This window comes from Paraburkholderia yinzeri, assembly GCF_046581065.1.
In the GTDB taxonomy this organism is placed as follows: Bacteria; Pseudomonadota; Gammaproteobacteria; order Burkholderiales; family Burkholderiaceae; genus Paraburkholderia.
This window is the reverse complement of record NZ_JBFOCJ010000003.1, coordinates 342142-399812: the sequence shown is the minus strand read 5'-3', so window position 1 is coordinate 399812 and position 57671 is coordinate 342142. Positions and strand designations below refer to the sequence as shown.

The following is a 57671-nucleotide window of genomic DNA, read 5'->3' as shown; positions in this document are numbered from 1 at the left end:
GGACCGCATGTCGCAGCTCTACCTGGCGCCCTACATGATCGGCGACCTCCACCTCGATAGTGCGAAGGTGGGCAATCTGGCCGCGATCACCGGCATCTGCTGGGCAATCTCCACCTTGCTGCTCGGCGCGCTCTCCGATCGCATAGGACGCCGTAAGGTTTTGCTGCCCTCGATCTTCGCGTTCTCGCTGCTCTCCTGGCTATCCGGTATCGTCCAGAGCTACGAGCAGATGCTGCTGGTGCGCGGGTTGCTGGGCATTGCCGAAGGGCCGTGCTTCTCGGTCATCATGGCGCTCACGGAAGAAACGGCCGAACCGCAGCACCGGGGCCGCAATGTCGGGATCGTGGTCAGTGCCGCGTCGCTGATCGGTCTCGCCGTCGCCCCCGTGCTGACCACCCAGGTCGCCGCGCACGAAGGCTGGCGAACGGCGTTCTTCGTCGCCGGTGTGCCGGGCATCCTTCTCGGCCTCCTGATCTGGAAGTTCGTTCCGGAGCCCGCGCGCAAAGCCAGGGTCGAGAAGGAGCACCTCACGCCCGGCGACTATCTGTCGATCCTCACCTACCGCAACATGTGGCTCTGTTGCCTTGGCGCCATCGGCGTCATCTGCTGGCTCTTCGAGGTCAACGTCTTTGCGCCGCTTTACATCACGCAGGTGGCGGGCCAGAGCGGAACCACGGCGGGATTCCTGCTTGGCGCCGCCGGCTTTGGCGCATTCCTCCTCGGGATTATTTTTCCGACGCTCTCGGACCGCATCGGACGCAAGGCCGCACTCCTCATCATGTCGGTGCTGATCGCCCTGCTCGTCCTGGCCATGCTCACGCAGTCGCTGTACGCCAATCTGTGGCTGCTGGCCGGGATCTTCTTCCTGACGAACGCGCAGCAAGGCATCGTCGCGCTGCTGATGGTGCTGGTGCCCACGGAGACCGTTCCCGCGCGGCTAGGTGCAACGGCGATCGGCATGGCGACGATGGCGGCCGAGATTGTCGGCGCGACGGCGGCGCCCGCCGTCGGCGGCGCGCTGGCCCAGCAATTCGGGCTCTCGGTGCCGCTTTACATGGCGCTGGGCGGCGCGGCCGTCGTCTTCCTCGTCGGGTTGCTAATGAAGGAAACCGCGCGCCACACGAGCGGTGCGCACGAGGCGGGTTCGTCGATGGCCTGAGGTTCGAGCCATCCCTTCCCGCCTTCACGGAAACAGGAATCCGAGGACGATGAGCTTACTGAACGGCAAAACCTGCCTGATCACGGGCGGCGCGGGCAGCATTGGAACCGCAACGGCACGCCGCTTTCTCGATGAGGGCGCACGCGTGATGCTGGTCGATCTGGATTCCTCACAGATCGATGCGACGCTTGCCGCACTGGCGCACCCGGACGCCGCGGGTTGCGCCGCAGACGTCGGCGACGCCAGCGACACCCGGCGTTTCGTAGCAACAACGCTCGCGCGCTTCGGCAAGATCGACGTGGTGTTCGCCAACGCCGGCGTGTTCGGCCAGGTCGCGCCGTTGACGGACTATCCCGAGGACGTCTTCGACCGGGTGCTGCGCGTGGCCGTTCGCGGCAGCTTCCTCACCTGCAAATACGCGATTCCCCAGATGAACGATGGCGGCTCGATCATCATGATGTCGAGCGTCATGGGCTTGACGGCGGATCCGGGCGTCGCAGCTTATGCCACGTCGAAGCATGCCGTGGTCGGTCTCATGCGCGTCCTCGCGAAAGAACTCGCTCCGCGCAGGATACGCGTCAATACGATCCACCCCGGGCCGGTGGCAAACGAATTTCAGGGCGCCATCGAACGCTCGCTCGATCACGTGCTGAACACCGACGCCACCGCGTTTCTCAACGGGGTCATCCCGCTGCGCCGCCATGCCGATCCGGTGGAAATCGCCAATGGAGTGACGTATCTCGCATCGTCGCTGAGCAGTTTCGTCACGGGCGCGACGCTGCCCGTGGATGGCGGCATGAGCATCTGAGCGCCATGGTTAACGGCATTCCCACGATTTAATTTAGATCGCCCGACGCAATAACGCATTTCACCGCGCACGCCGGATTTATGCTTATTGAGTCACCCTGCCGTCATACTCGCCTGGAATAATTGCGGCGCTCGACTCGATCGGGACGCCCCTTTTGGCGTGCCTGGATTGCCGTGTTGGCACTGCGCTTCCCCAATCGCCAGCCCACTTCCCTGTTGAGCAATTAATTAGGGTTACATAACGTATCCTCCGATAGTTGCGGGGATACGCCGCCGCCCCAACCAGGTACGTTCACATGACAGACGCGAAAGTCCCGATCAGCAAATTGCTGGTTCTCGACGACAACCCCGATCACGCTCCCGCGCTCAAGCAGTTCTGCGACGAACGCTGTCTCGTCGCGCTCAAAGCGCGTCACGACCGTCTCATGTCCGTGCTGCGCTCGAACATCGATCTGGGCGGGGTGCTGCTGGGGGACGACTACGGCGGCTCCATCGAGGAAGCGACCAGCGCGGCCCTGCGCATCGAGGCGCTGCGTCCCGAGCTGCCGATCATCCTGCGTCTTTCGTCGGGAACGTCGCCCGACGCCTTGCCCGCGACGCTGCGCAAAGCCGTCTGCGCTACCTTCACGACGCGCGAGATGGCCGCACTCTCGGCGGCAGTCGACGAGTACATCTTCAGCCTCGAGTTTCCCAATGCCCTCGTGCGGGGCATCTCCGAAATCACCGAAGTGCGCCTCGCAAGCCTCTTTCGGGGCGTTTCCGTAACGTGGGACACGCCGAGCATCGTTCGCGACCGCATCATCTTCGGCGAAGTGTTCAGCCTGATTCCGCTGGACGGCGCGTGGTGCCGCGGCTACATGCTCATGCAGGTGGAAGAGGACCCCATGCTTGCCCTTCTCGCGAAGGAAGGTCCGGGTGACGCGCCTGGCGACTTTCGCGACATCAATGGCCTGCTGGGCGAGCTGACCAATCTGATCTGGGGCGCGTTCAAGGACCGCTTCCTGAACCAGGAAGCCATGACATCGCGCAGCCAGGTTCAGGTGCCGCTGCTGGTCAATCACAAGAACCGCTACATTTCGTTCGGTTCGAGCAACCCGCAACTGTGCTTTCGCTATCGGCTCACGGACCCATCGACGGGAAGCTCGGTCACGATCGATCAGCGCTTCGTCTTCAGCCTGAGCTGGTCCCCCGAGGACTTTTCCGAAAACATCGTCGATGTCGATAGGCTCGTGGAAACGGGCGAACTCGACCTGTTCTGAACCTTGCACGCGAAGGAGGCGAGCATGGCAAAAATACTGGTGGTGGATGATTCGAGCACGGTGCGCGACGAGGTCGCGGGCTTTCTGAAGAACAACGGGCTCGATGTTGCAACGGCGATCGACGGCAAGGACGGACTCGTCAAGCTGAAAGCGGACCCCGGCATCCGCCTGATCGTCAGCGACGTCAACATGCCCAACATGGACGGCCTGACCATGGTGGAAAAGATTCGCGGCGAGCTGGCGAACACGACCGTCAATGTCGTCATGCTCACGACCGAAAGCAGTCCGGCGATGAAGGAGCGCGGCAAGGCGGCGGGCGTGAAAGGCTGGATCGTCAAGCCGTTCAAGGGCGAAGCGGTGCTCGAGACATTCCGGAAGCTGGCCGTCTGAGCTGAACCGTGACACGCCTGTCCAGGATCGAAACGATGCCGTCCGCCGCCGACCGTCTTCTTCGCGTCGCGCAGTTCGCCTGCTCGATTCAATCCGGTTTCGCGGCGCATAGCTTTTCCCGTCGCGAACGTGCGGCCGAATTTCTCGCGTCCCTGGCCGACCGGCTCGACGCGGTCGCCGTGAAACTGGAAGCAGGCGAAGCGCCTGTTTCCGAATGCGCCCGGCTCGGCACGGTCCTCGACCAGGTCCCGGCGTTCATACGGACCTTCGACAAGAGCGTGCCCGCACAACATCTTGCCGATACCATCGAAGTCGACCACGACGTATTGGCAGGTAGCGAAGCGACACGGCTCAAGGGAGAACTTCGGTGCGAGCTTCGGAAACTGAGGCAAGCCTCGGACACCTTCCGGACGGTGTGCGCTACCGTGCTGGGTGAGCTCTGAGCGGGTCATGACGCGTGCGCCGGTCGCGCTGGGTCGCGCCAGGCTGAGTTGCATCGAGCGGGCGCAGCCTGAACAACGGCTGCGCTGCCGGACACTACAACTGAACGAGATTCGGTATCGCTACGTCGGGATTCACATCGGCCTCGTAATCCACGCCGTTGATGCCGAATCCGAACAAGCGCAGAAATTCCGTCTTGTAGCCCGCAAAATCGGTGAGCTGATAGAGGTTTTCGCTGCTGACCCGATCCCATAGCCGACCCACGCGGGCCTGCACTTCGGGATCGAGTTCCTTGTAGTCGGCGCGCAAACGCCCTTCCTCGTCCACGTGCGGCGCGCCGCCGTACAGGCTGTCCTTGAAGAGCCCGTAGACCTGCTCGATGCAGCCTTCGTGCGTCCCCTTCTCCTTCATGACCTGAAATAGCAGCGAGAGATAGAGCGGCATCATCGGGATCGCCGAACTGGCCTGCGTGACAACCGCCTTCAATACGGAAACGCGGGCGTCGCCATCAAGGACTGCCAACCTTTCCCGAATCTTCAGAACCGTCCGGTCGAGGTCTTTCTTCGCGGCGCCAATCGAGCCATTCCAGTAGATATCCTGCGTAACCCGATCGCCCAGATAGGTAAAGGCGGTGGTCTTCGCGCCCTTGGCCAGAACGCCCGCGTCGTGCAGGGCGTCGATCCACATCTGCCAGTCTTCGCCACCCATTACGGCAACCGTCGCGTCGATCTCGCCCTGCGTCGCCGGTTCGAACGTGCTCTCCCTGACGACTTCCTTGTCCGTGTCGACGCCGCGCAACGTGACGGACTTGCCGATGGGCTTTAGCGTCGACGTGAAAATCTCCCCCGTTACGGGATGCTTGCGCCGCGGAGCGGCTACGCTGTACACGACCAGATCGACCTGGCCGAGATCGCGCTTGATGATGTCGATGGTTTGCTGCTTGACCTCGGCAGAGAAGGCATCGCCGTCGAGGCTCCGTGCGTAGAGACCTTTGGCTGCCGCAGCCTGTTCGAAGGCAGCGGTGTTATACCAGCCCGCCGTGCCCGGCTTGTCGGCGCTGCCGCCGCGCTCGAAGAACACGCCTAGCGTATCGGCACCGCAGCCGAACGCGGCCGTAATGCGGGCCGCAAGGCCGTAGCCGGTCGATGCCCCGATCACGAGCACCTTGCGGGGGCCTTCGGCAACAGGACCCGCTGCGACGACGTGCTCGATCTGTTCGCGCACGTTGGCCTCGCATCCCGCAGGATGCGTCGTCACGCAAATGAAGCCGCGCACGCGTGGTTTGATAATCATGGAGTCTCCCAGATAAGTCAGCACATGCGCGCATTGTAAAGGACGCAACGCCGGTCACCTTCCGGGCGCCAGACCACGAAGGCCCTTCGCCCTATTGAGAGAGCGCTGATCAGCGTCGCTGTCGATTTTCACGTTTTCGATTGGCCAGTATCGATTGTTCTCGAATAGTGGAAATAAGCCGAAATGAGGTTATCGGCTTTATCGCTTGAATCGCACGAGAATCGCATGGTCGAGACTGGAAAATCATTTTTCGATTATCTGTTAGCCTGGAGACAGAGCGCGGAGAGCCAGCCTGCGCGTGACGGCAGGCCGAAAACGCCAGCTTACAAATTTATTGCTTCGACCGGCGTTTTGGCCCCGTCTGCGCCGTCCGGAATCCCGCAAACGTTAGCGCGAGGGCCGTCGGGCGGAACGCCCCCAACATCGTTCCACTTCCATCGCTCCTGTAACGAAACTGACATAAATAGCCTTTAGCGTGCTTGTTTTCCTCATGGACAGGAGCGGATCGCCATGCATCCCGCGCTTGCGCAATTTCGTCGTCCGGGATTTTCCGCTGGCCCGCGAAGCGCCGGTGATCTGGTTCAGGAAGTGCCGGCCATTGACGCCACGGATTCGAATTCTCAGGTCATGGAGATTTTTTATTCGCGGCCCGATATGGTCAGTCTCGCTGTTGTCGAAAACAGTCGCCCTATCGGTTTGATCAATCGGGATATATTCCTCTCGAAAATGAGCAAGCCGTTTCATCGCGAGCTTTACGACAAAAAGAGCTGCATTGCGTTCATGGACAAGGAGCCGCTGATCGTCGATGCCGACATGAGCATCGAGGCGCTCACGTTCAAGACGGTCGAGGTGGGCGAGAAGGCGCTGGTGGACGGCTTCATCGTCACGCGTGAGGGACGGTTCGCGGGCGTCGGCAACGGCCTGCGGCTTCTCGGCAGCGTGGCGGAAATGCAGGCGGCCAAGAACCGCCAGATCATGCAGAGCATCGAATATGCGAGCGTGATCCAGCAGGCGATGTTGCGCGCGTCGCGCGACATGCTCTCGACCATGCTGCCCGATGCCGCGCTCGTCTGGGAGCCGCGCGACGTGGTGGGCGGCGACTTCTACCATTTCGCGTCGTTTCCCGACGGCTGGTTCGGCGCCGTGGCCGACTGCACCGGGCATGGCGTGCCCGGCGCGTTCATGACCCTGCTCGCTTCGGCCTCGCTGTCGCAAGCGCTGGAGAGGCTCGGGCCGCGCGACCCGTCGGCGCTGCTTGGCGCCGTGAACCGCAACGTCAAGGGGCTGCTAGGACAAATCAACGGCAGCGGCGACGCCCCGCAGTCCAACGACGGGCTCGACGCCGCCTTCTTCTGGTTCGATGCCGCCCGCCAGCAAGTATCGTTTGCCGGCGCGCGGGTGGCGCTGCATGTGCTTCGGCCGGATGCGGACGAATTCGAAACGATCGCCGGAGAACGCATGGGCGTGGGCTATGTAGACAGCCTCGCCGACTACGCATGGACGCTGCACACCGTCGAGGTTCCCCGCGGGAGCCTGCTGTTCGTTTCGACGGATGGGCTGACCGATCAGATCGGCGGTCCGCGAAAGATTGCCTTCGGCAAGCGCCGCGCAATCGAACTGATTCTGGGCCGCCGCGAGGAAGCACCGTCCGCGATTTGCGCGGGCCTGCTCGACGCGCTCGCCCAGTGGCAGGAAACGCAATCCCGGCGTGACGACGTCACGCTCTTCTTTGCACGAGTTTGAGGTACTCCACAACCATGTCTGTCACTATGGATCAGCATAGCTGCTTCTTCGAAATTGCCCAGCAGCGCAATCTGATTTTCTATCACAAAGGCTATTTCTCGCACAGCATCGTGGCGGCGATGAGCGAAGTCGTGAAGCTGCAACTGGAAGTCGCCGGCGTCACCACGTCGACGCGCCGGAAGATCTTTTCGTCCTTCATCGAGCTCTCGCAGAACATCGTCCACTATTCGTCGGACTCGCTGCCCGAGGCCACGGGGCAAGGCGGCGCGATCCGCGAAGGCGCGATGTGCATTTCCAGCGACGGCGAGCGTCACCTGATGGTGTGCATCAACCCGATCGCCACGCGTGCCGTCGACGATCTGCGCGAGAAGCTCGAACCGCTGCGCAACATGTCGATCGAAGAAATCAAGCAGGCCTACAAAACGTCGTTGCGCGCCGAAACGCCGGTCGACAGCAAGGGCGCGGGCCTCGGCTTCCTGACGATGGCGCGCGACGCCAGCGCTCCGATCGAATTTGCCTTTTATCCGCGCCAGGACGATCCGGGCACCACGCTGTTTTGCCTCAAGACCATCATCTGACCAGGGTCCGTGTACAGAATGGAAAATCTTTTCATCGCCGCCACGGCCACGTCGCCGGAAATCGACTTCCGCTTCGACCAGAACGTGCTTGCGCTTCGTGGCGAATCCTATCCCGAGAACGCCGCCGCATTCTATGCGCCCATCATGGAACAGTTGAACGCCTGGCTCGCGGGTTGCGCGGATGCCGCGATCACGGTCGACGTGACGCTCACCTACTTCAACAGCTCCAGCACGAAAATGCTCTTCGGCATGTTCGACGCCCTGGACCGGGCCGCGACGTCCGGCAACCGGGTGGAGGTGAACTGGTACCGCGACGAAGAAGACGAAACGATCCTCGAGTTCGGCGAGGAATTGCAAACCGATTTCACGGCGATCAAGTTCAACGATTGCCCGGTTGCAACTTGAGAACCGCCGTCGTGAAACCGGTCGACTCCCGGAGCGCGTCGCATGGCGACGCGCCGGATCTGTTCCGCAGCGAGAGCGAGGCCCTGGAACGCGCCAGGGCAATGTGCGAGGATCCGCACGCCGAAGCCGGGCGCTATCGCGAGGCGCTAGGCGAACTCATCGGCCATTACGAGCGCCTGATGCGCGAGACGCGCCGGCTGATCGGGCGCAGCGATCGGGCCGAGCGCGAAATGCAGGCACTGACCCAGCAGTTGCAGTATCGCGCGACTCACGACGCGCTCACCGGCGTGCTCAATCGCAGCGCCGTGATCGAGCGAACGGTCAAGGCGCTGCGCGTGAACCGGGCCGTGATGATCCTGCTCGACATCGACGACTTCAAGAAGGTCAACGACGATTTCGGCCACCCTGCCGGCGACACCGTGATTCTCGGCATCGTCAACTGCCTTCGCCAGATCCTTGGCAGCACGGGCTTCATCGGGCGCGTGGGCGGCGAGGAGTTCACCGTCGTGATGCCGGGCGCCGATATCGCCGATGCGCTGCTGCTCGCCGAAGACATGCGCGCGGCCATCGCCAGCCATGTGTTCCGGGCGCCCGTGAGCCGGAGCATCACGGCCAGTTTCGGCGTGAGCGACAACCCCGCGGGCACGGATTTCGATACTGCCTATGGCATCGCGGACGCCGCCCTCTACGCAGCGAAGCGCGGCGGCAGAAACCGCATCGAATTCGACGCGCAACAGCAAGTGAGCGCATCGAAGCCGGTGCCGCGGCAAGACTAGCGCGGCCACTGTATCGCGGCACCCTCGCGCTGGAATCCAGCGCCTGGAACCTGCGCCCGGCAACTGCGCTTGCCGCGTGCAGCGCCGCCTCCCCCGCCTGCATCCGCGACCTGCCCCCCCGGGCCGGAGGTCCTTCCCTCCAAAATTGGCATAGGTCAGAATAATCCGCGTTGATGTTACACTGCAACACGCCGGAGCCACTCCGGCCAAGGGTTTGGGTGTTTCCAGTGCAATGCTGGTTCGGACCGCGTCCACGGCATCGAATGCGATGCCGAACGTGCAGCCGCCATTCACTGGACCTCGTCCGATACCCCGCTGCGTTTTCCGGATTCCTCAGGTTCTTATACCGTGTACTCTCAAACGCAAATCGACCCGGTAGTTAGCTTCCGCAACTCACAGCGCGAGCAGGTGCGTGGAACCATCATCAACCTCCAGAGAAAGTCGCTGGTGATGGAGGTCTATAACCCATACTCGATCGTGCAGGTCAGCGAAGTCCTGAGCGACCTGAGCGTGCGGATGGGCGCCAAGAACGCCTATCTGGGCAAGGCGGTGGTCGTCAGCCTCGTGAACACCGGCCTCACCGCGGTGGTTTCGCTGGCGCTGATCGACGAGTGGCGCGAGCTTAGCGTGCTGCCCAACGAACCCAGGTCGGTCGGGCGGGAAGCCGAACTCTTCATCACCGACTGGGATACGCGCTTCAATATCCGGCGCGACTATCAGATCGTGGTCAACGAGATGCGCGCGTTCCTCTCGGAAGTGTCGCGCTGGGTCGAGCAGGTCGATCTGACCGAAAGCCTGCCGAAAAACGAAGGCAGGCTGCGCGAGGATCTGTTCTACGAGCTCGCCACGCCCATCATGGTCAAGGTCAAGACCTACCTCAACTGGCTGGAGGAAGAGGCGGAGCGTGTCGATCCCGAGCTGGCGCCCGTGCATCGATCCTATGCGCAGTCGGCACTGCATCCGCTGCTGCTGCGCGCGCCCTTCGTCTACCGGACGTTCACCAAGCCGCTGGGCTATGCCGGCGACTACGAGATGGTCAACCAGATCCTGAGCGATCCGCAGCAAGGGCCGACCACCTACTTCCAGATCGTCAACACGGCGTTCCTCAAGGCCGCCGTGGCAACCGCGCACCGCAACCGGATCACGCTGCTGATCGACTTTCTCACGCGTCAGGCCGATGCAGCGCGCATTGCGGGCAGGCCGTTTCGTATCCTCAACGTCGGCTGCGGACCGGCGTTCGAGATCCAGCGCTTCGTGCGCGAATATGCGCAGCCCGAGCTGCTGTCGTTTCAACTGGTCGATTTCAGCGAGGAAACGCTGGCCTTTACGGAGGCCTCGATCAAACAGGCGGCGGCCGAAGCCGGACACAAGACCTCGGTGGAAATGGTGCATCAATCCGTGCACGACCTGCTCAAACGCAAGATCTCGCCCGACGAGTCTTCGCGGGAATTCGACGCCGTCTACTGTGCCGGCCTCTTCGACTATCTCTCGGACAAGGTCTGCGCGCGTCTGTTGAGTTATTTCGCGGCCCGCACGCGGCCCGGCGGCCAGTTGCTCGTCACCAACGTCCATTCGGCGAACCCCGAGAAGTACGGCATGGAGCATCTGCTCGAGTGGTATCTGATCTATCGGAACGAGAGCGGCATGAGTTCGCTGCTGCCCACGCAATCCGCCGACCACAAGCTCTACGTCGATGAGACCGGGGTGAATGTGTTCGCGGAAGCCACGATCCTCTGAAACGCCGGCGGACACCCCATCCATGAGCACTGCTCAACTGCACACAGGCTATCAAACCGAACTGGCCGACTTCCGCGTGACCTTCAGCCGCGGCGGTGCCTGTACCGCCATCGTGCTCGTCCTGCTCGGCGTGGGGCTGGATTATGCGCAGTATCCTCAACAACTGATCTCGTTCTCTGCCGCGCGCGTGGTCGTCTCGCTGCTGATAGGCGGCATTGCGATCCTGCTGGGCAGCGTGGCGGGGCGACGCTTTTCTCCATGGTTGACGCTGTCCTGGCTACTGCTGCCGCAGATCATGATTTCGTGGATGATCTGGAGGACCGACGGGGTACTGTCGCCCTACTACATGGGCCTGAACCTGGCCATCTTCGCTTCGGGCATCGCACTGCCATTCGGCTTATGGCAGAACATGGTTTTCGGCGTGTTGTCCTGCGCGCTCTACCTGATTGCCTGCCTGCTGCATTCCGGCGGCGGCGCGCCTATCGGCACGCTGACCGTCAACGTCCTGCTCCTTCTGTTCGCCGCTGCCGCCAGCGGCGTCTATACCTTCTTCAACGAGCGGGTGCGCTTCATGTTGTTCCGCCTGAAGGCGGAAGTCTCGCAGAAGAACGCCGAGCTCGAATCGATCAACCGCAAGCTGGTCGACATCAAGGGGCAGTTGCTGCAGCAGGAAAAGATGGCGGCTATCGGTACGCTTGCCGCGGGGTTGCTGCATGAGGTCAATAACCCCGTGAACTTTTGCCTGATGGCAATCGAAGTCGCTATGGAAGAGCCCGCGGCCAAAGCGGAGCCAACGCTGCAGGAATGTCTCGTCGACGCCAAGCAGGGCATGCAGCGGATCCAGCACATCGTGTCGGACCTCAAGACCTTTGCCTACCGCAAGCCGGGCGCCGAAGCGGAGGTGGGGACGCCCTTCCTGTTCGAAAAAGCGCTCGATTCCGCTACGCGGCTTGTCGCGCACGAATTGCGCGGCGTCACGGTGACGCGCGAGCTTCCGACCGATACGCTCGTGCAGGGCGACGAAGCGGCCATCATCGGCGTGCTGATCAACCTGCTCTCCAACGCAGTCCTGGCCATGCGCAACGCGGGCACCACCGGGCCGGCGATTCACATCTCGGCGAAATGGGAGGAGCAACGCCTCGCCGTGACGGTCAAGGACAACGGGCCGGGCATCAAGGACGAGAATCTCGCGCGCGTGTTCGAGCCGTTCTTTACCACCCGCGAGGTGGGACAAGGCCTCGGCCTCGGCTTGTCGATCAGCTATGCGGTCATCGAGCGCCACGGCGGCCTGCTGTTCGCCGAGAGCGAGCTGGGCAACTGGGCGTCGTTCAGCTTCGATCTGTCGCGCGCGCCGTGAGAACGCCATGAACGAAATCCGGCAAGACATCCGGCAAACACAGCCCACGGTTCTCTACGTCGACGACGAAGAGCTGGCGGGAAAGTATTTCTCGCGCATGGTCGGTGCGGATTACGAGGTCCTGCTGGCCACGAGCAGCGATGAGGCCATCGCCGTCCTGGAGCGGGACAGCGCCCGCATTGCCGTGCTGGTCACGGATTTCCGCATGCCGGGCCGCGACGGCGGCGACCTGCTGCGCCAGGTGGCGCACGACTACCCGCACATCGTTCGGATTCTGGTGACGGCTTATGCCGACATCGACGTGCTGCTGCAGACGGTCAATACCGGCGAGGTGTTCCGCATCCTCGAAAAGCCGCTCAGGCAGGCTTCCGTGCGCGAGACGCTGCAACTGGCGTTCGAGCGCCACCAGGAACGCGCCATCCAGAATCACCGGCTGATCGCGATCGACGAGACTCTGGCCTTTCTGGCGCACGAATTGAACACGCCGCTTGCTGCCATCGCCTTGAACGCGAGCAACATCGAACATCGCGCCGACGAGCAGCACGAGTCGCAGTGGGATATCGACGGCGCCGCCCGATCCATGCGCGAGAGCGCGCAGTACTGCCTCGCGGTGGTTTCGTCCTTCTGGCGCTCGGTCCAAAACGGGCGCCGCAAGCCTGCCGGGGACGACGCCCGCAGCGAGATCACGGCGCACGGGCTGATTTCCGCCTTGCTCGATACCTATCCGTTCGCTGCGGGGCAGCGGTCGTGGGTACAGGTCGAGGTCGACGGCGACTTTGCCGTGGTCACGCAGCCGAACTGCGTGGCGCTCGTGCTCTCCTCGCTCTTGTCGAACGCGCTGCGCGCGCTCGCGGATATTCCCGCTCCGTCTGTGCGCTTTACCGTCACGGCGGAACCCAGTCCCGGTATCGGCATTTCCGACAACGGCCCGGGCATTCCGCCCGAGATCAAAGCCCGCCTGTTGACGGACCCGATTACAACGCACGCACAATCCGGCGGCCACGGCTTGGGCCTGATTCTATGCAACCGTGTCATGCAGTCTTGCGGCGGTGGACTTCGGATCGAGTCCACGTCGGGGGTTGGCACCAACGTAGTGCTGGATTTCCCCCCTATCAAAGGTCAAACACTCAGGAGTTGTTGATGAACGAAGCGAAAGCCAACCAGGAGTCGTCACCGGCGATCCTCTTCGTCGATGACGAGGCCACGGCCGTGAAGTACTTCCAGCGTGCCATTGGAAGCCTGGCGCCGGTCCTGACTGGCGGCTCGGTAGAGGAAGGCAAGGCGCTGCTGGACGCACACGGTGACAGGGTGGGGGTCCTTGTCTCCGACCAGCGCATGCCGGGCGAGTACGGCAACGAGTTGCTGCGTTACGCGAGCGAGCGCTATCCGCATATCGTGCGGATCTTGACCACCGCGTATTCGGAGATCGACCAGACCGTGGCGGCCGTGAACCTCGGTCAGATCCACCGCTATATCAAGAAGCCGTGGGACATCACCGCATTGCGCATGGAGCTGAAACAGGCGCTCGAACTGGCCGAGCTGCGCAAGGAGCGGGACCAGCTCGTGCGCGAGAAGCTGGGCGTGCTGCAAAAGCAGACGCTCGCCACGCGGATCGGCCTTGTCCGGTCCCTCTCGGCCGCGCTGATCGGGCCCGAGCGGTTCCAGCCGGTGGAGACCTACCTGGCTGCGGCGGTACTCGCCGAGGTACCCAGTCCCGAGCCGGACTGGCTGCTGATGGACTACTCCGATCTGATCGCTGCGGAGAGCGCCCGAAGCGGCACGTTTGGCCATATGGTGGCGGCGAACCTCGCGGCGCTGCGTAACCGCCACGTCGGCTCGACCACCGGCAACGCGGTGGCCGCGATGGCCGAAACGCTGGAGCACGCGGGCATCACGGTCCGGCGCGAAGGCGACGGCCTGATCCTGGACGATCTCACCGCGCTGGCCGAGTTCCTGGGCGAGCCGGCCAGCAAGGCCGTGTCGGTCCGGCACGCCGTCTGGCTGGCCAGCCTGCTTTGGCTGGACGGGAACGACTTCGCGCTCGAACCGGTACGCAAGGACAGTGGCATGGCGTTCCTGCCCACTCAGCACAGAACGGAATTTCCTGCCGACCGCCTCGCGGCCTGGATCGAGCAGTTCTGAACGCGGCAGGGGGTGAGAGCGGTTTTGCTCGAAAGGTTGACACCGCAACGTAGGGGCGATTACGCTTTCGCGCTGATGGTTCCCGGCAACGGGATCAAAAGGGAACGCAGTCGAAGCTCGCCGTGAAAACGGCCGGGTTTCGAAAGTCTGCGGCTGCCCCCGCAACTGTAAGCGGCGAGTCCATGCCACCCCGCGCCACTGGGAAACCGGGAAGGCCGGCACAGGACAGAGACCCGCGAGCCAGGAGACCTGCCATCAACCGAGGTCCATGCAGCCGCAACGGGCGGGGTGTCCCAATGCGCCAGCGCCGCTTTACGCGGTCGCTCGTTGCAGGGACAGTCCCGACCTCAGGATCTGTCACATGTCCACCACTCTGGAAACGGTTGCCGCTCCGGCGTCCCTCCGCCGCCGCGTCATCGGCATCTACGTCGTCCTTGCAGCCTTCAACATCGGTGCCTGGATCTGGGCATTCATCGCCTTTCACGCTCACCCGCTGCTCCTGAGCACAGGCCTCCTCGCCTATGGCTTTGGCCTGCGCCATGCCGTGGATGCCGACCATATCGCCGCGATCGACAACGTCACGCGCAAGCTGATGCAGGACGGCAAGCGTCCCGTGACCGTGGGCTTCTTCTTCGCGCTCGGCCACTCCGCCGTGGTGCTGCTGGTCGCGGCAGCCGTCGCGGCGACGGCCGCCGCCCTCGAAAGCCGCGTCGAAGCCTGGAAGGATCTTGGCGGCGTCATCTCCACCAGCGTCTCCGCGCTGTTCCTGTTTCTCATCGCCGCGATGAATATCGTCATCCTGCGCGGCGTGTGGCGCGCCTTCAACAAGGTCCGCCGCGGCAAGCCCTACGACAACGACGATCTCGATCTGCTGCTGAACAACCGCGGCCTCCTCGCCCGGCTCTTCCGCCCGCTCTTCCGCTTCGTTTCGGGACCGCTGTGGATGCTGCCGCTCGGCTTCCTGTTCGGCCTCGGCTTCGACACCGCAACGGAAGTGAGCCTGCTCGGCATTTCGGCAAGCCAGGCCGCGCAGGGCCTCTCGATGAGCGTCGTGCTCGTGTTTCCCGTGCTGTTCGCAGCCGGCATGTCGCTCGTCGATACGACCGACGGCGTGCTCATGCTCGGCGCCTACGACTGGGCCTTCGTGCGCCCCATCCGCAAGCTCTACTACAACCTCACGATCACGCTCGTCTCCGTGCTGGTTGCGGTGCTGATCGGCGGCATCGAAACGCTCGGGCTGATCGCCGACCAGTTCAACCTGAAAGGCGGTTTCTGGGATCTGATCGGCACCCTCAACGACAACTTCAACAACCTCGGCTTCGTCATCATCGGCGTGTTCATCCTCGCGTGGCTGGTGTCGTTCGCCATCTACCGCCTGAAACGCTACGACGAGCTGCCGGTCTACCGGTCGGGCCAGTAATTCACCGCGCGCGCTGCGGCGGGCAGCCGATGTCACGCAAACTTGCGTGCATCGGCATCACGCCGCCTTGCGCGCGTCGGCGATTCGCTGCGGCGCCTCGGGCCGTGCATACAGGCGTTCGAGGTATGCCTGCAAGCCCGGGAATCCATCGACCAACTGGATTTCGTTCGCCCAATCGATCAGATAGACCATCACGCAATCGGCCACCGTCAGCTTGTCGCCAACAAGGAACTGACGCCCTTCCAGATGCTTTTCGAGGATCGCGGCCATGGCTTTGAAATCCTCGCGCGCCAGCTCGATATCGGCCGGTAGGCGTTTGTCCGGCGGGTAAAGAAAGGCGTGCCGGGTAATTCTCCAGAGCGGCTGTTCGAGTTCGGTCACCGCGAACAGGGTCCAGCGATACACCTGCGCCCGTGCTTCGAGATCGACCGGCAGCAGCGCTTTCTCCGGATATTTTTCCGCAAGGTAGAGCACGATCGCGGCCGACTCCGGAATCACGAGGTCGCCGTCCACCAGCACGGGGACCTTGCCCGCCGGATTGATGCGCAGGAATTCGGGCTGCTTGTGCTCGCCCTGGAGCAGGTTCACCGACACATATTCGAAATCGGCATCGACTTCGTGCAGCCCCCACAGCGCACGTTGCGCGCGGGTCCCTGGAAATCCATAGAGTTTCATGACGGCTCCCTGGAAGTCAGCCGCGAGGGATCGGAAGAACGGGCATCACTTCAACCGACTCGCCCGGGAAGATCGCGAAATGCGGGTGGCCTTCAAACATCTTCGCGGCCTCTTCATGCGAGGCGCTGCGCACAACCGTAAAGCCAGACAGCGCGTTGACCGTTTCCTTGACGCCATGTTCGCCGATGGCCAAAGTCTTACCGAGCGGACCACCCATGTTGACAATCGCCGCCTGATGCTTGTCGACCCAGGCATGCCAGGCCGCAATGCCCTCCCGCTGCCTGGCGAGCCGTTCTTTTTCCGGCAATGCCATCCACGCATGCATGCGCGGGTTGTCCTTGCTGCCGAGAAACACCGCGAGAAACAATTGCTGATCGCTCATAGATCCTCCGTCCGATGAGGGGAGCAACGGAATGTTGCCCTTCGAGCCTTGACAGGATAGGTTGATATCAACATAATTGCAACATGGCACGGGCGAAAAAAATTCCCTTCGAAATGACCGCGATGGTTCGCGACTGCTGCCTGTGCCTGCATATGCAGCGCGCGGCACGCAACCTCGCGCGCATTTTCGACGACGCCTTGCGCCCGCTGGACCTCACGAACGGGCAGTTTTCGCTGCTGATGTCGCTCAACCGGCCCCATCCCCCGGCGATGAAAGACGTGTCCTCGCTGCTCGCGATGGATCGCACCACGCTAACGGCCGCGCTCAAACCACTGGAGCGGCGCGAGCTTGTCACCATTACGCAGGATCCGGACGACAAGCGCAGCCGTCTGCTCACCCTGACGCCCGCCGGCCAGCGGCTGCTCGCAGAGGCTTTCCCTTTGTGGCAGCAGATGCATGCCGAAATTGAAAAGCCCTTTGCTCCGGGTGAAGTCGATCGGCTGCGCCAGCAGTTGCGCGCGCTTTCATAGCGGTACGCGACAAAGTTGACCTCCCGCCCCTCCTTGCTCGCTTTTTAGTGCGCCGCGATGCTGCTGTTTGCGATGCGGCGCGTGGCGGACCGTTAGTTGCGCTTTTCCCATGACGGTGAGCCAGGGCAACCTCGCCGGGATTCAGGACGGGATCGTCGCCACGCGTGCCGCGAGCGCCTCGCGCACCGCGGCGAGAACGCTATCCCAGTCTCCAAGCGCGGGCTGCCGGAACAACCGGGCGCTCGAATACCAGGGCGTGTCGCTGCGTTCGAGCATCCAGCGCCAGCACGTATCGAAACGGTTCAGGATCCAGACCGGCTTGCCCATTGCGCCCGCGAGGTGCGCCGTCGACGTATCGACCGAGATCACGAGATCGAGGGTCGACACGAGTGCGGCCGTGTCGGCGAAGTCGGCAAGCTCGCGGGTGAAGTCGACGATATCGGCGCCAGGCTTCCCTGCGCCACGCTCCTGCAACGCGGCAAGCTGCTGCGCGGGCGCGCCTTTCTGCAGGCTGAAGAACCGGACACCCGGCACGTCGAAGAGCGGAAGCATCCGCTCCAGTGCGATCGAGCGACGTGCATCGTTCTTTCGGAGTTCGGGGACATGAGGCCGATCGCCGCCCGCCCAGACGAGCCCCACTTTCAGCGCCGCCGGACCCGCTGCTTGACTCACCTTTGCTTCCCAGTGCCCGACCGCTTGCGCATCCGCAAACAGATACGGCGTTGTGCCGGGGAGGGTCGCGACATCGGTTTTGAACGCAAGCGGCAAGCTCAGCAGCGGACAGTGCAAATCGAACGGCGGCAATGGATCGCCTTGCGCGACGATGTGCGCGACGCCTTCCAGCGGCGCGAGCAGCCGAACCAGTTCGGGCTGGACCTCCAGCACCACCTGTGCGCCGCGCCGTGCCAGCATCGACGCATAGCGGCAGAACTGCAAGGTGTCACCCAGGCCCTGCTCGGCGTGCAGCAGAATCGCCTTGCCGTCGAGCGGCGCGTCGCCAAGCCACAACGGCACTTCGAACGAGCGTCGGCTCGCCGCGTTGCGCCTGCGCTTCCAGCGCCATTCGTACTCGTGCCAGCCTTCCTCCTGCCGGCCCATCTGCAGGAGGCACAACGCGCGATTCCAATGCCCCTCGACATGGTCGGGCTTCAGCGCGAGGGCCTGGTCGTAGCTGGACAGTGCGTCGGCGTGACGATTCATGTCGATGAGCGCGAGCCCGAGATTGCTCCAGGCGTCGGCGAGGCCAGGTGCCGCCGCAATGGCCTTGCGGTAACTCTCTTCGGCTTCCGCGGGCCGGTTCAGGTCGCTCAGGGCATTGCCGCGATTGCTCCAGGCTTCGGCGTAATCGGGCCGCAGCGCGAGCGCCCGGTCGCAGTTCGTTACCGCCTCTTCGGGTCGGCCCAGGTCGCGCAGCACGCAACTGCGGTTGTTCCAGGCCTCGGGCATTTCAGGCTTGAGCGCAAGCGCGCGATCGAGGCTCTCCAGCGCTTCGGCGGGCATGTCGAGTGCGCCCAGCGCCATGCCGCGATTGGTCAGCGCGTCGACGAAATCCGGCATCAGCGCGAGCGCGTGGTTGGCACGCTCGAGCGCCTCCTTGTGCCGCGATCTGGCATTGAGCGCGAACGCGAGGTTCGAGTGAATCGCCGCCTGCTTCCCGTTGATCGAGAGAGCGGTTTGCAGCAGGGCTATGCCCTCGTCGAGATGGCCCGTCTGCAAGGCGAGCGCGCCCAGCAACTGCAGTGCGTCGAAGTGTTTGGGCCGAACCGCGAGGATCTCCCGATAAATCTCGGCGGCTTCGGTCCACGCGCCATTTTGCTGAAGCGCGAGCGCCTGCTGAAGCAGGGCGTCGAGTTGCCGCTGATTGAGTGGTTTCCTCATGATTGCGTCTCGCACAGGGCGTGCTGCCGTGTGGGTCCATACAAAGTGATGGGCGAGATTATGGCCGATATGGCGCGTGGCCTTCGATTCCGACGTTTTTCCCGGAGCCGATGGGGCGCTGGCGCGGTCGGGAGCCTTGGCCTGCGCCGCACGGTCCAACGAATTCGATCACCTCGCGGCCAGGCACAGTAAAAAAGGCCCGCCTGAATCGCTCCAGGCGGGCCTCGCTGTTCATGGCGGCACGAACGCCGCCCAAAGAGGATCGGCGATCAGTGCGCGCCGATACCCTCGAGCACCTCGTCCTCCTCGTCGCGCTCCTTCAGGTACGGCGAGCGATAACCCGAGTGAACGCCCCAGAAGTAGAACACCAGCGAGAACAACGCCACCACCAGCATGTCCCAGCCGTAGGGAATCACGTTGCTGCCGCCGAACTGCTTGCTGCCGATCAGCGAAAGCACCGCCATCGTCGGCAGGTAGGCGCACAGCCACCACGCCGCCTTCAGGTCCTGGCCCCAGCCGCCCCAGCCCTTCTTGCCCTGGAAGTAGAAGTACACCGGCAGCGCCACGATCATCAGAAGAATGATCTCGCCCGTCAGCGGCCACTTCGCCCAGTACAGGATCATCGACGCGCAGACGAACGCGAACGGCGCGATTACCTTCATGAGCGGCACGGACAGCGGACGATCGAGGTCCGGCGCGGCACGCTTGAGCGCCATCAGGCTGATCGGACCGGTGAGGTACGAGATGACCGTCGCCACCGAGATCACCGCCGCCAGCGAACTCCAGCCGCGGAAGAAGAACATGAAGATGAACGACACGAGCAGGTTGAACCACATCGCGTTGCGCGGCACGCCGTAGAACGGGTGCACGTTGCCGAACATCTTCGGCATCGTGTTGTTGCGCTCCATCGCGTAGATCATGCGCGAAGTCGTCGCCATGTAGGTCGTGCCGGTGCCGCTCGGGCTCACGAACGCGTCCACGTACAGCAGGATCGCCAGCCAGTTCAGGTTCAGCGCGATCGCGAGTTCCGCGAACGGCGACTTGAAGGCGAACGTGTTCCAGCCTTTGAGCACGTCGGCGGGGTTGACCGCGCCGATGTAGGCGATCTGCAGCAGCACGTAGATCACGAGCGCGCAGACGATCGAGCCGATCACCGCGAACGGAATGCTCTTCGACGGATTGCGCGCTTCACCCGCGAGGTTGATCGGGCTCTGGAAGCCGTTGAACGCGAACACGATGCCGCTCGTCGCGACCGCCGTGAACACCGCCGACCAGCCGTAGGGCGCGAAGTCGGTCGACTGGCCGAAGTTCTCGTGGTGGAAGCCCGTCGTCATCAGACCGATGATGGTCAGGCCCGGGATGATGAACTTGAAGATCGTGATGGCGCTGTTGGCGCGCGCGAAGAGCGTCACGCCCCAGTAGTTGAGCATGAAGTACACGATCACGAGCAGCGCTGCGAGTCCCAGCCCCGAATGGGTTAATGACCCGTCGACGAAGAGCGCGTGTGCCCAGTCGTAGGGCCAGGTGCTCATATACTGGATCGAGGCTTCAGCTTCGATGGGGATCACCGAGACGATGGCGATCCAGTTGGCCCAGGCGCTGATGAAGCCCACCAGCGCGCCGTGAGAGTAGCGGGCGTAGCGCACCATGCCGCCCGACTCCGGGAACATCGCGCCGAGTTCGGCGTAGGTGAGCGCGATGGCCAGAATGACCACGGCGCCGATCACCCAGGCGCAGATGGCCGCGGGACCCGCAATCTTCGCCGCCTTCCACGCGCCGAACAGCCAGCCCGAACCGATGATCGAGCCGAGGCCCGTAAACATCAGCGCGAACGGGCCGATGTTCCGTTGTATTGATTGATTCACATTGTCTCCTGTCGACCTCACCTGGCGCTTTGGCGTCCGGTAGGATCCCATGCAATACGGTATGGACAGCGCGCGGGAGCGAGGCAGGCGAATACGGTACGCACGCGGCGATGTGCTGCGCCTGTCTCCGCAAGTCGGCGGGGTGCCGATAGCGCTGTTTTTTGTTGCGGTGCCCTGTGCAGGCGGGCGACCGCCGTTATGGCGGAGACGCGATGATGAAGTGGCGGGTCGCAGTCGTCTAATGCTGTATCAGCATGGGTATATGCAAAATTTGCATAACAGGCCGGAGCGCCTCCCTGCCCCCACTCGACGACGCCGGCCATCCTCGGGCGCTTTGGTCGCCGATGACCTCGCGGGCAGGTTCGGCGAACGCGTGGACGGCGTCCGGATGGCACGAACAAGTGTAGGCGATGGCCCGACGTTGACCGCCGCTTCGTGAGGGGTCACTCGACCGTCCGACCGGCATTGCCGAAATAGAAACGGTTGGTAAGCCGTTGCGCTTTGGGGACCTAGCTTGAGGAATTGCCCTGCATCTGCGTCGATATGCTCGGAGTTCTCATGCAAGCCATGAAGCCGTTCACGACGACGATCGAACCATGTCAACAGGACATCCCGCTTTTCGCAGCATTTTCAGGCGCCTTGTGTTCGCGGCACTGCTGACTTCAGCGATGTCGCTTCAGGGCTGCGCAACCGCCGTGGAGAATATCGCCGTGGGCGCCGGGCTCGGCGCGGTAGGAACTGTCGCGGCGCTCGGCTGCATGTTGACGTGCCAGGGACACGAACCGGGGTGGTAAACGCCAGCGCCAGCCAACCCGACTCACATTGTCATTATTGTCGCGTAGGCCGCCGCCCCTCCCGCCATGATGGTTCGATAGTTCACCTGCCCATTCGAGCGGAAAATGTGGCCGCCCTCGGACTCAAAGACAGATGACTGGGTAATGGGATCGTAGGCAAGGTAGAGATGAGTGGGCACTGAAAGTGAATCCGGTATCTTGTAAGGCAATATTGTCAGGCAGTTGTGCAAAAAAATAGGCATCTCACCCGTCGTAGGTTTGGGCTCAAGGGTCAGCGGATCGGCCTCGATATGTTTCATATCGCCGAAAAATGCCCATAAAAGACTCCTGGTCTCGGGCGACGGCTCCCATATGTTCGTGATCTGGGTTGTCACCTTCTCATCACAAAACGGCTTGCATTTCCCTACGCTAAACAGCCTGGAGGAAGATATTTTCCCCATGGCTTGCGTACTGATACCGGCGAGCATAAGCAAAATTCTCGTCGGCCTTAGCCCGCTTAAAAAAATGCTGTTCGCAAGATTGAAAATTTGCGTTCCCGAGTAGCTGGCGTCGTCGACATAGAGCACGTCATATTGTCCGGGCGGCAATCCCTTCTTGTGCTCTTGCTCTGGAATAAGTTTGGCACGCACACCAAAGCCAATGCCTTCCGGGTTCAAGTCCGGCATCCTTTCCGTGCCCAACACCAGCCCGGTAAGCCAGGCGTCGCTTTTCCAGTCCGAGTTAATGACAGGGTAAATCGGCCGCCTTTCTGCTTTGAGCTGCGCCACAACCACTTCGGCGACTTGCTGGGCAAAATGAAGTTCTCCAGTGCGCATCAGGAGAGATACATTCCACGCCGCTTCCAGGTCACGGTCCAGTTTGTCTTCCCAGGTTGGGGCGTTTAAAAGGCTTTTGATTTTCTGGCCCGCTCCATCTTCCCGGAAGTTCGCAATCTCATTGAGCTTCGCTTTGAGCCAGTCGGTGTACGCCTTCGTGCCATGGGGTACCACACCACCAAACGAACTCATGCTGACCAACTTGCTGCATTCGGCCAATTTTTCGAGGTTGACTCTATACATGAAGCGCACCTGTGCCTGGTTGATAGTCGAGTTCGCGCAATGAACCGCTGAAAGACGGATTCGGCATTCCCCCTACCGCCCCTGTTCAGTCTCAGGCAGCAACCCCAGGGCACTGCCCAGCGCCCGACCTCTTTCCCCCGCCGTCAGTTCAAGCAGAAGCTCCGGCAACGGCCTCGCCCCCCAATCCAGCGCCCGCCTCAGCATATAAGGCACAGGACTATGCGGCTCATAACGCATCAGATAATCGGCAACGACCGCCAGCAACCGGTACGCCTCCTCGCGCGACTGCAGCTTGTCGATCCGCTCGACGGGCCGGCTCTCCGGCATGCCAACCACCGGCGACTCCTGAATCGGTGCGACTTCAACCATCGCTTCCTCCTTCCAGTCCGGATGCAACGCGAGCCACTCGCGCAAGACACCCTCGATCCGCTCGATCGTTTCCAGCAGCGACGCGAAACCCGGCGCCTCCGCACCCAGCCGTGGCGTGCACCACGCATCGAGTTTCGCAATAGGCTCACGAGCCGCGCCAACGGCCCGCAACTGCGCATGCAATGCGGCGGGCGTAGCGCCCAGCACCGCCTGCACCAGCGCCATCGCCGCGCGCGCCGCTTCTTCTCGCTTCGCGGCCGGCACATCCTTGCGGTCCTTCACGGCGATCGCCTCGCGCTGGGTGGCCACCCAGCGAGCAAGCGTCAACGCGGATCCATCTGGCCCGGCACACAGAGCCACACGCCCCGCAAGCAGGGTTGGATAGTTCTGCGAAATCCACGCCAGCGGCGCGGCACGAAAGCCATAATCGCCATCGCGCGGCAGCGGATGCAAGCAATCCCAATGACGCGCACAGAGTTCGCTCAGCAGTTCGAAACATGCCGGCAGCGCGCCGCATCCGTATCGATGCAGCCAGCTCTCGCCCAGCCACGCCGCCAGCGTCAGGTCCTTGCTGCGCTCCACCAGCAGCGTACGGCATCCGGCTTCGACCTCGGCCCAGTCGGCCACTTTCAGCGCGGTCTGCCAGATGCCGGCCGGCAACGCCGGATCGTCTTCGCGGCGCGCGGCCTTGATCGCGTCGAACGCGGGATCGTGAAGCAACGAGACGCCGCCGGGCGTGTCGCCCGGTATCGGCTGAACGAGCGCTTCGATGTCGTAGATCGGCTTCATCCGTGCCCTGCTTCGGTATTGGCCGGCCACTGTCCGTAGCTGACGGTTCGCGGGATGTATACGCTGCTCCCCGGCGCCGAGAACGGCAGGTCCGGATACGAGAGCGCGGTCTTCGACGCCCCCGTCATGCCCACGCGCATGAACATGCGCGCGGTCTGGGTGGCGCCGTTGCGATCGCGCACCGGGACGCTCAGCAGCATGCGCGCGTTGCCCGCGCCCTCGGCGCTATCTTCCGGTACCGCATGAAGGCGCACGAGACGCAGCAGCGCCCAGGTGTCGTTGGCGGCCCAGGTGGCGTCCTCGCCGTCGACCGACAAGGTCGGTTGGGCAGCGTCCTGCATCGGCCGCCACGGTCCGTCCTTCGCCCAGCGCAGGCTCAGCGCGGCGGCCTGCCCCGGCGCCCAGCGCAGCGGCGAACCGCCGCTGGAGGGCCACGCGAGCGTCTGACCACCGCTCTCGACCGACCACTGGATCACCTGGTCGGCGCCGGTTTCGTCGGCGCGATCGATGCGCCAGTCCACCGCCACGTCGACGCCCACGAGCGCGCCGTCCGCCCCCCGCGCGACGAGCGCGTCGAGCCACGGCTTCGCGCGCGCGAGCTTAGCGAGGAACTGCTGCGCGTCCGGATGCGCGGCCCCGCTCGCCTCGGCCGCGCTCATGCCGCGTTGCGCGTCCGCGAGCTTCGCATCGAGCAGCGCCACGAAGGCCGCCGTCTGGCGCAGATCGGCGGCCGGTGCATTCGCGTCGGCGGAAAACGGGAAGCGTCCGGCCAGGTTGCGCGCAAAAGTGCTGCGCAACTGTTCGTACGCATCCGTGCCGGTGCCGATCTGCAAGCGGTAGCAGCGCTCGCGTGCCGACGAGACGAGCTGCATGCCCGCGCTCGCGATGACGTCGCCCGTTGGCGGCACGTCCGCCTGAGCGAGCGAGGCGCCGCAGGTGTCGAGGTCCATCTTGTCGAGCTGATTGGAGATGACGGCCGGCACGGCCACGAGCGCGCTGGCCGGACTCCTCGCGCGGTATTGCGTGAGATCGGCGAACAATGCCTTCCAGCGGGCCACGAGATGCGCATCCGCAGTGGACAGCGGCGGGTTCTGCGTGGCGAGCCAGTCGAGCGCGCTCGCGGCACCGGCCGCCGTGTCGGACACGGCGCTGGCTTGCGCGGCAAGGTAGGTTTGCAGCGCTTCGGGCGTTGCTGCGCCAAAGGCGCGCTGCGATCCGCCCGGGCTGCCGTTCCATCCCGAGAAGTCGCCGCGCAGCGGTCGAAACGGTTCGAGCGATTGCAACTGGACGTCGGTCGAGCGCAGCACGCCGAGCGCCGCGTCGCTCACGCGCAGCGCGACCGCCTGCGCGAGATCCGTGCGCCCGAGCGAATCGAAGGCATCGACGAGGTCGAGCGCGTTCTTGCGCAAGGCGTCGAAGGGCGGCGCCTGCGTTTGCGGCACATACGCCACGTCGCGCGGGGTGCCGGGCGCCGCGGGCTCCGATAGCGCCGCCACCATGCTGTGCACGGTGGCGTTGCCGGCCGCGGCGAGCAACGCGCCGCGCCACGCTTCGGGCGCCTGGGCGAGAAGCCCGGCGGCGTACTGCTTGTACGCGGGCAGCACCGCGAGCGCCTGCTGGGCGGAATCCGCCGTCACGCCGCGAATCTGGGCCTCGGCGCCGCCTTCGCCCGAGACGAACGACTGGCCGAGCAAGGTGCGCAACGCGTCGCGCAGCGGCAGCAGGTCTTCCGCGAGTTGCAGCCCGCTGCTGGCATTCGAATTCAGGACGCCCGGCAGGTTGCCGCTCGCGAGCCACCGCGCCGCAAAGGCGCTCTGCTCGCCCTGTTCGTGTTCCAGCACGGCGGCTACCGGTCCCGCGCCGATCAGGTGCAGCCCTTTCGCCGTATCGAAGGTGGCGCCAAGGCCCGGCACCAGCTCCTGGCCGTGGGCGCCGGCCCAGCCGTGGTCCGCCGTATCGACCTGGGTGGCGAGCGTATCGATGCGCGTCGCCAGTTCGTCGAGCGCCGCCGTCGTGGGCGCCGCGCCCGACGCCTTGAGGTCGCCCAGCATGGACTGGATCTGCGCTGCGTTCTCCGTGAGTGAGGAGTCCAGATAGATCTGGTCGAACCAGTGATCGAACGTCTCCTCGAAGCAGACGCTCGTGCGCGCGCGCGCCGCAAGGGCATCGGTGCCGTCGAACGGCAGCGCCCCGTCGTCGGCTCCGTACACGCGCAGGGCTTCGTCCAGCTCCGCGCGATCCTGCACGTGATCGGGCGGAAAGCTCGCACCCGCCGTCCCGAGCATGAGGTGGGCCAGCATCGCGGTGTTGCCGCTTTCCGGATCGACGAGTTCGTTGTAGCCCTGGACGAGCCGCTCGGTCTGCGCGGCATTCGCCACGAGACGCGTCCCCATGGTGTAGTCAGGCAGATCCTGGGGCCGCCGCGCGCCGCTCGCCGCGGCGGCATCGCTGGCCGACGGGTCGGATGCCGCGGTCGTGTCGGCGCAGTTCAGACTGGCGAGACGGCTGACAAGCCGCTCGCGCAGCGGTGCGAACACGAGCCCGCTCAGCATGTGGTGCTGCGCTTCGGTAAGCCGCTGCCGCAGGCCGAACCAGGACAGCGGCATGAACAGCGTCGAAAGCTGCCAGCGCGGCACCTTGACGAACGTATCGGCCGCGCTGCCGAGCACGCGCTTCGCCGCCGCTTCGCTGTCGCTCGCCGCCGATTCGTGCCATGCCACGCCGGCCAGCGTCAGCGTGTCGTAGGCGCCCGCCAGCGCATGCGCGTCGCTGCGTACGTGCCAGGTCGCCACGCCCAGCCCAACGCTCCATAAGCAGCCCACTACGATCGCCAGCGCGGTGGCCACGCGGTAGCGCCGCATCCGCAGGGCGAGCACGCGCGGAATGGCGACGGTAAGGCCCTGCCCCCGCATCAGCAGGTCGTGCCAAAGGCGCGACGCGAAGACCGGCGGCGCGGCGGCAGCGGGTTCGCCCGGCTCGGCCGCGAGCGCATCCAGCGCGCGCGGCACCGCGCCCACGCACCAGATGCCGCGCATGAGCGGCGCGGTGCCGTCCGCGGCCCCGCGCAACGCGGGCTCGATGTGCTCGCACAGCGGCTCGCGCAGGGCATCGAGGCGCTGCGGCAGCAGGAAGACATCGCCGTCCAGCGCGCCGTCGAGCGTGCCCATTTCCGTGATGGTCGCCGCGAGCGCGCGGCACAGATCGGCAAAGGCGTCGTCCATCCACGCCGGCTCGAACGTGCGCCGCAGCGCGTATGGAGAAGCCCAGCCCAGCGGGGTCTCCGCACGCACGCGCTTTAACCGCGCCGCGAGCGTGTCGAAGCCCGGCACGGCGTCGCAGCCGGTCACCACGATGTAGAGCGGCAGCATTTGCCCCAACTGCCGCTGCAGCGCGATCAGCGTCCGCGAGGCCTCGATCGCCGCATTCGTGTCCGCGCGCGGTTGACCGTTTTCGTCGATCAGCGTGTCGTGCGCCACCACCCAGAGCAGCGCATCGAGCGGCCGACCGGGACGGTTGCGCAGCAGCGCGCGCGTGAGCCGCCGCCAGGCGCCGCGCCGACGCTCGGCCGCGGTGCCGAGCACGTCGCCAGGCTCCGCGAGCAGGATCCCTTCCGCGTCGTGCCAGACCCGGCCGTACCATGCCGGCTCGCCAACCGGAGCGAGGCGCCAGCTACGCGCGAGCGCGTCGAGCGCCGCCGGCGTTCCCGTCGCCAGCACCCGCGGCACGGAGTACGCGTCGCGCACGCCCATGGCGGCATGCACGGCGCGGATCACGGCGTTGAAGCTACGCAACGGCTGGCGTTCGTCGCGCCCGCGCAACCAGCGTATGAGCAGCGCAATCAGCACGCACGCCAGCAGAAGCGCGATGAGGACGAGGAGGACCGTCACGAGCGTATTCGTCATGGCCGCGCTCCCGCCTGCAGCGAATCTCCGCTCGCATCAGCGCCATCGAGCGTGCCGTCACGCGTGCCATCATGCGCACCGACGGTAACGGCGACGACCCGTTGCACCGCGACCGGAGGCGCCAGCGCGAGCGTTTCGGCCGGCGTTGTCGAAACAGTCGGCGTGGCAGGCGTCTGCGGCACGCTGGTGGAAGGCCACGGCGCACTGCCGCCGAACGGCGCCAGCGGGTGCACCGCGCCCTGCCTCTCTGCACGCGGCAACACCACGCCCGAGGTCGTGGTCGCATCGACATGGGTCGGACGTTCCGCCACGAGCGAAATCGCCTCGAACCGATCGAGCGCGGGCCTCACGGGCGCGGTCGCGAAGAGCCACAGCAGTTCCGACATGCCGATGAGCGCCGCGCAACCGCCCCCCACGAGGAGCGCGAGGCGCGCGCGATCCGGAAACATCTGGCCGAGCGGCCGAACCTCGCCCGGTGCCAGTGCGGTGCGTTCGAGCGGCGCGCTGAGGCGTTCGGGTTCGGGATCGCGCTGCATGGCGAAGGCGAACAACGCATGGCGCAGTTGATCGTGGCGCAGCGCGCCGGCCTCGCCTCGCAGCCGTCCCTTGAAACCTAACGTGAGGCAGGCGAGGTAGACGTTCGCGAGATCGCGCTGCGACGGATCGCGTTGCGCAAGCAAGGCCTCGATGGCGGTCGGCACGCGTTCGCCCGCGGAACGGGTGCCGAAAATCCGCGCCTCGAGCGGCTGCGTTTCCCATGCGCTCGCACCGGGCCACGCGGAAAACAGCAGCCGTTCGTCGAGCAGCGCGACGTAGGCATACTGCGCGGCGGCGATGTCCGCTTCGCCCGCCGCCCCCGTCCACGCCATCGCATCGCGCGCGAGCTTGCGCGTGGCGACTTGCAACTGGGTGGCCAGCGCATCGGCTTGCTGCCGGGCATCGGGGCGCGCTCCGCCGTCGTCGGCGGCGCTGGTCTCTCCTGCCGGTCCGGCCCGCTCGGCAAGGTGCGCGCGCGCTTCTTCGGCGTGCGCGAACGCCGCGACAAACGCACGCGTCAGCGGCAAACGCTCCTGATCCTTGTTGGCGGAGTCAAACATCGCCGGCTCCGGATCGGCGGCCATCGTCGTCTCCATCGTCGGACGGCGTGAACAGTTGCACCGCCCAGGGAGCGCGCCCCGTAGCGGCGGACCGCACCTCGATACACAAGGGCTGGGTGCGGTCGAACCACGTTTCCTCCGACGAAAGCATGAAGAGCGTCGTGTCGTCGCCCGTGGCATACGCGGAGCGCTCTTCGCGCGCAAGCCGGCGCCGTGACAGCCCGCGCATGCGCTGGCGCGCGAGCGTCGCCACATGGGGACGCGACGCCACCACGGCCTGATCGAGCCACTGGCTCGCATCGTGTTCGCCGGCGTCGGGAGGCATACGCAAACCGATCACGAGTTCGCGCGGCACGCTGCCGCCGCTACTACCGCTACCACCAAACGGCGGCGCAATCCAGAAACTGCCTCCCTCCGCGTTGAACGCGCGCACGCGATAGCCCTGCCGTATGGTTGCAAGAGCATCCTCCGTCCATTCGAGCAGCGGATCGAACGATGCAAGCAACTCCATGTAATCGAATGCCGCGAAGGCGGGCACGCCGTGCGCGGGACGCAGCGCGGCGAGTGCGCCCGCCATGCCGGCGACCGCGCGGTAAAGCTCGGCGGGATGCGCAACGCCCGTGGCGAGCGTCGCCTCGACCTCCGGCAAGCGGGTCCAGAGCGCGCAGAGCTGACGCTCGATCAACGCGGCATCGTCGCGTTCCTCCGCGCGCTGGGCCGCCTGCAACCGCCCCGCGAGAAAAACGCACTTCTCCCGCACGCGCATCAGCACCCGCATCACGCGCTGACCGAGCAGCGAGTCGGCGCGCACGAACGGACACGGCGCGGCGTACTCCGTCACCGCCACGCCGCCGCCCTGCTGCTTGAGGCGCATGAGCGGCAACCGGTCGAATTCGTGCCGGCCGAGATCCGTCATCAGATGCAGGCGCGGCGACCAGGTGGTGATCGAAGCGGGCTCGCCACCCGAGACGAGGTCCGGCACGTCCGTGCTTTCGCGCTGCCGGTAGCGCCCCGCCTGGGGGTCCAGTTGCCCGCTCCGATAAAGCGGCGGCACCGCGAGATAGATGGTGACGGCTTCATCGGGCTCGCTGAACGCGCGGGCCACGTCGACCTCCAGCACCGGATCGAGCGGCGTGTGGCGTATCGCGAGGCCGTCGGCCAGGATCGCCTCCAGCGCGCTGATACGCACGAGGCCTTGGGCGAGGCCCGCCGCGTCGTACTCGAGCGAGAGCACGCCCCAGTAATGGGAACGCGCTGCGCTGGCCAGCAACGCGGCATGACCTGCCGCGTGCAGCGCCTGGGTCTGAAAGTGTTGCGGCAGCAAAGGCATGCCGTCGAACCAGCAGACCGGATCGGGAAATGGGATGCGCATAGCGGAGAAGGTGGTCGCCTCGATGTGCCTTCATTCAGCGTGCGGCCTGCACGCTCAGGTCCTGATCGCCTAATAGCAGCAGCGCATTGGCAGGGCCCATGTCGAGCCTCACGCGGTGCGCGCCCGGTGTCTGGTAGTTTGCGAACACGACTACGCCGGCCCCGCGCTTGCCTCCGAACGCGAACGGCGTGGCCGCGATCTGCTGGCCCGGCACGACCTCGTAGGACACGACGGCAAGATCATCCGGATGATCGCGCCGCCATTGGTCGCGCTGCGCGAACCACTTCGAGGACGGCAAGCCGAGCAACGCATCGAGCAACTGGGGATTGCGAACGAGTACCGCATCGACTGCTATAGGCGTGTCCAGATTGGCCTGCGTCGACACCGCGATCGCCAGCGTGTCCACCTCGACCTTCGGCAGCGATGCGGAACAGCCGGCGAGACCCCACACGGCGAGCGCCGCGAGCGCGGCAAGTCCCCCCCTGCGCGGCGCCCTGGCCGTGCACGGCGTGTTGACCGATAGCGTGGTGATCACTGCGCAAGCCCCATTGTGTGCGTCGCCTCCGGTCCGCCACGATCTCCATCGCTCACGCGGATCCCCTCATGCTGGTTCGTATTTCTAATCATTGCGCATGTTTTCCATGCCGGCAGCTTCGCGCGTAGTCTACAAGCCGGAATGACGCTCGTGCAATAACGATTTATTACCGGATCTATTCATGAAATTCGTTAAAGCAATGTGAAAGTCACGCCAATTCATGCGCAGTAAATATTGTTTGAACTTTGTTGTTTCCTGTCCTAAAGTCGTGACCGTCGATCCCCGAGGTCACGCAGCACTGGCGAGCGAAGCGGTGTCATCGCGCCAACCCTGCTTGCGGCAGAACCCTCCGCACCTCGTATACGACATCGGGGCATGCCGCATTGCATTCGATATGCGCACAGGCCTCTTTCACTCGACTATGCAATAAAAGAAAGAATTCCGAGGTGACCATGGCCGACAGTACCCAGCACTGGTTCGAAAGGAACCGCCCACCGCGTGTCCAGATCACGTACGACGTCGAAACCGGCAACGCCATCGAAAAGCGGGAGCTGCCCCTCGTGGTCGGCATCCTGGCCGATCTGTCCGGCAAACCGGCCGAGCCGTTGCCGAAAATGACGGAGCGGCGCTTCGTCGACATCGACCGCGACAACTTCAACGACGTCATGAAGTCGATCGGCCCGCGCGCCGTACTGCAGGTCGACAACACGCTCGCCGCAGACGGCAGCAAGATCAACGTCGAACTGAAGTTCGAGAACATCGACGACTTCGATCCCGTCAACATCGTCCAGCAGATCGCGCCGCTCAAGCAGCTCTACGATGCGCGTCTGCGCCTGCGAGACCTCCTCACCAAGCTCGACGGCAACGACGAACTGGACAAGCTCCTCCAGGAAGTCGTGCACGACCCGCAGGGTTTGAACGAAATCCGCTCGGCCCATCCGCAGGACGCCGCGCCCGCCCAGTTGCCGCCGCCGGGCGACGCGCCGGAGCCGCCCGCCGGCGAAACGCCGGCTGCTTGAGCGTTCAATCAGGCGGCCGACCGGGTGGTCAACCGCGCGGTCGACTGCGCGGTCAACTGCGCGGCCAGCCGGGCCGCTAACTGCGTGGCCAACTGAGCGGCGAATGACGCCGCCAAACGGCCGCTACGCGAGGAGAAACTCATGTCCGATATCCAGGCCGCCGCGCAAGCGCAGGCGGAACCGGTCGCGCTGCTCGATCGCATCGTGCACGAAGGCCGCATGGCGCAATACGAGGAACAGCAGCAGCACGCGCGCGAACTGCTGGCCGAGTTCGCGCTGCAGGTGCTCGACAAGAACATGACCATCAGCCGCGACACGGTGGCGATGATCAACGACCATATCCGCAAGATCGACGAGCTGATCAGCGAGCAGCTCAACGAGGTGCTGCACCACCCCGACATGCAGGCGCTCGAATCGTCCTGGCGCGGGCTGCACTTCCTCGTCAAGGGATCCGAAACGAGTTCGCGGTTGAAGCTTCGTCTGCTGAACGCCTCGAAAAAAGACCTGCAGAACGATCTGGAGAAAGCGATCGACGTCGACACGAGTGCGCTCTTCAAGAAAATCTATGAAGAGGAGTACGGCACGTTCGGCGGTCATCCGTTCAGCGTGCTGGTGGGCGACTACTACTTCACGCGCCAGACGCCGGACGTGAGTCTGCTCGAGAAGCTGGCCTCGGTGGCGGCGGCCGCGCACGCCCCGTTCATTTCGGCGGCGCATGCGCAGCTCTTCGACATGACTAGCTTCACGGAACTCGGCGTGCCGCGCGACCTCTCGAAGATCTTCGAAACGATCGACATGCACCGCTGGCGCGAATTCCGCAAGAGCGAGGACTCGCGCTATGTCGCGCTCGTGCTGCCGCACATCCTGATGCGCCGCCCCTACCATCCGGACAGCAATCCGGTGGAGGGCATGAACTTCTTCGAAGACGTGGACGGCACGGACCATACGAAGTATCTGTGGGGCAATGCCGCCTACGCGCTCGCCCAGCGGATCACCGACGCCTTCGCGCAATATAGCTGGTGCGCCGCGATTCGCGGCGTGGAGGGCGGCGGCGCCGTGGAGAAACTGCCGGACCATATCTTCCAGACGGCCTCGGGCGACAAGGTCATGAAGTGCCCGACCGAAGTGGCGATCACCGATCGCCGCGAGAAAGAGCTCGACGCGCTCGGCTTCATCGCCCTCGTCCACAAGAAGAACGAAGGCCTCGCCGTGTTCTTCGGCGGACAGACCGCCAACAAGCCGGTCGCGTACAACACGCCGGAGGCGACCGCGAACGCCCGGATTTCGGCGATGCTGCCATACATTCTCGCGGCCTCCCGCTTTGCGCACTACATCAAGGCGATCATGCGCGACAAGGTGGGGAGCTTCATGACGCGCGATAACGTGCGCAGTTACCTGAACACCTGGATCGCCGACTACGTGCTCGTCAACGACAACGCGCCGCAAGAGATCAAGGCGCAGTATCCGTTGCGCGAAGCGCGCGTCGACGTGACCGAGGTTCCCGGCAAACCGGGCGCGTATCGCGCGACGGTGTTCCTGCGGCCGCATTTCCAGCTCGAGGAACTCACCGCGTCGATCCGGCTCGTCGCGACCTTGCCGCCGCCCGCGGCCGCCTGATCGCCAAGTTATCCTTACGACCGCGGCGCCTCGCCGCCTCCATCCCCTGAACACGCCCGGCGCCGCGATGGCGGCCCGCGCGGTTCCCCCTGTCCCGGGAGCAGCAAACCATGGATTCGATCATTCTCGACCTCGGCAGCGACATCAAAGGCGAGTGCACGCTGGAGGGCTACACGGACAAGATCGAGTTGATGTCCTATAGCCACAACGTGGCCATGCAGGTGACCAACGACGTCAGCAATTCGGAGCGCACGTCGGGCAAGCCCCACATCGGCGAATTCACCGTCACGAAGTTCGTGGACGTGGCCACGCCCACGCTCAACGAATACTGCTGCGGCGGCAAAGCCATTGCTTCGGCGTCCGTCGTAGTGGGCCGCAACGCCGCCGAAAGCGACGGCAAGATCATGCCCTTCATCACCTATACCCTCGACAATGTCGTGCTGAGCAACGTCAGCGTGTCGGGCGGCGCGGGCGGCAAGCCGGTGGAGACGCTCTCGCTGAACTTCACGAAGATCAAGTGGGAGCTGACCTCGCAGAAGGACGACGGCTCCAAGGAAGGCACGGCGGCCTCGACGTGGGATCTCGCCGCGAACAAGGTCGTGAAATAAAGGGGAACTGAGGCAGCGCACACCGCCCATGCCGAACGACCGTCCTGTCGTACTGATCGCGCCCATGCCGCTCTTCGAGCGGCTCGCCGACGACGCCCCTTTCGAGCTCGAAGAGCGCGGCAACGAACTCGCCGCGCGCATGCTCGACGCGGCGGGCTTGCGCGCGTCCGTCCGCGCAGAATTGCTGCGCCTCCTGAACACGCGCCGCGGCACGCCGCGCGTGCCGCGTGCGCCGGAAGTGCTGCTTTACGGTCTGCCCGACTGGAGCGCACAGAGCGCGGCGCGTGCGGAGGACCGGGCCGTGATCGAGCGCGAGGTGGCCGAAGTCGTCCGCGCATTCGAGCCGCGCCTGCAAGGGCCGCGCGTGAAAATCGAACCCGACGAAGGCGCGCCCTGGCGCCTGTGCCTGCGCATCATGGGCACGCTGCGCGGCAACGACGGCGTCGAGCATCCCGTCACCTACATCGCCGGTCTGGATGGCGAAACGCAGTCGATCGGGATCGTCGATGAACGACTCGCTTGACCCGGAACTGCTCGACTACTATCAGCGCGAGCTGACCTGGCTGCGCCGCGCGAGCGAGAGCTTCGCCGAGCGCTACCCGAAGATCGCGCGCCGGCTGGAACTCGGCTCCGGCGAGAGCGCCGACCCGCACGTCGAACGCCTGATAGAAAGTTTCGCCGTACTGACGGCTCGCATCCAGCGCACGCTCGACGACGAATACGCCACGCTCACCGACGGCCTGCTCGAGCAGTTCTACCCGTACGCTTCACGCCCGGTGCCGTCCATGACGATCGTGCAGTTCGAGCCGGACCCGACGCAAGGCAGCATTGCCGCGGGCTATCGCGTGCCGCGCGGCACGCCGCTCCTGCACGTGGATGCGAGCGGCACGACGATCCACTGGCGCACGAGCGCCGAGGTCACGCTCTGGCCGCTCGCCTTCGACGCAGTCCGGCTGCTGGACGCGGAAGAAGCCCAGGCCCTCACGGGCAATGCGTCGTTACAGTCGGCATTGCGCCTCACATTGCGCGGCATCGGCCCGCATGCGCTGGGCGCCCTGCCGATCGAACGCCTGCGCGTGCGGCTCGCGGGATCGCCCGTCACGGTCGCGGCGCTCTACGATCTGCTGGGCGCCCATAGCACCGCCGTGTGGCTACAAACGGAAGACGGCGCTTTGCATCGCCAGAGCGGCCTGCCCGCGCCGGTGGGCTTCGACGAGGAAGAGGCGCTCCTGCCGCTCGAAGACGGTGCCCATCCGGCCTGTCGCCTGCTGGTCGAATACTTCGCATTCCCGGAGAAATTCGCTTTCTTCGACCTGCCGTTCAAGCCGCCGCCGGAAGCGGGCGAAGCGATCCACCTCGTCGTCGGCTTCGCGGCGGGTCCGCGCGGCCGCTTCACGTTACATCCCCGCGATTTCGCTCTCGGCTGCGCACCTGCGCTCAACCTCTTTGCACGCACGTCGGAGCCGTTACGGCCGGATGGCACGGCGCGCGAAATGCGCGTGAGCCCCGATTCGCACCGCGAATCGTGCACCGAGATCTACGCAGTACGTAACGTGCGCATGGTAGCGGGCCGCACCGTGACCGACGTGCCGCCCTGGTACGGCGCGCGCCACGGCGTGGCTTCGGACGTCTACTGGCACACCCGGCGCGTGAGCGGGCTGCACCCGTCGCGGCCGGGCAGCGACGTGATGCTCACGTTCGTGGACACGCGGTTCGATCCCGCCGTGCCCGCCATGCGCACGCTCACCGCCGACCTGCTGTGCACCAACCGGCATCTCGCGCACCGGCTCGCGCCCGACGCCGCGCTCTCGTTCGAGGTGCCCGGCCCGGTGGCCAGCGTGCGGCTCGCGCATCGCCCCACGCGCCAGATCGTCGCCACGCTCGACGGCAGCTCGCGCTGGCGCCTCGTGTCCCAGCTCGTGCTGAACCACGTCTCGCTGGTCGAAGGCCCGGATGCCGTGCCGACGCTGCGCGAAATGCTCGTGCTGCACAATCTCGGCGACCATGCCCCGGCGCAACGCCAGATCGCCGGTATCACCCGGATTTCGAGCGAGCGCGTCGTGGCGCACGTCGGGTCCGATAGCTGGCGCGGCTGGCGCAGCGGCCTGGGCGTGCGGCTCGAACTCGACGAAGCCGGCTTTGTCGGCACGAGCCCGGTGCTCTTCTCCGGCGTGCTCGCGCATTTCTTTTCGCTCTACGCGAGCGTCAACCGTTTCGTGCAGACCTCGCTCGTATGCGACGGTCGGGAGATCCACACATGGCGGCCGATGACGGGCAGCCCGCTCGTACTCTGACCGAGCGGCTGTTCGAAGAGCCGCACGCGTTCGAGTTCGCGCAGGCCGTGCGACTCCTCGAACTGCTGAGGCCGAACGCGCAACCGCCGGGCACTGGGCTCGACCCGCGGCAGGAAGCCCTTGCGCTGAGTGGCACGCTCTCACCCGCGTTTCCCGCCAGCGCGCTCGGGCCGCTGCGGCGCGGTTTGCCGCGCTCGCTCGCGCTCGAGCCCGACGCGGGTGCTGGCGCGGGCCCTGAAACTCGCGGTGAATCTGCCGCAAAGCGAGCCGGACAGCCCCAGCTCCAGGTCAATTCGTTCGCGCTGGGCGGGCCCGACGGCCCGCTGCCCGGCGCCTGGCAGGAATGGCTGCAGGATCGTCTGCGCCGCAAGGACAGCGCCGCAACGGCGTTCCTCGATATCTTCCAGAACCGGCTGCTCGCGCTTCTCTATCACACGCAGCGCAAATATCGCAGCGCCGAGCCGCTGCCTGCCACGCTCACGCGGTCTGCCGATGTCGTTCTGCGGGCCGTCACGGGGCTCGTCTGGGCCTCGCCGCCCAAGGTGGACAAGCCCGCCGTTTTTGGCGACTCGCCCGACCTGCGTGCGCTGCTCGCGCGCGCAGGCCTCTTCGCGAACCGTCGTCGCTCGCTCGCCGGCTTCGACGTGATGGCGCTGCACCACTTCCGCGTGCCGGTGCGCTCCACGCCGTTCGCGGGCGGCTGGCAGACGCTGCCCGCCGCGAGCCGCACGGCAATCGGCACCGGGGGCCGCAACCGGCGCATCGGGGTGGACGCGGTGGCCGGCACGCGCATCTGGGACGAGCACCGCGGCATCCGGGTACGCCTCGGTCCGCTGAACCGTGAGCAATACGAAGCATTTCTGCCGGGAGCGCATGCTTACGCCGCGCTGCATGCCCTGGCCGCCGCCTGGTTCGGCGCGGAATTGCAGGTGCATCTCGAACTGCAGGTCCCGGCGGGCGAACTTCAACGCGCGATCCTGTCGCGCCATGCCCCGTTGCGGCTAGGCTGGACCGCCTGGAGCGGCGCCGCCCAAACGGCGCCGGCGCGCCTCACGCGTCTTGCGCCGCGCGACGCCACTCCGCCGGATACGGCATTCGCTGCCGCACCCGCGCCGTGACACTCGATCTCAAGTCCCTCGTCGCGCGTCTCGAGCGCGAGCCGCGCGAGGCGCTGGAACGCGCGGCGCAGCAGTGCCTGCGCGAATCGCATTTCGTGGTCGAAGTCGAGCACTGGTTACTCGCACTCGTCGAAACCGAGGGCGGAGACTTCGCGTGCGTCCTGCCCCACTTCGGCGTGGAACGCACGGTCGTTTCCGCCGAGATCCGGACCGCCCTGGCGCGCTTCAAGCGCGGCAACCCGGGCATGCCGTCGTTTTCGCCCGAGCTGCTCGTGTGGCTCCAGGACGCGCTCGTGCAATCCACCGTGGTGCTCCAGCAACCGCGCGTGCGCGCCGCGACGCTGCTCATCGCGCTCCTTGAAAACGACGCCCTGCGCGCGCGGGCAGCCCACTGCGCACCTGCGCTAACGCGCGTGGCGAGCGCCGCGCTGCGCGCCAACTTTGCGGTCTGGCTCGCCCCCATCGAGGCGCTTTCCCCTGCCGCGCCACCCGTCGCCGCGGACGAAGGGGCCGCGCTCAGCGAGCTGGGATCCGACCTGGCCGCCCCCGAGCCGACGCCGGCCATGCTCGACCAGTACACGCTCGACCTGACCGCCGAAGCACGAGCCGGGCGCATCGACCCGATCGTGGGCCGCAACGCCGAAATCCGCCAGACGGTGGACATCCTGCTGCGGCGCCGGCAGAACAATCCACTTCTCGTCGGGGCGCCCGGCGTGGGCAAGACGGCCGTGGTCGAAGGCCTCGCGCTGCGGATCGCCGCGGGCGACGTGCCGCCGCCGCTTGCGGACGTTTCCCTGCGCATGCTCGACCTCGCGCTGCTGCAGGCGGGCGCGGGACTGAAGGGCGAATTCGAGCGGCGTCTGCGCGCGGTGATCGACGAAGCGCGGCGCTCGCCGAGTCCTGTCGTGCTCTTTATCGACGAAGCGCACACGATGATCGGCGCGGGCGGCGCCGAAGGCGGCAGCGACGCGGCGAACCTGCTCAAGCCCGCTCTTGCACGGGGCGAACTGCGCACGATCGCGGCGACGACCTGGCTCGAATACAAGAAGTACTTCGAACGCGATCCGGCGCTCGCGCGGCGCTTCCAGCTCGTGCAGATCGAAGCGCCCGACGAGCCCACGGCCATCGCGATGCTACGCGCGCTCGCGCCAAGGTTCGAGGCTCATCACAGCGTAACGATCCTCGACGCCGCGATCGTCGATGCCGTGAAGCTCTCGCATCGCTACATCTCCGCACGCCAGTTGCCCGACAAGGCAATTGCCGTGCTCGACACGGCGTGCGCCCGCGTCGCGCTCGCCCAGCACGATACCCCGCCGCAGCTCGAAGCGGCGCGACACCGCCAGCGCGCGCTCGACGACGAATTGCTGCGCCTGCGCACGGAAATGCTGATGGGCGGCAATCACGCCCTGCGGCTCGCCACGCTCGAAAGCGAGCACGCCCGCAACGCCGCGCTCGTTCAGGAACTCGAAGCGCGCTGGCGCGACGAGGCGGCCACCGTGCGGGAAATTCTGGCGCTGCGCAGGCGCATTGCCGCACTCGACACCCAACCGCGCGACGAGACTGCGGCCAGGCTCACCGCAGCCTCAGCCGCCGGGAACGACGCGGCCGAAACCGCCGCCGACCCGCGCGAAGATCTCGCCGCCGAACTGGCGCGCCTCGAAAGCGGTCTCGAAGCCATCCGCGAAGACGACCCGATGGTGCCCGTCTGTGTCGATTCCAAGTCCATCGCGGCCGTGATTGCAAGCTGGACCGGCATTCCCGTCGGCAAGATGCTCGCGGACGAAGTGCATGCCGTGCGCACGCTCAAGGGCCGTCTTGCCCAGCGCATCGTCGGGCAGGACGCCGCGCTCGAACGCATTGCGAAGCGCATCCAGGCCTGGCGCGCGGGGCTCGCCGACCCCTTGCGTCCCGTGGGCGTCTTTCTGCTCGTCGGGCCCACCGGCGTCGGCAAGACCGAGACGGCCTACGCGCTCGCCGACGCGCTATACGGAGGCGAGCGCAATCTCATCGTGATCGATCTCGCGGCCTACCAGGAAGCGCACGCCGTCTCGCAGTTGCGCGGCGCGCCGCCGGGCTACGTGGGCTACGCGAGCGGCGGCACGCTCACCGAGGCCGTGCGCCGGCGTCCCTATAGCGTCGTGCTGCTCGACGAAATCGAAAAGGCCCACGCCGACGTACTGGAAGCGTTCTACAACGTGTTCGACAAGGGCGTGATGGAGGACGGCACCGGGCTCGTGGTGGACTTTCGCAACACCGTGATCCTCGCGACCAGCAACGTGGGCGCGGAACTGCTGCTCAATACGCCCGCGGCGGCGCTCGCTTCGGATGCGTTTGCGCGTCGACTTCACGAAGCGCTGCAACAGGTCTTTCGCCCGGCCTTTCTCGCGCGCATGACGGCCGTGCCCTACGCGGCGCTCGACGACACCGTGCTGCGCGCCATCATCGAGAAGAAACTCGAAGAACTGCGTGCGCGCTATCGCGACGCCACGGGCAAGCAGTTCGCGTTCGACGAAGGCATCATCGACGCCGTGCTCGCGCGCTGCCGCGCCGCCGGGGCACGGGAGATCGACAACGTGCTCATGAACGAACTGGTCGGCACGCTCGCCCAGTGGGCACTCGAATAACCCTTGATCGCGCCCCTCCAACTCCGCGATGAACCGTCCCGTTTCCGCCGATACCAACGCACGCATGAGCCTGACCGGCTCCGCCTTCAGTTCGATTTTTCCCAATCGTCTCGAAGCCCGCGAGGCGCTGGACACGCCCGCCATACTGAGTCTGCATGTGCAAGGCGGCTTGCCGGCCGTCGCGCCCGCCACGATGACGGGCAACCACACCACCCTCTCGCTCGCGTGGGGCGACGCGCCCCGTCTCATCGACGCGGTCTGCACGCGCGCCGCCATGCTGCCCTCGACCGTCGACGCAAGCCACTTCGCGCTGGAGCTGCGCTCGTGGCCCTGGCTGCTCACGCTCTCGTACAACAACCGCATCTTCCAGGGCAAGACGGCCCAGCAGATCATCGAAGCCGTGTTCGCCGGACACGGGATGACCGATTACTCGTTTTCGCTGACCGGCACGGCCGCAGTGCGCGAATGGTGCGTGCAGTATGCGGAATCCGATTTCGCGTTCGTCAGCCGCCTGTGCGAAGAGGAAGGCTGGTTCTACTTCTTCCGCCACGCGGCAGGCAGCCATACGCTCGTGATCGCCGACAGCAACGACGCCTTCGCGACGCTGCCCGGCAATGCTACGTTATCCTATACGACTGGCACCAGCGCGGCGCGCGAGATGGCGCAGATTTTCTACTGCGAGATCGTGGAAGACACCGCCGCAGGCCTGTTCGCACATAGCGACTACGCGTGGCAAACACCGTCCGCCCAGTTGTACTCGCAGGCCCAAGCCGCGTCGAACGGCTACACGGTTTACGAATATCCGGGCCGCTACACCACCAGTGACAGCGCATCCACGCTCGCGAAACAGCGGGTGGACGCCTTGCGCACGCCGACGCGCCAGCTCGTTGGCGAAAGCGACTGCCGTGCGCTCACGCCGGGCTACCGTTTCACGCTCGCGGATCACGAAGACGACAGCGCGAACGTCGAATGGGTTGTACGCAGCGTGGTGCACGAGGCCGATCACAATCGCTATCGCAATCGCTTCGAGGCGTTTCCGGCCACGACGACATGGCGCCCCGCACGTATCACGCCTCGCCCGGTCATGCCCACGCAAACGGCAACGGTGGTCGGCAAGAGCGGCGAGGAACTGTGGACCGACCAGTACGGCCGCGTGAAAGTCCAGTTCCACTGGGATCGCGACGGCAAGAACGACGAACAGAGTTCGTGCTGGATACGGGTTGCGCAGCCGTGGGCCAGCAAGCGGTTCGGGATGCAGTTCATGCCGCGCGTGGGCGACGAAGTCGTGGTGAGCTTCGTCGACGCCGATCCCGACCGTCCGCTGATTACCGGCAGCGTCTACAACGGTGCCAACCTGCCGCCTTATACGCTGCCCGACAACCAGACGCAGTCCGGCATCAAATCGAACACGTCCAAGGGCGGCGGCGGTTTCAACGAGTTGCGCTTCGAAGACAAGCAGGATAGCGAAGAAGTCTTTCTGCAGGCCCAGAAGGACCTGAACGCGAACGTGCTGAACGACGCCGCGTGGACGATCGGCCACGACGAAACGAGCACGATCAAGAACGCGCGCACGCATACGGTGAAGGAAGGCGACGACACATTGACGGTCGAACAGGGTAATCGCAGCGTGACCGTGAAAACCGGCGACGAGACCGTCGACATCAAGGGTGCGCGCACCGTGAAAGCCGGCGGCAACGAAACACGCACGGTGGGGGGCGACCTCGCGCAAACCGTCACGGGCAACATGACGCTCACGGTGGACGGCAATCTCACCATCAAGGTGAGCGGCACGCTCACGCTGCAGAGCGGCGGCAACCTGAGCGCGAAGAGCGACGGATCGATCACCCATCAGGCCGCGATGTCGCTGACGAATCAGGCCGGAACGTCGCTCACGAACAAGTCGGACGGCACGCTCTCGAACGAGGGGCAAAGCGTGACGAACAAGGGTGCCGTCGAGCAGACCGTGGACGGCGGCGGCATGCTGACCGTCAAGGGCGGCATCGTGAAGATCAACTGACTGGGGCACGCCTCATGGCTACGCAATCTGTTCGCAACGTGACGATCGAGCGCGGCGACTCGCGCATCGACGGTACGACGCTCGATGGCGAATTGCACGGCTCGGCGCGCGTGCTGGCCGGCGGCGTGCCGGTCGCGCTGCTGAGCTACGCGCATGGGGTCCTGCACGGCCCGGCGACAATGATGAACCCGGACGGCAAACCATCTGCACAACTGAACTACGAGAACGGCAAGTTGCACGGCAAGGCGGTGTATTACCAGCCGGACGGCTCGATACAGCGCGAGGCCAACTACGCGAACGGCCTGCTGCACGGCGAATGCAAAACGCGGCTGCCCGACGGCACGGTGCTGGAGCAGGCAACTTATCGCCAGGGCAAGCTGCAAGGTGTTCTACGGCGGTTCCATCCCAACGGCCGTCTTGCGGAACGCCAGGCGTACAACGCGGGCAAGCCCGTCGAACCCGCGTGGCGCTATGCAAGCGACGGGCGGCCGCTCGACGCGAACGGCAAGCCCGTCGCGCGCTGGAAACACTGGTGGCAAGGCTTGTCGGGCAAACCGATGGAAGCCGAAGCATGAGCCGAAGATCGCTCCAGCGCATGCCCCGGCGAATCGGAATCAGGATCAGGGAACGAGCGTGCTGACCTGCCCCGGCTGCGTAACCTTGATGACGCCACCCCAGATGCACATCAGCGTGCCTTGCGCATCGAGCGCGGGCATCGAGCCGACCAGCACCGTGGCGCCCCCGCCGGGTAGCCAGGGTGCAGGCGTGGCCGGCACGCACGGCATCGGCGTGAAGACGCCGAGCGCGGCCGCCGTGGCCGCGATGACCGTCGGGTTGGCCGCGCTTTGGCACAACGCGAACGGCGTGATGTTGACGATCGGGATCGAATCGGCAATCGTCGCGGCCGGCACGCCGCCAACCAGCGTGCGATTGACTGGCAATACGTTCAGCACCGCGGGCGCGCCGCCGAACGAACATTGCAGCGTGGCACCCGCGCAGACCTGTGGGCTCGACATGATTCATCTCCTTTCGCGGCACGACGATGAACGACTATAGCGAAGTCGACTCAAGATTATCCACTCGCGACCGTTATCAGCAGTTGGCAACCCCGGAGCGATCCGGCTACGCAAAGCTACAGGGACTCCAGGCATTTCGGAGTCAGCCAGTTACCCGCACGGTTTCCGATTCCCGGCGGGCCAATCAACCCGGGCTCCGAGCCCGTTGAAAGGCAAACATGAAAAAAACCCGCATCGGTACGACAACGGAGTCGGCTGTCCTGGCCGCGTTTACCCGCCTCAATCGCTGCGCCCGAATCTTCGGCACCGCGTTCCTCTTGACCGGTTCGCTGGCAATGAGCGGACCGGCCCACGCACAAACGGCGAAGAAACTCGAACTCGTCGTGCCTGCCTACTTCGATGCGCAAAGCGATCCGGCGGACTGGAATGCGCTGGCGACTTCCGCCGCAAGCGCACCCACCACGGCCATCCTCAATCCGGACAATGGTCCCGGCAAGAAAGCCGATTCGGCTTATTTTGCGGCTATCGCGAAGGTGCACGCGGCGGGCGGCAAGGTGATCGGCTATGTCTCGACGAAATACGGCAAGCGTGCGCTCGCGGCTGTCGTGCAGGACATCAATCTTTATACGCAGATGTACCAGATTGATGGATTCTTCATCGACGAGATGACCACCGACAGCAAAACGGCCGACCTCCAGTTCTATCAGTCGATCTACAACTACATCAAGGGACTTTCGGCGAACTACCAGGTAACCGGCAATCCGGGCACCAACGTTCCCGAGATTTACGCAAGCCTGCCGGTGGCCGACCAGCTCGTCGTATTCGAAGACAACGCCAAGGCCTATACGAAGTTCAAGGCGTCCGCATGGCAATCGAACTATCCGGTCAGCCGCTTCGTGCACATGGTCTACAACGTACCGGCGGCTTCGCTCGCCGGCGTCGTGCAGTTTGCCGCGGAGAATGGCGCTGGCGGCATCTACGTAACCTCGTTGACGCTGCCGAATCCATACAAAAAGCTTCCATCGCACTGGGCAACCGAAACCTCGGACGCCGCCGCGGGCCGATAAACGCCGCATCATCCAGATCCTGACATTGCCGAATATTTAAAAACCCGGCGCTCCTCGTGGGTATCGGCTGTCGGAAATTCACAACACGAAAAAGCAGGGTTTCCCCTGAAATATCGAGGCTCCGCGGCGCATGAGCCGACTAGTGCGTCCATCGGAGCCCCGAATTGAAGGGACAGTGCGCTCACTGCATGAATTTTTGTCATTTTTATGACGCACTTGCATATAGAAATCTCAATGACATTTTTGCAATGTTCACGCTATAGCATCACATCGAAACCTTACACTTCATCCCGCAGGAAATTTGCAGGTGAATTTGCAGGACAAACCGTAAGGGGTTAAGTGATGAAGAGTCGATATATTGCCGCCGCCGCGGCAATGCTGGTGACCGGTGTGGCGCACGCTCAAAGCAGCGTTACGCTTTTTGGCGTGCTGGATACCGGTATCGTGTACCAAAACAACGCACGCAAATCGGCGTCGAGCGCAAGCTCGGCGGGCGCGAGCCTCTGGTCGATGCAAAGCGGCAACGTCTATACGTCGCGCTGGGGTCTGCGTGGTACGGAAGATCTCGGCGGCGGTCTGAGTGCAGTCTTCTGGCTGGAAAGCGGTATCAACGTCGATACGGGCGCGCTCAAGAACGGCGGCGACCTGTTCGGCCGTCAGGCATGGGTTGGTCTTCGCTCGAGCCAGTACGGTACGCTGACGCTTGGCCGTCAATACGACTTCATGGTCGACTACGTCGCGCCGCTTAGCGCGACCGGTTCGGGATTTGGCGGCAACCTTGCATCGCATGTGTACGACAACGACAACCTGAACAACGACATGCGGCTGAACAACTCCGTGAAGTTCAGCAGCGTGTCGTACGACGGTTTCAAGGCCGGTGCGATGTATGCCTTCTCGGGCGCAGCAGGCCAGTTTGCGAATAACAGCGCATACAGCCTGGGCGCCGGCTATTCGTATGGCCCGTTCAATGTGGCGGCCGCGTACGTGCAGCTCAATCGTACGGCGCAGCCCGCGTCGGCCAATGCGACTGGCGCTGTGAGCACCGGCGACGGCGACGCGCTGACCACCGGCGGCGACCAGCAGATTTATGGCGTCGGCGCGCAGTACAAGCTCGGCGATTCGTCGATTGGCGTTCTGTGGACGCATTCGGTTACCTACAACGTGACCGGCGTCTGGCAAGGCGGCAGCACCTCCACGGGCGCACTGGGTGGCGAGTACGTCAAGTTCGACAACTTCGAAATCAACGGCCGTTACTTCCTCCGTCCGGACCTGGCGCTGGGCGCTGCGTACACGTACACGACCGGTGGCTTTGGCGGCGCGTCGAAGGGCTACGCGTCGGCTTCGCCGCACTGGAACCAGGTGATGGCTCAGGTCGACTACCTGCTTTCGAAGCGTACCGACATCTATCTCGAGGGTGTCTACCAGAAGGTTAGCGGCGGCAACAACAATGGCGCATTCGACGCCAGCATCTACAGCCTCGACCCGGCCTCCGGCGATGAACAGGTCGTCGTGGGTGTTGGCCTGAAGCACCGCTTCTGATCCAAAGAGTGCGAGCAGCGCTGCCCCGGCTTCTGGCCGGGGCGGTCGTCGGCGGTGCTGTTTCGGCTGCTGCACAGGCTGCCCGCACTTTTCTCGTTTACTGTGACGGACTATCGCCGCATGAATGTGCGTGGCGTATGCCGGGCTCTTGCCCGCTGCGCGTCTATATCTTCCTCAGCTTGACTGCGCCTCCAGCCCCTTCAGGTAATAGCCATACAGCGTCCTGGCAAACGGGCTGATTGCACACAGCAAATCCATTGCCTGGATCCACAAATCGACTTCCCACCGGCTCGGCGGAATATTTGCGCCGATCTTGAAGAACTCTTCGAGCGCATCGCCCATCAGGCCCCGCGCGGCTTCGGTCGCAAGGCTGCCGGTGGTGGATAGTCCCCCCTGGATGCCCAGGAGCGCAGGCCCGGTGGTTTCGCCCGGACGCATGACGTTGCTGCAGTTGTTCACGCGTCGATCCAGCGCACTGTTGGTGATGTTGCGGTCGTCCTGGCCGTAAATAACGGTGCAGTCCGGCGCGGCACTCACAATGGTGCCGGCGCACATATAGCAAGGTTTCAGGGTGGTATAGATGCGCGTGCCAACAGGCAGTGGTCCGCCGTTGGTGCGCTGGTGGGTCAGGATCGCCATCGTTTCGCCGTGCAAACTAGCCCCGACAGCGGTCAAGTTGAGCCCCCAGCCGAAGATCTTGCCAGTACCATCAATCATGACGCAGCCGATATTGTGGCCGCCAAACTCCTCGGCCTGCGTGTTGTGGCCGTCGTGCCTGATGGCACCCTCGGACCAGGACACCCGCACAATGGCATACGCCAGCGCCATCAAGATTGCGTCGCTCAGCGGGGTTGGCCGATAGTCCGGCGGCGTACCGGTAAAATCAGGCACCTCGACCACCGTGGGCGGTGTGTATTCACGCACCAACTGGCCGCGCATATCCTGAACCTCGGTCGAGACCATGGGCGGATGCAGCAATTTGCCATCCAGCCGATTAATGCGCAGCCAGCTATTGGCCATTACCACGCGGTTACTCGCGCTGGCGGTTACCCAAGGGCGAGCGTCTTCTGAATACGCCACTACGCCGGCCGCCCACACGAACGAAGCGACGGTGGCTTTGTAGATTTGCGAATCGGTTGCCCAGAACAGTCCGCCGGCCACCGAATTCATCTGGAACATGCCCTGATCCAGTTCGCCCGGCACATAACTCAGGCAGATCAAACCAGTGCGCCCGTAATTGCCATTGCGCAGCAAATTCACCAGCGCCGTGCGGATCTGGTAGCGGTCTGTTGCGGTACTGATCCCGCCTGCTTTCACGCCGGTGGTTTCGATATAGACGGCGACTGGCCTGCCGGTCAGCTCGGCGAGGGAATACGCGAAGTACAGTCCTTTTTCATGCAAAGACAGAGACATGGCGGCTCCACGATAATGTTATGCGAACATCGTAACGAGACCTCTCTCGAAGGTGGACCTTCCGATGCTGACTAGATCGAAGCGCCTCGCCACACTAACCGTTTTGATCGGGACTGGTCGACTACTGCCGCATTCTCCGGTAGCAACTCGGCACGGTCCGGCACCTCTCTATTGCGCATCAGGACGGCAATCTCCGCTCGTCGCTTCCAACTTTACGCATTCGACCGTCTTAAACCAACATTCTGCGGCAGAAATTAAAGCACGACCGATACCGTCTCCCCGGTAATGCTCGTCGACGACCATGCTGGTTATGCGCTCCAGATAACCGGCTGCATGGAACAGCGAAAGCACATGTAAGCTGATGCTACCGACGAATTTACCATCGATTGTGACTATTAATACCTTATCTGTAGGACTAGAAATCAATAATTCCGCATTTTTGAGGATCAGTGCGGGCGTCGTCTCGTACCCGAGACGATGCAACGCAAGCGGCCGTTTGACCACCTCCCTCAGTGATTAGGTGTGTAAAGTTAGCCTTGATCTGACAGCAGATATCAGAACATCGCCCTCTGTTCGACCAACAGCAGATACTTCGCCTATACTGATTTTTCTGACTCGCCAGCTAATTTAGCAAAATAATTGCTGCAAAGATGGAGAATCCGCTTATGGCAACATCCGCAGTTCGCTTTGCTGTCACGTCTTGGGGCAAGGAGTACCAGCTCACCGCCACCGAGCCGATTAAAGAAGGCGAGGTGATCGTATCCGAAACACCATTAGTCGCTGTTCTCGATGCCACCCCCAGGTACTCCACTCCCACTTGGGATCTGGTAGATAAAATCCTGTTGAAAACCGATCTGACGCAACGCTATTGCGCCTTGTGTCTGAAGGTAACCAAATATCTCATGGATCCAGAAGATAACCGGATCGAGCGAAATTTGGCGAAGAAGCATAGGCGCACCCGGGATTTCGTAAAAAAGCTCTACTTTGGCGTTGCCACTAACAACATTGGATATGTGGATGCCCGTCGCGAAATCATCGGCCATGGCATCTATCCCGTTATAAGTCGAGCTAACCATTCCTGCAGGCCAAACGCCACTTATGAACCGGGCAGTATCGAGAAAAAGGAGGTTACGCTTGTGGCGCTTCACGATGTCCAGGCGGGAGATGCCATCACCTGGAGCTATCCTCAGTCACCTGATTTTGATGACGCCGACTACGCAACGCGCAACTTTGCCTTGATGGATGTTTTTCGCTTCGTCTGTAGTTGTGCTCGATGTCAGGCAGAAATTCCATCAGAGCTTGCGATGCTACCTAATCTTCCCCGGTACTTTGATGATTGGATCATGCGCTTTACACGAGCAGAGGTGGAGAAAGAAATCAAACCTCCAGGAGGAGAGGCTTGGTGATGCAGTTGGCGGAAATTTTGCAAGCCGGTGAATCTGCGTCCCCCGCACACCTGCGAAGAACCCTAAAAAAACGGGCTGCAACGACTCCCTGAGTCGCCGCAGCCCGCTCATGCACCTGCAACTTCGCCGCGCAATTAACGGCGCTAGTTACTTCGTCTCTTCCTTCAGTTGCGGCAACGCCGAAGCCTCGCCCGGCGTAAGCAGCCCAACCTGCGAATAAACGCGCAGCTTGTCGCGCGTATCCGTGATGTCGAGATTGCGCATCGTCAGTTGTCCGATGCGGTCGCGCGGCGAGAACGTCGAAGCCACCTTCTCCATCGAGAGGCGTTCCGGCTTGTACGTGAGGTTCTCCGACTTCGTGCTGAGGATCGAGTAGTCGTTGCCGCGGCGCAGCTCGACGGTCACTTCGCCCGTGATCGCGCGCGCCACCCAGCGCTGGGCCGTTTCGCGCAGCATGATGGCCTGCGGATCGAACCAGCGGCCCTGGTACAGCAGGCGGCCCAGGCGGCGGCCGTTCTCGCGGTACTGCTCGATCGTGTCTTCGTTATGGATGCCGGTGACGAGCCGCTCATAAGCGATGTAAAGCAGCGCCAGGCCCGGGGCTTCGTAGATGCCGCGGCTCTTCGCTTCGATGATGCGGTTCTCGATCTGGTCGCTCATGCCCAGACCGTGGCGGCCGCCGATGCGGTTCGCTTCGAGCAGCAGTTCGACCGCGTTCGGGAAGGTCTTGCCGTTCAGCGCAACGGGCTGGCCCTCTTCGAAGCGGATCGTGACTTCTTCCTTGTCGATCTTCACGTCGTCGCGCCAGAAGGCCACGCCCATGATCGGGTTGACGATCTTGATGCCCGACTCGAGGCTCTCCAGGTCCTTCGCCTCGTGCGTCGCGCCCAGCAGGTTCGAATCGGTCGAGTAGGCCTTCTCCGCTGACATCTTGTACGCGAAGCCCGCCTGGCGCATGAACTCCGACATTTCCGCGCGGCCGCCCAGTTCGTCGATGAAGAGCTGGTCGAGCCACGGCTTGTAGATCTTCAGGTCCGGATTGACGAGCAGGCCGTAGCGGTAGAAGCGCTCGATGTCGTTGCCCTTGTAGGTGCTGCCGTCGCCCCAGATGTTGACGCCGTCTTCCTTCATCGCGGCGACGAGCATCGTGCCCGTCACGGCGCGGCCGATCGGCGTGGTGTTGAAGTACGTGACGCCGGCCGTCGTGATGTGGAACGCGCCGCTTTGCAGCGCGGCAATGCCTTCCGCCACCAGTTGCGCGCGGCAGTCGATCAGGCGGGCGCCCTCGGCGCCGTATTCCGTGGCGCGGCGCGGGATCGAATCGTAGTCGTCCTCGTCCGGCTGGCCGAGGTTCGCCGTGTAGGCGTAAGGCACGGCGCCCTTCTTGCGCATCCAGTGCAAAGCGGCGCTGGTGTCGAGGCCACCTGAAAACGCAATGCCAACTTTTTGACCCACCGGAAGACTTTCGAGAATCGTGCTCATGGACAGAACCGTGTAATGGACGTGGAGAAAAGGACGCGGAAAACCGTCAGTTTACTCGATGGCGCGAGGCATGCCGCTGCTGGAAATCCGCTATGGCGCGATTTGACCCGCCCCCGCAACTCGTCTATTTTACTGGAAAACGGCATCCACTATTCTGGACAGCATGGACATCCACGCCACGATCGCCCGCCGCATCCACGAGATCCGCGACGCCAAAGGCTGGTCGCTGGAAGCGCTCGCCGAGCGCAGCCAGGTGAGCCGGTCGAACATTTCGCTGATCGAGCGCGGCGAAAGCAGCCCCACGGCCGTCGTGCTCGAAAAGCTCGCCACCGCGCTCGGCGTCTCGCTGGCCTCGCTGTTCGAGTCGCCCCAGGGTGACAGCGCCGGTGCGCCCTCGCCGCTCAGCGCCGCGAGCGAGCAGGCCATCTGGACCGACCCCGAATCGGGCTATGTGCGGCGTAACCTCTCGCCGGCCGCGTGGTCGCCCATCCAGCTCGTCGAGGTCCGCTTCCCGCCCGGGCAGCGCGTGGCCTACGACACGAGCCTGCGCGATCCCGACATTTACCAGCAGATCTGGATTGTCGAAGGCACGATGGAGATGAGCGTCGGCGAGCGCCAGTGGCGCCTCGAAGCAGGCGACTGTCTGGCGATGAAGCTCGATCGCCCCATCGTCTACCGCAACCCCACGCGCAAAAGCGCCCGTTATCTCGTCGCGCTGTGCCGGCTCGACGACGTGCCTGCCAGGAGCAGCCGATGAGCGACACTTTCGCCAGCCTTTCGATCCGGCGTCTCGCTGCGGAAGACGCGCTCGCCCGAGCGCCCCAACTCGCCGAGGTGCTGATCGACTGCGTGGAGGGCGGCGCTTCCGTGAGCTTCATGTTGCCGATCTCGCGAGACACGGCGCTCGACTTCTGGCGCGGCGTCGCGCAGGGTGTGGCGCGAGGCGAGCGCATTCTGCTCGTGGCCGAGGACGGAGAGGGCCGGATCGCAGGCACCGTGCAGCTCGTGACCGCCCAGCCCGAAAACCAGCCGCACCGCGCGGACGTCGCCAAGATGCTCGTGAGCCGCCGCGCGCGGCGCCAGGGTGTCGCGCAGCGCCTCATGGCCGTCGTCGACGAAGCCGCGCGCGAGGCCGGCAAGACGGTACTGGTGCTGGATACCGTGACGGGCGGCGACGCCGAACGGCTCTACCAGCGCACCGGCTGGCAGCGCGTGGGCGTGGTGCCGAACTATGCGCTGATGCCCGACGGCACCTTCTGCTCGACGACTTATTTCCACAAGCAACTCGCGTAGCCGGCCCGCGGGCCCGGCGGCGCGCGCTTCAAACCTGCGTCAAACCGGACTGCCCGCCGCGGCGGTCTGCCAGTCCACGCGGTTGCGTCCCGCGCGCTTGGCCCGGTACATCGCCTGGTCGGCGGCGTCGATGAGCGCGCGCGCCGCGTCGCCGGCGGGCGGCCCGTCCGGCGCCATCATTCGCGCCGCCACGCCGACCGAAACGGTCAGCCTGAGCGGCTCGCCCGTGTCGTCGAGTACCGCGAGCCCCTCGACCGCCGCGCGCACGCGTTCCGCGACCACGCAGGCCTGCTGCGCATCGCCCTGCACGAGCGCGACGAATTCCTCGCCACCGTAGCGCGCCACCGTTTCGCCAAGCCGTACCGCACGCCGGATGCAGGCGCCGACGGCCACGAGCGCGCGGTCGCCCACGCCGTGCCCGTAGGTGTCGTTGATGGGCTTGAACGCGTCGATGTCGATGAAGAGGCACGCCACGGACGCTGCGACCCGCGCCGCACGCTGCACTTCCTCGTGCAGCCGGGCGTCGAAATAGCGGCGGTTCGGCAGGCCCGTGAGCGGGTCGGTCACGCCCTCCTGCCTCAGGCGCTGCCGGTGCGCGACGTTCACGAGCCCCGCGCTCACGAAGATCGCGAAGCGCTGCAGCAGGTCCGTCGCCATGCCAGGCACGAAACGGCCCGGATCGGCGCTGCCCATGCACAGATAGCCGCACACGCCCTCGCCGCCCTCGATCGCGAGAATAGCGACGCTTTGCGGCTCGTCCTCGGGATCGAAGAACGCCGCGCGCAGCGGCGCCGCGAGTCCGGCGGGACGCCCCAGCCAGGGCGCGCGCCGCCCCCGCGGCGGCCACGGCAGGTCTTCGCCTAACTCGTTCGCGCGGCCGCCGCGCAAGGAGCGCGCGTCGGGCGTATGGCCCGGTTCGGCATCGAGCAGCTCGCCGACGTGCGGCGCGCATGCGTCGAGCCAGAGCGTCACAAGCGAGAGCTCGAACGCCCGCGCGAGATCGGAGACGAGCGCGTCCAGAAAGGACGCGAAATCGTCGGCGCTGATCAGGCGGACCTCGATCTGCTGGAAACGCTGGAGTGCCCGCTCGTTCTGCTGAACGGTGTCGATCAGGGTGCGCAGGCGCGTGGACAGGGTGTTCGACTGGCTCACAAGTCGCTCTACAGGCTTCGATACCTCGTATAACGACCGCTATGCGCCATGGTTTAGGCTTTTCTGCGCTCCACGCTAAACAAGCCGCGTCTTTCAGCCGGGGCCGCCCCAAAACCGCGCAATCATCACAAACCCCGCCGCCACGATCAACAAGCCAGTCAATCGCGCCACGCGTTCGCCGTCGCGCGCGAAGCGCTCGGCGAAAATGGCCGCCGCGGCACACGCCATGGCGTGCAGATCCATGACGCCCACGGCGAGCAGCATGAGCGTGAACCCCGCGCAGCAGCCGCTGCAATGCAGCCCCAACCGCACGCCGTGACCCAACGCGGCGCGCGCGCCCGATCGCGCCGCCGGGCCACATGAGGTCGCGGCCCGGCAACAGGCCAGATAGCGCATTTTCGTCGCGGAAGTCTGAAACCACCCCGCCATCAGCAGCGCCACGCCGCTGCCCCACGGCACGGCGCGAGCCAGCGCGGGCATGCGCAGCGCGAGGTCGGCGAGTGCCGTGCCAACCGGATAGAGCGCCACGCCCATGCCGATCCACACGGCGAAGTAGCCCGCACCCGCCAGCACTGTCCACTCCGCACACAACACGTCCCCGCGCCCCGCTGCCGCCGCGTGCGAGCGCCGCAACGCCGGCGCCAGCACGGGCAGCATCATCGCCACGGTCATGGCCGTCCACATGCCGACGAAGGCCGCCGCCGCGCCGGTCCACGTCTGCCCACACATGCGCGCCCAGGCCATCGACATCGTCCAGCCGCCCGCCATCGGCACGCCGCCCTTCGAGGCCATCGAAATGCAGATCGCAATCGTCGCAGCCGTGGCGGCGCTGAAAACGAGTGCGGCCACGCCGGTCCACACGCGCCCGGCGAGGCGCCCTGGCATGGCGGTGACGAGCATGGCGCGCATGATCCGCCTCAGCGCGTGGCGTACTCGTCGTGACGGCGCCACCACACGCCCGTCTCGTTGCGGCCGAGCGGCGCGCGATCGAGCCACTGGTACATGCCCCAGATCGCATCCACGCCGCGCGCGTAGGTCGAATACGTGTGATAAACGGCACCGTCCTCCATCGCAAATGCGCTCATGCCGGGCCGGTCGCGCGCATAGGTTCGGGCGTCGGTGCCGCACACGGTCGCGAACTGCACGACGGGTGCGGGAGCGGGCACCGCGTCCATCGCATGGTGCCCGCGCATGTAGTTGTATTCGACGGTACCGTCACACTGCTGCGCCTCCGTGAACGACACGTTGAAGTCGTAGTTGAAATCGGCCTCGAACGAAGACGCCCACGGAAAGCGCCAGCCCATGCGCTGCCGGTAAGCCAGCAGCTTCGCGAGCGGCGCGCGCGAAACGGCCATCAGCGTGACGTCGTGATGCGCGAGGTGGACCGCGACGCCGTTGAAGCTGTCCGCGATCGACGAGCACGACGGGCAGCCCGCCGCGTAATCGGGGCCGAACATGAAGTGATAAACGAGCAGTTGCGAGCGCCCCTGGAACAGGTCAGCGAGCGTCGCGCGGCCGTTTTCCGTGTCGAAGGCGTAAGTCTTGTCGATGCGCACCCACGGCAGGGCCTGGCGCCGCCGGGCGACCTCGTCGCTCTGGCGCGTCAGTGCCTTTTCGGCAGCGAGTAGTTCGAGACGCTCGGCGAGCCAGGCTTCGCGCGTTCCGGTCGTGTGCTTCGTGTCCATGTTTCGCTCCTTTCGGTGGGTTGTCCGGGTGGTTGTCCGGGTGGTTGTCCGGGTGGTTGTCCGGGTGGTTGTCCGGGTGGTTGTCCGGGTGGTTGTCCGGGTGGTTGTCCGGGTGGTTGTCCGGTGGTCGAGCGGCCGGCTCGCACCGTGCGAAAGCGGCCACCACACGTGTGCTAGATTAGGTCCGGGCTTGCTCGCGGCGGGAGTGACAAATGTGGCGGGATTCCGATGGACTCGATGCTCGCAGACGCGGCGCGCGCCCTCGCGGCCGGTGATCCGCTCGGCGCACTGAACCGCGTTGCGCTGCGCGACGATGCGCCCGCGCTCGCCATGCGCGGCATCGCCATGGCGCAGATCGGCGACTTCGAACGCGCGAGTGCGCTCGTGCGCGCCGCGGCGCGGGCCTTCGGCTCCGGTGCGCCGGTCGAGCGCGCGCGCTGCGTGGTTGCCGAGGCCGAGATCGCGCTCGCGGCGCGCGATCTGCGCTGGCCGCAAGCTGCGCTCGAAACCGCGCGCGCCACGCTCGAAGCGCACGGCGACGCCGCCAACGCCGCCCATGCGCGCCTGCTCGAAATACGTCGCCTGCTGCTGGTCGGCCGTCTCGACGACGCCGAAGACCGGCTCGCGGCCCTCTCCCCGGCCCTTCACGACAACCGGCTGCCGCCCGCGCTTACCGCCATCCTCGAACTCGTGACCGCGGGCATCGCCATGCGGCGGCTCCTCGCGAAACCCGCTCGCGCGGCGCTGACCCGCGCGGCGCACGCGGTTCGCGCCGCCGCCATTCCCGCACTCGCCGCCGAGGTGGCCACCGCCGCCGCAATGCTCGATGCACCCGCGGCCCGCCTCGTCTCGCGCGGCATTGAACGCCCGCTCGCGCTCGACGATATCGAAGCGCTGCTCATGTCGAAGGCCTTCATCGTGGACGCCTGCCGCTACGCCGTGCGCGAGAGCGGAACCGTGGTGACGCTCGCGCGCCGGCCGGTGCTGCTCACGCTCGCACGCGCGCTGGCCGAGGCGTGGCCCGCCGATGTGCCGCGCGAGGCGCTCATCGCGCATGCCTTCCGCACGAAGCACCCCGACGACTCGCACCGCGCGCGCCTGCGCGTCGAGATGGGAAGGCTGCGCGCGATGCTGCGCCCGCTCGCCGCCGTGCAGGCCACGCAGCAGGGTTTTGCGCTGACGCCGCACGCCGCGCGCGAAGTGGTCGTGCTGGCGCGCACGATCGAAGAGCCCTATGCGGCCATCCTTGCGCTGCTCGCCGACGGACAGGCATGGTCGAGTTCGTCGCTTGCGCTGGCGCTTGGCGCGAGCCAGCGCACGATCCAGCGCGGGCTCGACTCGCTCGCGGCCAGCGGCAAGGCCACGCCGCTCGGACGCGCACGCGCGCGGCGCTGGACCATGCCGCCCGCGCCCGGATTCGCGACACCTTTGTTGCTCCCTTCTCCGCTACCGACCGATTAGGATGACTTCATGAAACGCTCACAGGCCGAAATCGTCCGCGAATATGGCCCCTTCGCAGGCACGCCTCCCGTCCACGGCGTCACGTACGACGGCCAGCATGTCTGGTTCGCTTCCGGCGACAAGGTCAATGCCCTGGACCCGGCGAGCGGCGAAACCGTGCGCGCGATCGACGTGCCCTCGCATGCGGGCACGGCCTTCGACGGCCGCTATCTCTACCAGCTCGACGGCACGCACATCCGCAAGATCGATCCCGCCAACGGGCAGGTCGTGGCCGCGATTCCGTCGCCCGCGGGCGACGGCAACTCGGGCCTCGCGTGGGCCGAGGGCAGCCTGTGGGTCGGGCGCTTCGACGAACGCAAGATCCTCGAGGTCGACCCGCAGAGCGGCAAGGTGCTGCGCGCGCTCGAATCCAACCGCTTCGTCACGGGCGTCACCTGGGTGGACGGCGAACTCTGGCACGGTACGTGGGAGAACCACGAAAGCGAACTGCGCCACATCGACCCGCACACCGGCGAGGTGCTGGAGGCCCTCGACATGCCGGAAGGCGCGGGCGTCTCCGGGCTCGAATCGGATGGCGCGAACCGCTTCTACTGCGGCGGCGGAAACAGCGGCACGGTGCGGGCCGTGCGCAGGCCCGCGCGCGAAACGGCGGTGGCCGGCGCGGTTGCAGGAGAAGGGACGGAAGGCTGAGCATCGCGGCACGTCGCGGCGACGAAAGGCTGGACAACCGCACCGGCGCGTGATGATATGGCACGCCTCATCATCGAGGAGACATCGCGCATGCAACGCCCTGATTTCATCCGCCACTGGACGGAACTGGAAAATGAGGCGCCGGCACATTACACCGGCGATAGCGAACCGATGGCCTTCGGCGCGCCGCTCGCGCGCAAGCTCGGCCTCACGCGAATCGGCATTCACCACGAACGCCTGGCGCCGGGCCGCCGCACCTCGTATCCGCATGCCGAAAGCGCGGAAGAGGAATTCGTGTTCGTCATCGAGGGCACGCCCGACGCCTGGATCGATGGTCATCTGCACCGGCTGCGGCCCGGCGATTCGGTGGCGTTTCCGGCCGGCACCGGCATCTGCCACACGTTTCTGAACAACACCACCGAGGAAGTGCGGCTGCTCGTGATAGGCGAAACGCCCAAGGACGAGAACCGCATTCGCTATCCGAAGCACGAAGCCTACGAGGCCACGCGCAAGGATCGCTGGGTCGACTGGCCGGCGCGCGAGCTTGGCCCGCACGATGGCGTTGCGCGCGCCGAGGGCGAAGCGTAGACCGATTCCCGGGCGGTTACAGATCGATGAGCCGTTCGCTCGATCTCGCCCGGGATACGCAAATCATGTCAGCCCTCCCTGGCAGGTTGCCGAAGGGCCTCGCGTTCCTCTTCGAGACGTTGATTCACCACCCGGCGAAATTGCGTCAACGCGGAATCGATACCAAAGGGCATCATCTCGAAGTCGGGATCGAGTGCGAGATTCCTCTGCTGCGCCGTAATGATGGCGCGGTCCTCGGCGAACGCGTCAATGATCGATTGATGGACGGACCGTGTGACTTCGGGTTGATCGATTGCAAAGTTGTGAGGCTGCGCGAAGAAGTAATGCGTGGAATGTTCCGTCTCGGGCGTCAGGGCCTGGCACGAGCGAAATTCGGCTGCGTCCACGCGGGTGCCTTCGGGCGCGCCCGTTCCCGCAGGCGCCATCCCCGAATCCATGCGCAGAATCGCGGGTACAGTGAAATCGTAGATATTCCACCGGTCCACTTTGCCGGGCCACCCTTTCACGGCAGCGGCAAACGGCGGAGCATCGGTGTTCATCGTCCAGCGCGTGACGCGCAAGCCGTTTTCGAGGCGCTCGATTTTCGGTTGCACTTTGGCGTAGTCCTCCGGGCCGCCCAGCGTGGTCGGATGAACGAACGGAAGATGCGAAAAATCGAGCAGGTTGTCGCAGATGAGCAGGTAGTTCACGTCGTAGTGAATATAGCCGGGCAGGCTGCGCCACTCGGGGTCGTCCAGCCAGTGGGTGTCGGGAATCGTGTCTGGGTTGGCGAGTTCGGGGTCTCCCATCCAGATCCAGATCCACCGATGGCGTTCGACAACGGGAAAGC

General features: G+C 64.8%; 51 protein-coding genes and 2 riboswitches (2 of these 53 only partly in view). Of the genes, 32 read left to right on the top strand and 19 right to left on the bottom strand.

Annotated features, from left to right (window positions below; translation table 11 throughout):
- The 5 genes from WJ542_RS28580 to WJ542_RS28560 all read left to right on the top strand — a co-directional run.
- On the top strand, positions 1-1159 hold the 3' portion of the coding sequence (locus WJ542_RS28580; protein ID WP_411192919.1) for an MFS transporter. 71 nt of this gene lie to the left of the window's left edge; 1159 of the gene's 1230 nt are visible here — the last part of the coding sequence; the start codon falls outside the window, past its left edge; its stop codon occupies positions 1157-1159.
- A gap of 49 nt (positions 1160-1208) precedes the next feature.
- Positions 1209-1967: an SDR family NAD(P)-dependent oxidoreductase gene (locus WJ542_RS28575; protein WP_411192918.1), complete on the top strand. Its 759-nt coding sequence runs from the start codon at positions 1209-1211 to the stop codon at positions 1965-1967.
- A gap of 295 nt (positions 1968-2262) precedes the next feature.
- Entirely contained in the window at positions 2263-3225 is a 963-nt protein-coding gene (locus WJ542_RS28570) for a chemotaxis protein CheX (RefSeq protein WP_411192917.1), read from the top strand.
- A 24-nt stretch (positions 3226-3249) separates the two neighbouring features.
- Positions 3250-3615, top strand: coding sequence for a response regulator (locus tag WJ542_RS28565; RefSeq protein ID WP_411192916.1), 366 nt, complete (start codon positions 3250-3252; stop codon positions 3613-3615).
- Positions 3616-3650: 35 nt separating this feature from the next.
- The gene (locus WJ542_RS28560; protein ID WP_411192915.1) at positions 3651-4058 is read left to right on the top strand and encodes a hypothetical protein; all 408 of its coding nucleotides are present in this window, start codon (positions 3651-3653) and stop codon (positions 4056-4058) included.
- A gap of 94 nt (positions 4059-4152) precedes the next feature.
- On the opposite strand, the gene fabV is transcribed toward WJ542_RS28560, so the two are convergent.
- Positions 4153-5349, bottom strand: coding sequence for an enoyl-ACP reductase FabV (gene fabV, locus WJ542_RS28555; protein WP_411192914.1), 1197 nt, complete (start codon positions 5347-5349; stop codon positions 4153-4155).
- Between the two features lie 627 nt (positions 5350-5976).
- Between fabV and WJ542_RS28550 the strand changes: the two genes are divergently transcribed.
- The 9 genes from WJ542_RS28550 (at position 5977) to WJ542_RS28510 (ending at position 15507) form a co-directional block, all read left to right on the top strand.
- The gene (locus tag WJ542_RS28550; RefSeq protein WP_411192913.1) at positions 5977-7092 is read left to right on the top strand and encodes a SpoIIE family protein phosphatase; all 1116 of its coding nucleotides are present in this window, start codon (positions 5977-5979) and stop codon (positions 7090-7092) included.
- A 14-nt stretch (positions 7093-7106) separates the two neighbouring features.
- Positions 7107-7670, top strand: coding sequence for a SiaB family protein kinase (locus WJ542_RS28545; protein ID WP_411192912.1), 564 nt, complete (start codon positions 7107-7109; stop codon positions 7668-7670).
- Positions 7671-7688: 18 nt separating this feature from the next.
- A complete protein-coding gene (locus WJ542_RS28540) occupies positions 7689-8075 on the top strand; it encodes a DUF1987 domain-containing protein (protein ID WP_411192911.1) in 387 nt (128 codons plus the stop codon).
- Positions 8076-8086: 11 nt separating this feature from the next.
- Positions 8087-8851, top strand: a complete 765-nt coding sequence (locus WJ542_RS28535; protein WP_411192910.1) for a GGDEF domain-containing protein — start codon at positions 8087-8089, stop codon at positions 8849-8851.
- A 348-nt stretch (positions 8852-9199) separates the two neighbouring features.
- Positions 9200-10588 (top strand): class I SAM-dependent methyltransferase, encoded by a 1389-nt coding sequence (locus WJ542_RS28530; RefSeq protein WP_411192909.1) that lies wholly within the window; start codon positions 9200-9202, stop codon positions 10586-10588.
- A gap of 22 nt (positions 10589-10610) precedes the next feature.
- Complete coding sequence (locus WJ542_RS28525; RefSeq protein WP_411192908.1) at positions 10611-11945, top strand: sensor histidine kinase; 1335 nt, start codon at positions 10611-10613, stop codon at positions 11943-11945.
- A 7-nt stretch (positions 11946-11952) separates the two neighbouring features.
- Positions 11953-13086, top strand: coding sequence for an ATP-binding protein (locus WJ542_RS28520; protein WP_411192907.1), 1134 nt, complete (start codon positions 11953-11955; stop codon positions 13084-13086).
- Positions 13086-14087, top strand: coding sequence for a response regulator (locus WJ542_RS28515; protein WP_411192906.1), 1002 nt, complete (start codon positions 13086-13088; stop codon positions 14085-14087). Before WJ542_RS28520 ends, WJ542_RS28515 begins: the two co-directional genes overlap by 1 nt.
- Before the next feature lie 59 nt (positions 14088-14146).
- A riboswitch (cobalamin riboswitch) is annotated at positions 14147-14358 on the top strand.
- Between the two features lie 90 nt (positions 14359-14448).
- A complete protein-coding gene (locus tag WJ542_RS28510) occupies positions 14449-15507 on the top strand; it encodes a HoxN/HupN/NixA family nickel/cobalt transporter (RefSeq protein WP_411192905.1) in 1059 nt (352 codons plus the stop codon).
- Positions 15508-15564: 57 nt separating this feature from the next.
- Here WJ542_RS28510 and WJ542_RS28505 read toward each other — a convergent pair whose 3' ends face one another.
- Complete coding sequence (locus WJ542_RS28505; RefSeq protein WP_411192904.1) at positions 15565-16182, bottom strand: glutathione S-transferase family protein; 618 nt, start codon at positions 16180-16182, stop codon at positions 15565-15567.
- Between the two features lie 16 nt (positions 16183-16198).
- Positions 16199-16564 carry a YciI family protein gene (locus tag WJ542_RS28500; RefSeq protein WP_411192903.1) on the bottom strand — a complete coding sequence of 122 codons (366 nt, stop codon included), beginning with the start codon at positions 16562-16564 and terminating at the stop codon, positions 16199-16201.
- Positions 16565-16647: 83 nt separating this feature from the next.
- Between WJ542_RS28500 and WJ542_RS28495 the strand changes: the two genes are divergently transcribed.
- Entirely contained in the window at positions 16648-17094 is a 447-nt protein-coding gene (locus WJ542_RS28495) for a MarR family winged helix-turn-helix transcriptional regulator (protein WP_411192902.1), read from the top strand.
- Between the two features lie 141 nt (positions 17095-17235).
- Here WJ542_RS28495 and WJ542_RS28490 read toward each other — a convergent pair whose 3' ends face one another.
- The 8 genes from WJ542_RS28490 to WJ542_RS28455 form a co-directional block, all read right to left on the bottom strand.
- Positions 17236-18972, bottom strand: coding sequence for a tetratricopeptide repeat protein (locus WJ542_RS28490; protein ID WP_411192901.1), 1737 nt, complete (start codon positions 18970-18972; stop codon positions 17236-17238).
- Between the two features lie 269 nt (positions 18973-19241).
- On the bottom strand, positions 19242-20837 hold the full coding sequence (locus tag WJ542_RS28485; RefSeq protein WP_411192900.1) for an APC family permease: 1596 nt from the start codon (positions 20835-20837) through the stop codon (positions 19242-19244).
- 817 nt (positions 20838-21654) lie between these two features.
- A complete protein-coding gene (locus WJ542_RS28480) occupies positions 21655-22689 on the bottom strand; it encodes a hypothetical protein (RefSeq protein ID WP_411192899.1) in 1035 nt (344 codons plus the stop codon).
- Between the two features lie 72 nt (positions 22690-22761).
- Positions 22762-23847 carry a type VI secretion system protein TssA gene (gene tssA / locus WJ542_RS28475; protein ID WP_411192898.1) on the bottom strand — a complete coding sequence of 362 codons (1086 nt, stop codon included), beginning with the start codon at positions 23845-23847 and terminating at the stop codon, positions 22762-22764.
- Complete coding sequence (locus tag WJ542_RS28470; RefSeq protein ID WP_411192897.1) at positions 23844-27749, bottom strand: type VI secretion system protein; 3906 nt, start codon at positions 27747-27749, stop codon at positions 23844-23846. The genes tssA and WJ542_RS28470 overlap by 4 nt, the downstream gene beginning before the upstream one ends.
- Positions 27746-28846: a DotU family type IV/VI secretion system protein gene (locus WJ542_RS28465; RefSeq protein ID WP_411192896.1), complete on the bottom strand. Its 1101-nt coding sequence runs from the start codon at positions 28844-28846 to the stop codon at positions 27746-27748. Before WJ542_RS28465 ends, WJ542_RS28470 begins: the two co-directional genes overlap by 4 nt.
- Complete coding sequence (gene tssK, locus WJ542_RS28460; protein ID WP_411192895.1) at positions 28839-30218, bottom strand: type VI secretion system baseplate subunit TssK; 1380 nt, start codon at positions 30216-30218, stop codon at positions 28839-28841. Before tssK ends, WJ542_RS28465 begins: the two co-directional genes overlap by 8 nt.
- Before the next feature lie 34 nt (positions 30219-30252).
- Positions 30253-30753: a hypothetical protein gene (locus WJ542_RS28455; RefSeq protein WP_411192894.1), complete on the bottom strand. Its 501-nt coding sequence runs from the start codon at positions 30751-30753 to the stop codon at positions 30253-30255.
- Between the two features lie 452 nt (positions 30754-31205).
- Here WJ542_RS28455 and tssB point away from each other — a divergent pair, with 452 nt between their 5' ends.
- The 9 genes from tssB to WJ542_RS28410 all read left to right on the top strand — a co-directional run bounded on the left by tssB (position 31206) and on the right by WJ542_RS28410 (position 42625).
- On the top strand, positions 31206-31772 hold the full coding sequence (gene tssB, locus WJ542_RS28450) for a type VI secretion system contractile sheath small subunit (RefSeq protein WP_411192893.1): 567 nt from the start codon (positions 31206-31208) through the stop codon (positions 31770-31772).
- A 141-nt stretch (positions 31773-31913) separates the two neighbouring features.
- On the top strand, positions 31914-33389 hold the full coding sequence (tssC, locus tag WJ542_RS28445) for a type VI secretion system contractile sheath large subunit (protein WP_411192892.1): 1476 nt from the start codon (positions 31914-31916) through the stop codon (positions 33387-33389).
- A 110-nt stretch (positions 33390-33499) separates the two neighbouring features.
- On the top strand, positions 33500-33997 hold the full coding sequence (locus WJ542_RS28440; RefSeq protein ID WP_411192891.1) for an Hcp family type VI secretion system effector: 498 nt from the start codon (positions 33500-33502) through the stop codon (positions 33995-33997).
- A gap of 28 nt (positions 33998-34025) precedes the next feature.
- The gene (tssE, locus tag WJ542_RS28435; RefSeq protein ID WP_411192890.1) at positions 34026-34520 is read left to right on the top strand and encodes a type VI secretion system baseplate subunit TssE; all 495 of its coding nucleotides are present in this window, start codon (positions 34026-34028) and stop codon (positions 34518-34520) included.
- On the top strand, positions 34504-36291 hold the full coding sequence (gene tssF, locus WJ542_RS28430) for a type VI secretion system baseplate subunit TssF (protein ID WP_411192889.1): 1788 nt from the start codon (positions 34504-34506) through the stop codon (positions 36289-36291). Before tssE ends, tssF begins: the two co-directional genes overlap by 17 nt.
- Entirely contained in the window at positions 36255-37409 is a 1155-nt protein-coding gene (gene tssG, locus WJ542_RS28425) for a type VI secretion system baseplate subunit TssG (protein ID WP_411192888.1), read from the top strand. The genes tssF and tssG overlap by 37 nt, the downstream gene beginning before the upstream one ends.
- Entirely contained in the window at positions 37406-40033 is a 2628-nt protein-coding gene (tssH, locus tag WJ542_RS28420) for a type VI secretion system ATPase TssH (RefSeq protein ID WP_411192887.1), read from the top strand. The genes tssG and tssH overlap by 4 nt, the downstream gene beginning before the upstream one ends.
- A gap of 28 nt (positions 40034-40061) precedes the next feature.
- Positions 40062-42050, top strand: coding sequence for a type VI secretion system Vgr family protein (locus WJ542_RS28415; protein WP_411192886.1), 1989 nt, complete (start codon positions 40062-40064; stop codon positions 42048-42050).
- A 14-nt stretch (positions 42051-42064) separates the two neighbouring features.
- On the top strand, positions 42065-42625 hold the full coding sequence (locus WJ542_RS28410; protein WP_411192885.1) for a toxin-antitoxin system YwqK family antitoxin: 561 nt from the start codon (positions 42065-42067) through the stop codon (positions 42623-42625).
- A gap of 45 nt (positions 42626-42670) precedes the next feature.
- Here the strand turns inward: WJ542_RS28410 and WJ542_RS28405 are convergent, their stop codons facing one another.
- The gene (locus WJ542_RS28405; RefSeq protein WP_411192884.1) at positions 42671-43066 is read right to left on the bottom strand and encodes a DUF4280 domain-containing protein; all 396 of its coding nucleotides are present in this window, start codon (positions 43064-43066) and stop codon (positions 42671-42673) included.
- 75 nt (positions 43067-43141) lie between these two features.
- A riboswitch (cyclic di-GMP riboswitch) is annotated at positions 43142-43224 on the top strand.
- A 60-nt stretch (positions 43225-43284) separates the two neighbouring features.
- Here WJ542_RS28405 and WJ542_RS28400 point away from each other — a divergent pair.
- A complete protein-coding gene (locus WJ542_RS28400) occupies positions 43285-44133 on the top strand; it encodes a spherulation-specific family 4 protein (protein WP_411192883.1) in 849 nt (282 codons plus the stop codon).
- Positions 44134-44475: 342 nt separating this feature from the next.
- Complete coding sequence (locus WJ542_RS28395; RefSeq protein WP_411192882.1) at positions 44476-45672, top strand: porin; 1197 nt, start codon at positions 44476-44478, stop codon at positions 45670-45672.
- Positions 45673-45846: 174 nt separating this feature from the next.
- On the opposite strand, the gene WJ542_RS28390 is transcribed toward WJ542_RS28395, so the two are convergent.
- On the bottom strand, positions 45847-47085 hold the full coding sequence (locus tag WJ542_RS28390; protein WP_411192881.1) for a Bd3614 family nucleic acid deaminase: 1239 nt from the start codon (positions 47083-47085) through the stop codon (positions 45847-45849).
- Positions 47086-47253: 168 nt separating this feature from the next.
- Entirely contained in the window at positions 47254-47589 is a 336-nt protein-coding gene (locus tag WJ542_RS28385; protein WP_411192880.1) for a GNAT family N-acetyltransferase, read from the bottom strand.
- 161 nt (positions 47590-47750) lie between these two features.
- Between WJ542_RS28385 and WJ542_RS28380 the strand changes: the two genes are divergently transcribed.
- Complete coding sequence (locus tag WJ542_RS28380) at positions 47751-48491, top strand: SET domain-containing protein-lysine N-methyltransferase (RefSeq protein WP_411192879.1); 741 nt, start codon at positions 47751-47753, stop codon at positions 48489-48491.
- A gap of 147 nt (positions 48492-48638) precedes the next feature.
- Here WJ542_RS28380 and argG read toward each other — a convergent pair whose 3' ends face one another.
- The gene (argG, locus tag WJ542_RS28375; protein ID WP_411192878.1) at positions 48639-49973 is read right to left on the bottom strand and encodes an argininosuccinate synthase; all 1335 of its coding nucleotides are present in this window, start codon (positions 49971-49973) and stop codon (positions 48639-48641) included.
- A 163-nt stretch (positions 49974-50136) separates the two neighbouring features.
- Between argG and WJ542_RS28370 the strand changes: the two genes are divergently transcribed.
- Positions 50137-50730 (top strand): helix-turn-helix domain-containing protein, encoded by a 594-nt coding sequence (locus WJ542_RS28370; RefSeq protein ID WP_411192877.1) that lies wholly within the window; start codon positions 50137-50139, stop codon positions 50728-50730.
- Complete coding sequence (locus WJ542_RS28365) at positions 50727-51266, top strand: GNAT family N-acetyltransferase (protein WP_411192876.1); 540 nt, start codon at positions 50727-50729, stop codon at positions 51264-51266. Before WJ542_RS28370 ends, WJ542_RS28365 begins: the two co-directional genes overlap by 4 nt.
- Positions 51267-51305: 39 nt before the next feature.
- On the opposite strand, the gene WJ542_RS28360 is transcribed toward WJ542_RS28365, so the two are convergent.
- The 3 genes from WJ542_RS28360 to WJ542_RS28350 all read right to left on the bottom strand — a co-directional run bounded on the left by WJ542_RS28360 (position 51306) and on the right by WJ542_RS28350 (position 54103).
- Positions 51306-52418 (bottom strand): GGDEF domain-containing protein, encoded by a 1113-nt coding sequence (locus WJ542_RS28360; RefSeq protein ID WP_411192875.1) that lies wholly within the window; start codon positions 52416-52418, stop codon positions 51306-51308.
- A 93-nt stretch (positions 52419-52511) separates the two neighbouring features.
- Complete coding sequence (locus WJ542_RS28355) at positions 52512-53327, bottom strand: DUF2182 domain-containing protein (protein WP_411192874.1); 816 nt, start codon at positions 53325-53327, stop codon at positions 52512-52514.
- Positions 53328-53335: 8 nt separating this feature from the next.
- Positions 53336-54103: a DUF899 domain-containing protein gene (locus WJ542_RS28350; RefSeq protein ID WP_411192873.1), complete on the bottom strand. Its 768-nt coding sequence runs from the start codon at positions 54101-54103 to the stop codon at positions 53336-53338.
- A 228-nt stretch (positions 54104-54331) separates the two neighbouring features.
- Between WJ542_RS28350 and WJ542_RS28345 the strand changes: the two genes are divergently transcribed.
- The 3 genes from WJ542_RS28345 (at position 54332) to WJ542_RS28335 (ending at position 56842) form a co-directional block, all read left to right on the top strand.
- A complete protein-coding gene (locus tag WJ542_RS28345) occupies positions 54332-55564 on the top strand; it encodes a helix-turn-helix domain-containing protein (protein WP_411192872.1) in 1233 nt (410 codons plus the stop codon).
- A gap of 9 nt (positions 55565-55573) precedes the next feature.
- On the top strand, positions 55574-56254 hold the full coding sequence (locus tag WJ542_RS28340) for a Vgb family protein (RefSeq protein ID WP_411192871.1): 681 nt from the start codon (positions 55574-55576) through the stop codon (positions 56252-56254).
- A 90-nt stretch (positions 56255-56344) separates the two neighbouring features.
- Positions 56345-56842, top strand: a complete 498-nt coding sequence (locus WJ542_RS28335; RefSeq protein ID WP_411192870.1) for a cupin domain-containing protein — start codon at positions 56345-56347, stop codon at positions 56840-56842.
- 68 nt (positions 56843-56910) lie between these two features.
- On the opposite strand, the gene WJ542_RS28330 is transcribed toward WJ542_RS28335, so the two are convergent.
- Positions 56911-57671: the 3' portion of an aromatic ring-hydroxylating dioxygenase subunit alpha gene (locus tag WJ542_RS28330; RefSeq protein WP_411192869.1), read on the bottom strand. The gene runs 289 nt beyond the window's last position; the window shows 761 of its 1050 coding nt (coding positions 290-1050); the start codon falls outside the window, past its right edge; its stop codon occupies positions 56911-56913.

Coding starts and splice junctions, on each gene's coding strand:
- WJ542_RS28565 (WP_411192916.1), top strand. CDS start 3,250: ATGGCAAAAATACTGGTGGTGGATGATTCGAGCACGGTGCGCGACGAG.
- WJ542_RS28510 (WP_411192905.1), top strand. CDS start 14,449: ATGTCCACCACTCTGGAAACGGTTGCCGCTCCGGCGTCCCTCCGCCGC.
- WJ542_RS28355 (WP_411192874.1), bottom strand. CDS start 53,327: ATGCGCGCCATGCTCGTCACCGCCATGCCAGGGCGCCTCGCCGGGCGC.
- WJ542_RS28525 (WP_411192908.1), top strand. CDS start 10,611: ATGAGCACTGCTCAACTGCACACAGGCTATCAAACCGAACTGGCCGAC.
- WJ542_RS28395 (WP_411192882.1), top strand. CDS start 44,476: ATGAAGAGTCGATATATTGCCGCCGCCGCGGCAATGCTGGTGACCGGT.
- WJ542_RS28495 (WP_411192902.1), top strand. CDS start 16,648: ATGGCACGGGCGAAAAAAATTCCCTTCGAAATGACCGCGATGGTTCGC.
- argG (WP_411192878.1), bottom strand. CDS start 49,973: ATGAGCACGATTCTCGAAAGTCTTCCGGTGGGTCAAAAAGTTGGCATT.
- WJ542_RS28480 (WP_411192899.1), bottom strand. CDS start 22,689: ATGTATAGAGTCAACCTCGAAAAATTGGCCGAATGCAGCAAGTTGGTC.
- WJ542_RS28440 (WP_411192891.1), top strand. CDS start 33,500: ATGGATTCGATCATTCTCGACCTCGGCAGCGACATCAAAGGCGAGTGC.
- WJ542_RS28380 (WP_411192879.1), top strand. CDS start 47,751: ATGGCAACATCCGCAGTTCGCTTTGCTGTCACGTCTTGGGGCAAGGAG.
- WJ542_RS28350 (WP_411192873.1), bottom strand. CDS start 54,103: ATGGACACGAAGCACACGACCGGAACGCGCGAAGCCTGGCTCGCCGAG.
- WJ542_RS28465 (WP_411192896.1), bottom strand. CDS start 28,846: ATGTTTGACTCCGCCAACAAGGATCAGGAGCGTTTGCCGCTGACGCGT.
- tssK (WP_411192895.1), bottom strand. CDS start 30,218: ATGCGCATCCCATTTCCCGATCCGGTCTGCTGGTTCGACGGCATGCCT.
- WJ542_RS28550 (WP_411192913.1), top strand. CDS start 5,977: ATGGAGATTTTTTATTCGCGGCCCGATATGGTCAGTCTCGCTGTTGTC.
- WJ542_RS28505 (WP_411192904.1), bottom strand. CDS start 16,182: ATGAAACTCTATGGATTTCCAGGGACCCGCGCGCAACGTGCGCTGTGG.
- fabV (WP_411192914.1), bottom strand. CDS start 5,349: ATGATTATCAAACCACGCGTGCGCGGCTTCATTTGCGTGACGACGCAT.
- tssA (WP_411192898.1), bottom strand. CDS start 23,847: ATGAAGCCGATCTACGACATCGAAGCGCTCGTTCAGCCGATACCGGGC.
- WJ542_RS28410 (WP_411192885.1), top strand. CDS start 42,065: ATGGCTACGCAATCTGTTCGCAACGTGACGATCGAGCGCGGCGACTCG.
- WJ542_RS28470 (WP_411192897.1), bottom strand. CDS start 27,749: ATGACGAATACGCTCGTGACGGTCCTCCTCGTCCTCATCGCGCTTCTG.
- tssB (WP_411192893.1), top strand. CDS start 31,206: ATGGCCGACAGTACCCAGCACTGGTTCGAAAGGAACCGCCCACCGCGT.
- tssE (WP_411192890.1), top strand. CDS start 34,026: ATGCCGAACGACCGTCCTGTCGTACTGATCGCGCCCATGCCGCTCTTC.
- WJ542_RS28515 (WP_411192906.1), top strand. CDS start 13,086: ATGAACGAAGCGAAAGCCAACCAGGAGTCGTCACCGGCGATCCTCTTC.
- WJ542_RS28335 (WP_411192870.1), top strand. CDS start 56,345: ATGCAACGCCCTGATTTCATCCGCCACTGGACGGAACTGGAAAATGAG.
- tssF (WP_411192889.1), top strand. CDS start 34,504: ATGAACGACTCGCTTGACCCGGAACTGCTCGACTACTATCAGCGCGAG.
- WJ542_RS28570 (WP_411192917.1), top strand. CDS start 2,263: ATGACAGACGCGAAAGTCCCGATCAGCAAATTGCTGGTTCTCGACGAC.
- WJ542_RS28540 (WP_411192911.1), top strand. CDS start 7,689: ATGGAAAATCTTTTCATCGCCGCCACGGCCACGTCGCCGGAAATCGAC.
- WJ542_RS28405 (WP_411192884.1), bottom strand. CDS start 43,066: ATGTCGAGCCCACAGGTCTGCGCGGGTGCCACGCTGCAATGTTCGTTC.
- WJ542_RS28520 (WP_411192907.1), top strand. CDS start 11,953: ATGAACGAAATCCGGCAAGACATCCGGCAAACACAGCCCACGGTTCTC.
- WJ542_RS28340 (WP_411192871.1), top strand. CDS start 55,574: ATGAAACGCTCACAGGCCGAAATCGTCCGCGAATATGGCCCCTTCGCA.
- WJ542_RS28560 (WP_411192915.1), top strand. CDS start 3,651: ATGCCGTCCGCCGCCGACCGTCTTCTTCGCGTCGCGCAGTTCGCCTGC.
- WJ542_RS28500 (WP_411192903.1), bottom strand. CDS start 16,564: ATGAGCGATCAGCAATTGTTTCTCGCGGTGTTTCTCGGCAGCAAGGAC.
- WJ542_RS28545 (WP_411192912.1), top strand. CDS start 7,107: ATGTCTGTCACTATGGATCAGCATAGCTGCTTCTTCGAAATTGCCCAG.
- WJ542_RS28370 (WP_411192877.1), top strand. CDS start 50,137: ATGGACATCCACGCCACGATCGCCCGCCGCATCCACGAGATCCGCGAC.
- WJ542_RS28490 (WP_411192901.1), bottom strand. CDS start 18,972: ATGAGGAAACCACTCAATCAGCGGCAACTCGACGCCCTGCTTCAGCAG.
- tssC (WP_411192892.1), top strand. CDS start 31,914: ATGTCCGATATCCAGGCCGCCGCGCAAGCGCAGGCGGAACCGGTCGCG.
- WJ542_RS28365 (WP_411192876.1), top strand. CDS start 50,727: ATGAGCGACACTTTCGCCAGCCTTTCGATCCGGCGTCTCGCTGCGGAA.
- WJ542_RS28415 (WP_411192886.1), top strand. CDS start 40,062: ATGAACCGTCCCGTTTCCGCCGATACCAACGCACGCATGAGCCTGACC.
- tssG (WP_411192888.1), top strand. CDS start 36,255: ATGGCGGCCGATGACGGGCAGCCCGCTCGTACTCTGACCGAGCGGCTG.
- WJ542_RS28390 (WP_411192881.1), bottom strand. CDS start 47,085: ATGTCTCTGTCTTTGCATGAAAAAGGACTGTACTTCGCGTATTCCCTC.
- WJ542_RS28400 (WP_411192883.1), top strand. CDS start 43,285: ATGAAAAAAACCCGCATCGGTACGACAACGGAGTCGGCTGTCCTGGCC.
- WJ542_RS28345 (WP_411192872.1), top strand. CDS start 54,332: ATGGACTCGATGCTCGCAGACGCGGCGCGCGCCCTCGCGGCCGGTGAT.
- WJ542_RS28575 (WP_411192918.1), top strand. CDS start 1,209: ATGAGCTTACTGAACGGCAAAACCTGCCTGATCACGGGCGGCGCGGGC.